At 55.5% G+C, this 57671-nt stretch carries 48 protein-coding genes and 1 tRNA gene (1 of these 49 only partly in view); 35 read left to right on the top strand and 14 right to left on the bottom strand.

All coding sequences use genetic code 11. The features are described 5' to 3' along the window. Positions 1-388 precede the first annotated feature (388 nt). Positions 389-3199 (top strand): BACON domain-containing protein, encoded by a 2811-nt coding sequence (locus KRAC_RS27000; RefSeq protein WP_007912732.1) that lies wholly within the window; start codon positions 389-391, stop codon positions 3197-3199. A gap of 213 nt (positions 3200-3412) precedes the next feature. Here KRAC_RS27000 and KRAC_RS26995 read toward each other — a convergent pair whose 3' ends face one another. After that, positions 3413-4285, bottom strand: a complete 873-nt coding sequence (locus KRAC_RS26995) for a deoxyribonuclease IV (protein WP_007912730.1) — start codon at positions 4283-4285, stop codon at positions 3413-3415. Between the two features lie 52 nt (positions 4286-4337). Beyond that, entirely contained in the window at positions 4338-5069 is a 732-nt protein-coding gene (gene scpB, locus KRAC_RS26990) for an SMC-Scp complex subunit ScpB (RefSeq protein WP_211221321.1), read from the bottom strand. A gap of 342 nt (positions 5070-5411) precedes the next feature. Here scpB and KRAC_RS26985 point away from each other — a divergent pair, with 342 nt between their 5' ends. Beyond that, positions 5412-5699: a hypothetical protein gene (locus KRAC_RS26985; RefSeq protein ID WP_007912727.1), complete on the top strand. Its 288-nt coding sequence runs from the start codon at positions 5412-5414 to the stop codon at positions 5697-5699. A gap of 398 nt (positions 5700-6097) precedes the next feature. Here KRAC_RS26985 and KRAC_RS26980 read toward each other — a convergent pair whose 3' ends face one another. Both KRAC_RS26980 and KRAC_RS26975 read right to left on the bottom strand, forming a co-directional pair. After that, positions 6098-7219: an FtsK/SpoIIIE domain-containing protein gene (locus KRAC_RS26980; protein ID WP_007912725.1), complete on the bottom strand. Its 1122-nt coding sequence runs from the start codon at positions 7217-7219 to the stop codon at positions 6098-6100. A gap of 18 nt (positions 7220-7237) precedes the next feature. Beyond that, positions 7238-9664, bottom strand: coding sequence for an FtsK/SpoIIIE domain-containing protein (locus KRAC_RS26975; protein WP_007912723.1), 2427 nt, complete (start codon positions 9662-9664; stop codon positions 7238-7240). A 322-nt stretch (positions 9665-9986) separates the two neighbouring features. Here KRAC_RS26975 and clpB point away from each other — a divergent pair, with 322 nt between their 5' ends. Together clpB and KRAC_RS69255 are read left to right on the top strand one after the other, a co-directional pair. Next, positions 9987-12581, top strand: a complete 2595-nt coding sequence (clpB, locus tag KRAC_RS26970) for an ATP-dependent chaperone ClpB (protein ID WP_007912721.1) — start codon at positions 9987-9989, stop codon at positions 12579-12581. Positions 12582-12788: 207 nt separating this feature from the next. Next, the gene (locus tag KRAC_RS69255; protein WP_007912719.1) at positions 12789-14186 is read left to right on the top strand and encodes a helix-turn-helix transcriptional regulator; all 1398 of its coding nucleotides are present in this window, start codon (positions 12789-12791) and stop codon (positions 14184-14186) included. Positions 14187-14196: 10 nt separating this feature from the next. Here KRAC_RS69255 and KRAC_RS26960 read toward each other — a convergent pair whose 3' ends face one another. Further along, positions 14197-15231, bottom strand: coding sequence for a glucosaminidase domain-containing protein (locus tag KRAC_RS26960; protein ID WP_007912717.1), 1035 nt, complete (start codon positions 15229-15231; stop codon positions 14197-14199). Positions 15232-16040: 809 nt separating this feature from the next. On the opposite strand from KRAC_RS26960, the gene KRAC_RS26955 reads away from it, so the two are divergent. The 4 genes from KRAC_RS26955 to KRAC_RS26940 all read left to right on the top strand — a co-directional run bounded on the left by KRAC_RS26955 (position 16041) and on the right by KRAC_RS26940 (position 20604). Continuing rightward, positions 16041-16619 (top strand): zinc ribbon domain-containing protein, encoded by a 579-nt coding sequence (locus KRAC_RS26955; protein WP_007912716.1) that lies wholly within the window; start codon positions 16041-16043, stop codon positions 16617-16619. A 542-nt stretch (positions 16620-17161) separates the two neighbouring features. Further along, the gene (gene gyrB, locus KRAC_RS26950) at positions 17162-19168 is read left to right on the top strand and encodes a DNA topoisomerase (ATP-hydrolyzing) subunit B (protein ID WP_007912715.1); all 2007 of its coding nucleotides are present in this window, start codon (positions 17162-17164) and stop codon (positions 19166-19168) included. A 405-nt stretch (positions 19169-19573) separates the two neighbouring features. Beyond that, positions 19574-20086 (top strand): IS1/IS1595 family N-terminal zinc-binding domain-containing protein, encoded by a 513-nt coding sequence (locus tag KRAC_RS76290; protein ID WP_007908413.1) that lies wholly within the window; start codon positions 19574-19576, stop codon positions 20084-20086. Continuing rightward, a complete protein-coding gene (locus KRAC_RS26940; RefSeq protein WP_244422063.1) occupies positions 19996-20604 on the top strand; it encodes a hypothetical protein in 609 nt (202 codons plus the stop codon). The genes KRAC_RS76290 and KRAC_RS26940 overlap by 91 nt, the downstream gene beginning before the upstream one ends. Positions 20605-20653: 49 nt before the next feature. Here the strand turns inward: KRAC_RS26940 and KRAC_RS26935 are convergent, their stop codons facing one another. Next, positions 20654-21919, bottom strand: a complete 1266-nt coding sequence (locus tag KRAC_RS26935) for a lactate racemase domain-containing protein (RefSeq protein WP_007912714.1) — start codon at positions 21917-21919, stop codon at positions 20654-20656. 321 nt (positions 21920-22240) lie between these two features. On the opposite strand from KRAC_RS26935, the gene KRAC_RS26930 reads away from it, so the two are divergent. Further along, positions 22241-22837 (top strand): Uma2 family endonuclease, encoded by a 597-nt coding sequence (locus KRAC_RS26930; protein WP_007912713.1) that lies wholly within the window; start codon positions 22241-22243, stop codon positions 22835-22837. Positions 22838-23447: 610 nt separating this feature from the next. Here KRAC_RS26930 and KRAC_RS26920 read toward each other — a convergent pair. From KRAC_RS26920 to KRAC_RS78445, 4 genes are all read right to left on the bottom strand, one after another. Then, on the bottom strand, positions 23448-23648 hold the full coding sequence (locus KRAC_RS26920) for a PLDc N-terminal domain-containing protein (RefSeq protein WP_007912708.1): 201 nt from the start codon (positions 23646-23648) through the stop codon (positions 23448-23450). Between the two features lie 241 nt (positions 23649-23889). Beyond that, positions 23890-23961, bottom strand: a tRNA-Thr gene (locus KRAC_RS26915). Positions 23962-24036: 75 nt separating this feature from the next. After that, complete coding sequence (locus KRAC_RS78450) at positions 24037-24582, bottom strand: ISAs1 family transposase (RefSeq protein WP_052568076.1); 546 nt, start codon at positions 24580-24582, stop codon at positions 24037-24039. Next, the gene (locus KRAC_RS78445; protein ID WP_040443781.1) at positions 24521-25237 is read right to left on the bottom strand and encodes an ISAs1 family transposase; all 717 of its coding nucleotides are present in this window, start codon (positions 25235-25237) and stop codon (positions 24521-24523) included. Before KRAC_RS78445 ends, KRAC_RS78450 begins: the two co-directional genes overlap by 62 nt. Positions 25238-25476: 239 nt before the next feature. Between KRAC_RS78445 and KRAC_RS26900 the strand changes: the two genes are divergently transcribed. Then, entirely contained in the window at positions 25477-25941 is a 465-nt protein-coding gene (locus tag KRAC_RS26900) for a response regulator (protein ID WP_007912707.1), read from the top strand. 94 nt (positions 25942-26035) lie between these two features. Here the strand turns inward: KRAC_RS26900 and KRAC_RS26895 are convergent, their stop codons facing one another. The 3 genes from KRAC_RS26895 to KRAC_RS26885 all read right to left on the bottom strand — a co-directional run bounded on the left by KRAC_RS26895 (position 26036) and on the right by KRAC_RS26885 (position 30197). Then, positions 26036-26893 (bottom strand): DUF2785 domain-containing protein, encoded by an 858-nt coding sequence (locus KRAC_RS26895; RefSeq protein ID WP_007912699.1) that lies wholly within the window; start codon positions 26891-26893, stop codon positions 26036-26038. A gap of 185 nt (positions 26894-27078) precedes the next feature. Then, a complete protein-coding gene (locus KRAC_RS26890; protein ID WP_007912697.1) occupies positions 27079-28509 on the bottom strand; it encodes an Asp-tRNA(Asn)/Glu-tRNA(Gln) amidotransferase GatCAB subunit A in 1431 nt (476 codons plus the stop codon). A gap of 191 nt (positions 28510-28700) precedes the next feature. After that, positions 28701-30197: a hypothetical protein gene (locus tag KRAC_RS26885; RefSeq protein ID WP_007912696.1), complete on the bottom strand. Its 1497-nt coding sequence runs from the start codon at positions 30195-30197 to the stop codon at positions 28701-28703. 407 nt (positions 30198-30604) lie between these two features. On the opposite strand from KRAC_RS26885, the gene KRAC_RS26880 reads away from it, so the two are divergent. From KRAC_RS26880 to KRAC_RS26845, 9 genes are all read left to right on the top strand, one after another. Further along, entirely contained in the window at positions 30605-31411 is an 807-nt protein-coding gene (locus KRAC_RS26880; RefSeq protein ID WP_007912694.1) for a class I SAM-dependent methyltransferase, read from the top strand. A gap of 86 nt (positions 31412-31497) precedes the next feature. Continuing rightward, the gene (locus KRAC_RS26875; RefSeq protein WP_007912692.1) at positions 31498-32214 is read left to right on the top strand and encodes an alanyl-tRNA editing protein; all 717 of its coding nucleotides are present in this window, start codon (positions 31498-31500) and stop codon (positions 32212-32214) included. Between the two features lie 311 nt (positions 32215-32525). Then, on the top strand, positions 32526-33050 hold the full coding sequence (locus KRAC_RS26870; protein ID WP_007912689.1) for an RrF2 family transcriptional regulator: 525 nt from the start codon (positions 32526-32528) through the stop codon (positions 33048-33050). A gap of 397 nt (positions 33051-33447) precedes the next feature. After that, positions 33448-34266, top strand: a complete 819-nt coding sequence (sufC, locus tag KRAC_RS26865) for a Fe-S cluster assembly ATPase SufC (protein WP_007912687.1) — start codon at positions 33448-33450, stop codon at positions 34264-34266. Between the two features lie 70 nt (positions 34267-34336). Next, positions 34337-35716, top strand: coding sequence for a Fe-S cluster assembly protein SufD (sufD, locus tag KRAC_RS26860; RefSeq protein ID WP_157507097.1), 1380 nt, complete (start codon positions 34337-34339; stop codon positions 35714-35716). Then, the gene (locus KRAC_RS71700) at positions 35697-35921 is read left to right on the top strand and encodes a hypothetical protein (protein ID WP_169460946.1); all 225 of its coding nucleotides are present in this window, start codon (positions 35697-35699) and stop codon (positions 35919-35921) included. Before sufD ends, KRAC_RS71700 begins: the two co-directional genes overlap by 20 nt. Continuing rightward, the gene (locus tag KRAC_RS26855) at positions 35908-37176 is read left to right on the top strand and encodes a cysteine desulfurase (RefSeq protein ID WP_007912680.1); all 1269 of its coding nucleotides are present in this window, start codon (positions 35908-35910) and stop codon (positions 37174-37176) included. The genes KRAC_RS71700 and KRAC_RS26855 overlap by 14 nt, the downstream gene beginning before the upstream one ends. A gap of 16 nt (positions 37177-37192) precedes the next feature. Beyond that, complete coding sequence (gene sufU / locus KRAC_RS26850) at positions 37193-37603, top strand: Fe-S cluster assembly sulfur transfer protein SufU (RefSeq protein WP_007912676.1); 411 nt, start codon at positions 37193-37195, stop codon at positions 37601-37603. A 6-nt stretch (positions 37604-37609) separates the two neighbouring features. Beyond that, complete coding sequence (locus KRAC_RS26845; RefSeq protein WP_007912675.1) at positions 37610-37930, top strand: Rieske (2Fe-2S) protein; 321 nt, start codon at positions 37610-37612, stop codon at positions 37928-37930. Positions 37931-38141: 211 nt separating this feature from the next. On the opposite strand, the gene KRAC_RS26840 is transcribed toward KRAC_RS26845, so the two are convergent. Continuing rightward, entirely contained in the window at positions 38142-40037 is a 1896-nt protein-coding gene (locus tag KRAC_RS26840; protein WP_007912674.1) for a chloride channel protein, read from the bottom strand. 158 nt (positions 40038-40195) lie between these two features. Between KRAC_RS26840 and KRAC_RS26835 the strand changes: the two genes are divergently transcribed. From KRAC_RS26835 to KRAC_RS26765, 16 genes are all read left to right on the top strand, one after another. Continuing rightward, a complete protein-coding gene (locus tag KRAC_RS26835) occupies positions 40196-40795 on the top strand; it encodes a metal-dependent hydrolase (RefSeq protein WP_007912673.1) in 600 nt (199 codons plus the stop codon). Positions 40796-40896: 101 nt separating this feature from the next. Beyond that, positions 40897-42672, top strand: coding sequence for a DUF2079 domain-containing protein (locus KRAC_RS26830; protein WP_007912670.1), 1776 nt, complete (start codon positions 40897-40899; stop codon positions 42670-42672). Between the two features lie 259 nt (positions 42673-42931). Further along, on the top strand, positions 42932-43417 hold the full coding sequence (locus tag KRAC_RS26825) for a YggT family protein (RefSeq protein ID WP_007912669.1): 486 nt from the start codon (positions 42932-42934) through the stop codon (positions 43415-43417). Positions 43418-43544: 127 nt separating this feature from the next. Beyond that, complete coding sequence (locus tag KRAC_RS26820) at positions 43545-44495, top strand: ribose-phosphate diphosphokinase (protein ID WP_007912668.1); 951 nt, start codon at positions 43545-43547, stop codon at positions 44493-44495. Between the two features lie 223 nt (positions 44496-44718). Continuing rightward, positions 44719-46143: a ribosome biogenesis GTPase Der gene (gene der, locus KRAC_RS26815; protein ID WP_007912667.1), complete on the top strand. Its 1425-nt coding sequence runs from the start codon at positions 44719-44721 to the stop codon at positions 46141-46143. Positions 46144-46680: 537 nt separating this feature from the next. Further along, positions 46681-47544: a PP2C family protein-serine/threonine phosphatase gene (locus KRAC_RS26810; protein WP_007912665.1), complete on the top strand. Its 864-nt coding sequence runs from the start codon at positions 46681-46683 to the stop codon at positions 47542-47544. A 123-nt stretch (positions 47545-47667) separates the two neighbouring features. Further along, positions 47668-49704: a protein kinase domain-containing protein gene (locus KRAC_RS62570; RefSeq protein WP_007912663.1), complete on the top strand. Its 2037-nt coding sequence runs from the start codon at positions 47668-47670 to the stop codon at positions 49702-49704. A gap of 97 nt (positions 49705-49801) precedes the next feature. Continuing rightward, positions 49802-51781, top strand: coding sequence for a protein phosphatase 2C domain-containing protein (locus KRAC_RS62565; protein ID WP_007912661.1), 1980 nt, complete (start codon positions 49802-49804; stop codon positions 51779-51781). Positions 51782-51965: 184 nt separating this feature from the next. Further along, on the top strand, positions 51966-53204 hold the full coding sequence (locus tag KRAC_RS26795; RefSeq protein WP_007912659.1) for a vWA domain-containing protein: 1239 nt from the start codon (positions 51966-51968) through the stop codon (positions 53202-53204). Positions 53205-53393: 189 nt separating this feature from the next. Continuing rightward, the gene (locus KRAC_RS78440; RefSeq protein WP_007912657.1) at positions 53394-54056 is read left to right on the top strand and encodes an FHA domain-containing protein; all 663 of its coding nucleotides are present in this window, start codon (positions 53394-53396) and stop codon (positions 54054-54056) included. 145 nt (positions 54057-54201) lie between these two features. Continuing rightward, positions 54202-54336 carry a 50S ribosomal protein L34 gene (gene rpmH / locus KRAC_RS26785; protein WP_007912655.1) on the top strand — a complete coding sequence of 45 codons (135 nt, stop codon included), beginning with the start codon at positions 54202-54204 and terminating at the stop codon, positions 54334-54336. Between the two features lie 27 nt (positions 54337-54363). Continuing rightward, a complete protein-coding gene (gene rnpA, locus KRAC_RS66545) occupies positions 54364-54822 on the top strand; it encodes a ribonuclease P protein component (protein WP_007912654.1) in 459 nt (152 codons plus the stop codon). A gap of 131 nt (positions 54823-54953) precedes the next feature. Further along, a complete protein-coding gene (yidD, locus tag KRAC_RS66540) occupies positions 54954-55184 on the top strand; it encodes a membrane protein insertion efficiency factor YidD (protein ID WP_007912653.1) in 231 nt (76 codons plus the stop codon). A gap of 27 nt (positions 55185-55211) precedes the next feature. Next, positions 55212-56273: a YidC/Oxa1 family membrane protein insertase gene (locus KRAC_RS62555; RefSeq protein WP_007912652.1), complete on the top strand. Its 1062-nt coding sequence runs from the start codon at positions 55212-55214 to the stop codon at positions 56271-56273. Between the two features lie 287 nt (positions 56274-56560). Then, positions 56561-57544 carry an RNA-binding cell elongation regulator Jag/EloR gene (jag, locus tag KRAC_RS62550; protein WP_007912650.1) on the top strand — a complete coding sequence of 328 codons (984 nt, stop codon included), beginning with the start codon at positions 56561-56563 and terminating at the stop codon, positions 57542-57544. A gap of 84 nt (positions 57545-57628) precedes the next feature. Then, positions 57629-57671: the 5' end (the start) of a PfkB family carbohydrate kinase gene (locus tag KRAC_RS26765; RefSeq protein WP_007912647.1), read on the top strand. It continues 842 nt past the right edge of the window; the window shows 43 of its 885 coding nt (coding positions 1-43); it begins with the start codon at positions 57629-57631; its stop codon lies off the right edge, out of view.

Below are 57671 nucleotides of genomic sequence, written 5' to 3'. Positions count from 1 at the left end.
AAATTGCGACCGAGCACAATGCGTCTCTATCCATTGTAATCTCTGGTGCTGAAGAATGACAATGCACCCACGCGACAAAGTCGCTCTATGCCCTGCGAAATTGCGACAATTTGGGACAAGGTGAAGAGAGTGACGCGCATCAATAGGAAAAAATTCTAAAAATCCAAAGTGGGCGTCACAAAATGCCATGAAAGCGCGTCTTACTATATAGATGCATTGATAGCGCCATGTGCAAGTTCTTTCGGGTAGGGAATGTGATGGGTGCAAGTAGCCGCGTGCGCAAGTAGCGGGCTACTGCATCTTACCACTAACCAGAGCGAGAGGCGTCACGCCAAAAGGGTGCACACCGCGTTTGCGTAAGAACAGAAAAAAAGAGGGACCACGACTCATGTTGATATCTTGCCCTCATTGCGCCGCGCAATTGCAGGAGGATGCTATCTTTTGCCCCTCATGCGGCGGCTCCGTGGTTCCCTGTGAGCATATATGCCCGGAAGACCAGGCGCAAACCATCCCATTGTATGAACATCTCCATCCAGCTTTGAGCGCCGTGAGCAGCCCTTTTGCGTCTCTCGAAAGCGATGAAGCCGTCACCCTTCAGGATGCGTACCACCATGTACCTCGTATCCAGGTTCTTCCGGAAGATGAAGAGCAGTCTGGACTTTCAGAGACCTCTATCCTGGTGCCTGAGAGCTATGCCAGCACCTGGTATAAAGAGGTGCGTAATGCGATTGCACACGTTGAATCCTCCGTGCCTCCTAAGCCACGAACCGTGACACGACGGTCTATCTCACCGACGCTCTTCTTCTGGCTCTCCTGCCTGGTCATGGTTGTACTGGTCGCGGGAGGCAGTTTTGGCGTCTTCTCCGCCTTTGGCGCAGGTTCCACACGGATGGCGCTCCAGATCTCGCCTGGCACTGTTACTGCTGGCGCGACGCTGACGCTACATGGGTCGCATTTCTCGCCTGGGAGCCAGGTTGGCCTCTCTCGTGACCATGGCTTCCCTGTTGTGGATACCGTGGGTAAAGCTATCATTCAGGCTGATCAGCAGGGGAATTTTACGGATACGGTGGTTGCCTTGAGCGAGTGGTCTCAGGGCTGGCATACGTTACGTGCCGAGGATGCGCAGACGCATACATTTGCCACCTTCTCTCTTTTGGTAAAGGGGAATGGAGGTGTGCTACGCCCGGCACACCTGCGTCTCTCCAGTGAGGCCTTTGATTTTGGTACTGGCGACACCATTACCAACGGGGTGAAAACGCTGTCACTCTCAAACACGGGCAGTGGAGCGATTAACTGGCAGGCGAAATCCGACCAGGACTGGCTCAAGATTAGCCCGGCGCGCGGGACGTTCATCAGTGGACAGAGTATGCGCCTCTTTATCGCAGTTGATCGCTCACATATGCAGCCTGGAGCCTACAACGGACATGTTGCCTTTACCTCGGATGCGGGCAACAATGGGCTGGCGACCCGGATGCGCGTCGTCTCCGCGCCGTTTTTCTCGTCTGGAGCACTGAGCGTCAGTCCTCCTGTGCTTTCCTTCCTGGCAGCCGATGGGGATAGCTCGCCTTCCTCACAGGATGTTACTCTCTTGAATACTGGAATTCGCTCACTGAACTGGAGCGCGACCAGTGATGCCTCCTGGCTAAAAACTGATCCAGCAACACACACCCTGGTCCCAGGCGAAAATGGGAGCCTGCGCCTCTCTGTCGATACACACGCTCTGTTGCCGGGGATCTATCAAGCCGCGGTGACTCTACGGGGGCAGGACTGGGATGGACAGGATGTGCCTGGTAGCCCGCAAAAGCTTTTTGTGAGCGTGACCGTCACTCAGGGCTGTCTCTTGCAGGCCGCTCCCACCAGTCTTACATTTACAGGGACCTATCAAGGAACACTGCCCCAGGCGCAATCTCTTAAGCTTGGAGGCACAAAAGGCTGTAGTGGTCCCGTGAATTGGAGTGTCAAGAGCGATGCCGACTGGTTGCACCTCGATGCAGATCAGGGAACACTCCCCAGCACATTCCAGGTGCGTGTTGACCCCTCCGCGCTCGTGCCAGGTGACTATCATGCTACCCTTTTCTTTTCATCTCCCTCGGGAGTGCAGCCACTACCAGTTACCCTGTCATTACAAGCAGCCGTGCTAGTGCCTGCGATCACGCTCTCCAGGACTCGGGCCTCGCTAACCACAATTCAGGGGCAGGCGACAGCGGCTGGACAAGATGTGACGCTCACGAATAATGGCACAGGCAGGCTGGTGTGGAAAGCCACAACCTCTACCTCCTCTGGTGGCTCCTGGTTGAGCGTCTCTCCCGCCACGGGTTCCCTCAATCCAGGCAAGTCGCTGGTCTTGCATATCTCTGCCCAGCCCGCTGGAGCAGTGGGGCCGGGAACGTATAATGGCTCTCTGAGCATCAAGAGCCTGGACGCGACTGGCCACCCGGTAGCTGGAAGTGAACGCGTGCTTCCAGTGAATCTGGTGATTCAACCACCCGCTACGTGCGATATCAGTATGACGCCTGGAACGCTCTCTCTCACCCTGCCCGCCAATCAGTCTATGCCGGTTGAGCGTTCCATCACACTGCAAGAACCAGCCTCCTGCGCGCAGTCTCTCGCTTGGCAGGCCAGCGCGACCAGTGGCGGGAACTGGTTAAGCGTGAGTAAAAAAAATGGCGGGCTGGATCCCGGTACCTCAACGATTCTTACCGCGAGCGCAAACAGCATTAGTCTCTCACCCGGAGTCTACCAGGGTGCAGTCTCCCTCTCCAGTTTTGACGCGGATACCGGGACCACGACAGGTGCCCCCCATAGCATCACTGTGCGGTTGAACATCGTAGCGCCTTGCAGTATTCAGTCCGCGGCGCCAGCAAGCCTGGATCTATCTCCATCCATAACCACTGCACAATTTTCGCTCACGGTCGCGAACACCTGCCAGGGGAATATCACCCTCACGCCAGGAATCTCTTATAGTACTGGTTCAGGCTGGTTGAGCGCCACGCCGCAAACGGTCACTGTCGCACCTGGCGCGAGCATAACCTTTACCGTGACCCTGGTGGACCCCACACTGAGCACGGGCGCCTATAGCGCGACGATTCAAGTGACTGCCACGCAAGGTGGGACCGCTATCGTAGGAAGCCCTCAGCCAGTCACCGTGACAGTGGTGGTACCTGCCATCTCTACGCCTGGAAGCACACCTACGCCTTAGAGGTGTGTCGTTACATTGGAGAGAAGAGCTGTCAAAAGCGTGCATTACAAACAATGTATTCTTTTTCGGTAGGGACCAGCTTTAGCGCGTCCGAAGGCGATTAATCGCACTTAGGCGTTAGCCAAAATTATAACCTGTAATACCTTTCCAAAAAAGCGAATTGGCTTACGCCGCACTGCCATGAATGGCATTCGGACGCACTAAAGCTGGTCCCTACTCTATAGGGAGACACAGGCTTTTGGCATAGGCGATCTGTCCCGCGTCATGGACCCAGTCCTCTTTGCCATCCTCGTCTGTCTCAATGGGTGTCTCCATGAGCACGGCCACGTGTGAGAGGCGAGGATCAGTGAGCAGGGCGCGCAGGCCAGTGGGATGAATAATGCCTTCGCCCAGGCGTGTATGCACATCTCTATGGCTGCCCAGGGCCATCGCGGTATCGTTGAGATGCAACACCTTGAGACGCGCCAACCCAACAGTGTCATCAAAATGCTGGAGCACCTGCTGCGCGGCCTGGGGGGTACCTATGTCGTGCCCCGCGCCCCAGAGGTGGGCCGTATCCAGGCAGACGCCGAGGCGCTGGCTATACTGTGGGAGATGTGCGAGAACTGTGGCCAGGTGTTCAAAGCTATGGCCCAGGGCATTGCCAGCCCCAACATCGTTTTCGAGGAGCAGCATGACCTCGGCGGGACTCTGGCCCATGACACGCTCAATGCCCTGCGCGATGCGTGCCAGACCTGTGGGCACGCCCGCGCCCCGGTGACTCCCGGTATGGAAAACGACATAGGATGCTCCGAGCTGCGCGCCTCGCTGGAGCGTGCCAGTCAGCAAGAGAATAGACTTCTCCCATATGGTAGCGTCGAGCGTGCCCAGGTTAATTAAATAGGGTGCGTGGAGCACAATGGGGTTCAGTTCCTGCTTGCGTGCTGCCGTGGAAAAGGCCTGGCCACTCTTCTCATCGAGAACTGGCAGCTTCCAACCTGTGGGATTGCTGGCAAAGACCTGGATGGCCTGGCAACCAATCTGCCGGGCGGTCTCAATAGCCTTCAGGGGCTTGGAGCCTGTGGGCATATGTCGTCCAATACGCATGTTATCCTTTTCCTCGCGATCCGCCGCAAAATAATGAAAATCAGGCACTGTTTCAGTCTGTGCTCTGGGGTACCTGAAACGTAGGGAGATTGGGCTGGCTGGTGGCGGAAGCCTGACCGGATTGGCCATTCACGCCGTTGGGTATACTTTGCTCCGCCTCGGTTGGCACGGTACGCATCTGCTGGGTTGCCAGATCGATATGCGGCAGTTCCTCCAGGCTGGTCAGGCCGAATTGCTGTAGAAACTCGGCGGTGGTCGCGAAGAGCGCCGGGCGTCCCACTGTTTGGGCGCGACCGACTTCAGCTACCAGCCCGTGTTGCAGCAGGCTTGCCAGCGCACGGTCGCTGTTCACGCCGCGCACGGCTTCAATCTGGCTGCGCGTCATGGGCTGACGGTAAGCGATGACCGCCAACGTTTCCAGGGCTGCATTCGTCAGCTTCGCGCTCATGGGAAGCCCCAGCAGGACCGCGACATAATGCGCATTCTCTGGCGCGGTGACAAGCTGTACCTGTTCACCCAGCCGCTGGAGGCGAATCCCTCGCTGTCCATTCTGAAGCGTAGACTCCAGCGCCCTGATGCCGGGCTCCAATTGCTCATTCCCGACACCCAGCAACTTGCGCAGCTCCGCACGTTCTAAGGGGCGTCCAGAGACGAAGAGCAGGCTTTCGATAGCTGCCCCCAACTGGTGTGCCTCGGGCGCCAAAACTGGCCCCTGGGCGCTTATGGCCCTCTCAAGCGATGGTTCGAGCTTGTTCTCTTGCATAGTGAGAAAAGTATAACACAATCACCAGAAAATTCTTCTTCTTTCTCTATCTAATAGCCAACTCGCCACCATGCCTATCCCTCTGAACAATCATTACATGAAGAACACCTGAGTTTGAAGGTCGTTTCATATCGCCCATGTCCTGATTGCATTTTATGCAAAATATATAGATAAAGTAACATGTTTGCATGTAATTGCAATTAAAATATATTAATCTACGATATTTTAGTGTAAAAATGTATTGACTTTAAAAATATACTCTGATAAAGTATTGACAACGGAAAGATAAATCCGTTAATGGCCGTATTAAGTATCAAGAGGCCAGAATAGTATAAAAGATATGTAGTAAGGAGAATAATAGTAATGGCAGGTACCTTAAACTTGGATCTCGAAAGCCTTAGTGCCCTGATTTCTAATCTGAGCAACATTCAGGCTAACCTGACACATGCCTTGAAGGACTTTCAGGTAGCGAACAACCTCGTGAACAACTCTTTCAATGGCAACCAGGTTGCGAACTTTCAGGAGTCACTGAATAACTGGACCACCAACGTCGCCAATATCACCGAGCAGATGGGGCGCTACAACGGTGCTTTGCAGAATATGCTGGATGACAGCAGCAACCACGTGAGCCGCCTCAACGGCATGCACTAATTCCTGAACCGGCAGGATATATACACAATTACTGTGTATTTGAGAGGTGACCGTATAAAGGGTCACGCAATGTGATGGGTTTGTATAGGCCCAACCCCTTGTCAGGGCTATATACAAACCTCCCACATCCGGTACCTAGGACGTTTGTGCCTGGCCGCCGATCCCACGTATTGGGCGTGGATGTTCGATGGCCTTCTTTGTCCATTATTACCTGTCTCTTCGTGGTATCTTGTGCCTGCGAACTCACACGCCTTCCTTCCTCGTTTTTCTTACCACAAATCCCCTCCAACAAAGCAAGCTAACTTCCCAAACCAAATTACAGAGACGCCACGTGTACATGGCGCGTCTGTGTTTGGCAGCCCCACAGTAGCCGCATACGCCAGTAGCGGGTTCCATGCTCAGGCTTTATAGCGTGTGGCAAGTTTGGCGATCTCATGCTTGAGTATTTCGTAGCGCACGCTCTCGCTGGGGCCTGCAATGGGCAGGGCCAGTTGCATCTGGTGAATGCTGCGATCTGGTGCCAGGATCAGGCCACGACCAGGAATGGGGTCTGGCAGGATGGGGGAACGCCCAAAGAGGTCTAAGCGCTGGATCTCATTGAGGTACAGTCCGATACTGGTGCCAAATTTCCCCATCAGTTCTGACGAGAGGAAACGGTACCCTACCTCGGCGCTGCTGACCACCAGGTATATTCCCATGGTACGGGCCTCGGCCATCGCTAGAGCAAGCTTCTTCAGCGTTATGGCGGCGTTGAAGCGTTCGGCAAAACTATGATAGTGGCAGATAATGAGTAGTATCTGGGGAATAACATGCCCCTGCGCCCAGAGCTGACCCAGGCTGTTCTCGGTCCAACGCTGCTCAGGGAATGCCTCGCGCCGTTTGGCCAGCAGACCATGCATGTTTCGTGCGAACTCCTCTAGCTTCTCGTCGCTGCTACCATCAGTCCAGAGTTGATGCCCTTCGCCATCAAGGAGATGAGGCAGTTCGCGAAAGACATCCAGTTCATGGTGTGGGTCGATGATGGCGCAGCGCAACTGGTTGGGGCCATAGTACGTGGTGAGCCAGAGCAGGATGCTTTGCAGTGCCGTACTCTTGCCACTATGCTGCGCGCCTGCTATCAAAAGCGGGCCGCCGCTCAAAGCCCCCGCTGAACCATGCAGATCGACGATAAGCGTCTCCTGCTTCTGCTGCTCAGGCTTGTCTACAAGGCCCAGGGGAAGCTGCATTGTTGGTTTGAGATGTTCTCGCTCATGCCTGGCAAGAAACTCGGCGATACTTCCGCGCACAAGCGATACGCGCCCAGGACGGGAGCCTGCTAGCTGTTCATGCTCGTCCCCGGGACGAAAAAGAATCAATGGATCGGGATCAAGGGGCTGGCTGGGCGTTGGCAGCGGCTCCGGCCAGTAGTAAATGCCAGCCTTGCGCGCATCCTCGCGCGAATAGGTTTCGGTAATGCGCCCAACCAGAATCTCGGCAACCGTCTGTGCATTCTGAAATGTTTGTAAATGGGAGATGCTCATCTTTCTCTCTCTTTCAAATTACTTTTCTGCTGCTAGCTGGGCGATCAGGACGTCGTTGGTGGGGTCGACTGGTGTCTCTATTCCATTGGGTTTGACATAAAGCTGGTCGAGGGTCACAGGGATCGAGACGCGGGCCGCCTGGAAGAGATCAAGCTGATTGTCTCCATGCAGGAGATAGCCTCTCCCTGGAATGCTAGCGGGCAGGTAGGCGGCATCGACGCGACGCAAGATCTCCCGACTGTCCTCCGGCGAGGCGCAGCGCAGGCAGAGCCTGTACTGGACATAGTCTCGGACGCGCGTGGCGATAATGCCCTCGGGTCGCTGTGACGCCAGGAGCAGGTGCATGCCAATCTCGCGCCCAACGCGTGTGATCGTGAAGAGCTCATCTAGAACAGAATCGGTCTGCTTGGCCATCTCGGCAAACTCGTCAATGATGATGATGAGGCGCGGCGATTTCTTGCCTTCTTTCAGGCGGATCTCGCGACGCATGGCCTCGGCTCGTAACATCGTAATAAAGCGTTGGATGAGCGCGGGCGAGGAGACGTTGGAGAGAAAGCCGATGGTATGCGGCAAATGGCGGAAAGGCTCCAGCGCCAGGCCCGCTTTATAGTCGATAAGCAGAAAATTGACCTCATTGGGGCGATAGATGATAGAGAGCGCCATGATAATGGTCTGTAGCAGCTCGCTCTTGCCTGAACCAGTCTGCCCGATGAGCAGGCCATGAGGGCCATCCTTGAGCAGGTCCAGATATTGAATTTCATCACCTATCTTCGTCCCAATGGGAATACGCATCATGGGCATCTCTTTTCCCTTCGCGTCGCGTCCACGGAACATAGGATCGCTCCAGTAGGCGAAGGGGTCATAGTAGAGCAGGTCAAGTGGCGGCTCGAAGAGCGTGCGTAGATCGACCTGCGTGCGCAACTCCAGGCGTTTAGTGCGGTTGACATGCAGCGGGAACATGCGCTGTGAGAAGTAGCTCAACGCCTGCAAGGGCACCCCGTCTACCTCGTCGCATGTAATAGCGGGTGGCGGATTGGGACAGAGCTGGCGCACCTGCGCCTGGAGTGTATAACTCCCCTTTCCTGCCTGCTTATCATCCTGAATGTGTGTGATATCCACCAGCAGGTTGCTGTTCATGGGGACATCTGCCTTGTGTGCGCAGAGGCAAAGCACTGAGACCCCCAGGGTTGTAGGTCCGCTGAGCGCCAGCGTCATCTCGGGGCGCTTGAGGGGAGAGACGGAGAGCTGAGGCCTGTGCTCAAGCGAGCCAGTGCGCTGAATAGAGTTATGGGGCGAGACCACGGGCTGCGGAGCCGAGGGTTGATCTAGATCCTGCCAGAGATCGAAGTGGTCAACGACGATTACCAGGTGAGGTAAGAGGTGTTGCCCTTCCTCCCGGCGTGTATCGCCAAGCAGGAGTTCGCGCCGTCCCAGCTCCCGCGAGATTAAGGGCAAATGCTCAAGGATCGCCCCCGCGCCAATGGCGACGGCGTGTCTCTGATTACTCTCGTCCACAACCTCTTCTGCCTGGCGCGGATCATATAGTACCGTATGAGGCAGAGCCGTTGCCCAGCGCCAGGCCTGCTCCTGTGAGCGTGGTGTCAGGATGATGATGCGCACCTCTTCAGGTGAATGGTGATAGACAAGCTGGCAGACCATGGCCTGTAGCAACTCACGCGCCGCCTCAAGCCTGTCGCGTGTCCCCACTAGCGCGATAGGCCCTGGTTCGTTGAGCTTGACTGTGATGGGGACCTTTAACGTGTTATGTCTCTCCTGTAAGGCCTGGACACGCGCCAGGGAGGCCTCCAAGCGCGGCTGGTCGGGGAAGGTGTTTGCCGTGGGAGGAGCCTGAATTTCATACGTAGCTGGCTGGCTGCCCATGCCGATGCGCACAGTGAGGAAATCTGGATCATCTGGCTTGCGCGCCCAGAGTTGCGTATCCTGTTCATCGAAGCCACGCTCTATCAAGGGCACGATGCTCAGGCCCTGATAGACTTGTTGCTCAGGCCTGGGGGGAAGAAGTGGCGGATCAAGGTCCAGGCGTGCCTGCCGTTCTTTCCAGTGCAAGCCCTGGAGCCTCTGCTCTACCTCCTGTAGCTGTGCCTCATAGCGCTCCATCAATGTCTTACTCTTGCGCTTTGTGCTGACATGTTGCGTCAGGAAATTCGCTACGGTCCCTAGCGCCATCATGCCCGAAATGGCGATAAATGGCAGCAAAAAGAACTGAGCGCCTCCCCCAATTTTGAAGGTACTAAAGATAAGTACATAGAGTCCCATGCCCAGCAGGTTAAAAAGCACAAAAGAAAGTGTACCCACCTGCGGCCCCTGTGGGAGCTGTGGCGCGCCAGGTAACAGAACCTTCTCCTGGGGAATCTCCGGCCAGATGCGGGCCTTGCGCGAGATCACATGGCTGGCAGGCTTAGACGTAGCTTGTTGGTGAGACACTGACCCCTCCCTCTCAACATAAACCGGATTTACTTGTTTGCATATCTTTCTACTCTTATGTTATGGTAACAAAGCTTCTATATTATTGCAAATTTCTAGGACGTTCTTAATATGTGGGTGAAAAACGGGCTTTGCTCGCCTTCCACCCGCATATTACCCTCCTTGAGCGCCGCAGGCGCGAAAGCAGATGTGGGAATAAATAGCCCACAAAGAAATGTTGAAGTTTGATAGATATGCACTCAAACTTGTTGCTAGATTACTACTCATTGTAGTATAGTGATAGCGTTAAAAAAATCATTTCAGGGTGCGATGGAGGCTGCATATGAAAATAGAGCGCTTTACAGAGAAAGCCCGCCAGGCCATATATGAGGCATCGGAGATTGCGCGTAGCCGCAATCATGCGCAGGTAGAGCCAGAGCATTTGCTGAACGCACTCCTGTTGCAAGAGGGCGGGGTTGTACCCCAGATTATTCAAAAAGCTGGTGGAAGCACGCAGGCCGTTCTGCGCCGTGTCGAGAGCGACCTGGATCGACTCTCGCGCGTCTATGGCGGCAGTGATCCTGGCATCTCACCTCGCTTGCACAAAGTCCTGAATGATGCGTGGAGCGAGATGGGGAAATTTAAAGATGAATATATGAGCGTCGAGCACCTGCTCCTGGCGCTCTTCGACAGCGATACCGAGGCGCGCAAAGCCCTGCAATCTGCTGGCTTGAGTCGCGACTCTGTCTTACAGGCTTTGACATCCATTAGAGGTGCGCAGCGCGTGACCGATCAGAATCCCGAGGGGAAATACCAGGCGTTGGAGAAGTATGGGCGTAACCTGACCGCGGCGGCGCGCGAGGGAAAGCTTGATCCCGTCATTGGGCGCGACGAAGAGATCCGGCGCGTGATTCAGGTGCTGAGCCGCCGCACGAAGAATAATCCTGTCTTGATCGGCGAGCCTGGCGTTGGAAAAACAGCCATTGTAGAGGGCCTTGCCCAGCGTATTGTGCGTGGTGATGTTCCCAAGACGCTGGAGAATAAACAGGTCGTGACCCTGGACCTGAGCGCCCTGGTCGCAGGCGCCAAGTTTCGTGGCGAGTTTGAAGAAAGACTCAAAGCGGTCCTGAAGGAGGTTACCAGTGCCCAGGGCGGCATTATCCTCTTTATCGACGAGTTGCATACTCTTGTCGGAGCGGGAGCCGCTGAGGGCGCGATGGATGCCTCAAACATGCTCAAGCCAATGCTGGCGCGTGGTGAACTGCACTGCATTGGCGCGACCACGCTCGATGAGTATCGCAAACATATTGAGAAGGACGCCGCGCTTGAGCGTCGTTTCCAGCCAGTGCTGGTCGATCCACCCAGTGTTGAGGATACCATTAGTATTCTGCGTGGCCTGAAACCACGCTACGAGGTCCATCATGGCGTACGCATTCAGGATAGCGCCATTGTGGCCGCGGCTATGCTCTCAAATCGCTATATCACAGACCGTTTCCTGCCCGATAAAGCCATCGACCTGATCGATGAGGCGGCCAGTCATCGTCGTGTGGAGCTCGATAGCACACCAACCGAGATCGATGCCCTGGACCGCCGCATACGCCAGTTACAGGTGGAGCAGGAGGCGCTGAAGAAAGAGACCGATCCCGCCAGCCGTGAGCGCCGCGAGCGAGTCGAGGCGGATATCGCCAATTTGAATGAGCAACTGCGTTCCCTGAAACTGGCCCTGGAGAGCGAGCGCGCTCCCGTGGATGAGCTGAGGTCACTCAAGAAGCAGCTTGAAGAGGCTCAGGTCCAGTACGAGCAGGCCGAGCGCTCCTATGACTACGAGAGCATGGCGCGCCTGCGCTATGGCACCATCAAAGAACTTGAGGAACGTATCCAGGCGATGGAGGCAAAGCTTTCGGCTGGAGGGTCCTCGCGTATGCTCAAAGAAGAGGTGGATGCCGAGGATGTCGCGAATATCGTCTCGAAATGGACGCATATCCCTGTCTCCAAAATGATGGAGGGCGAGGTTCAGAAGCTCCTGCACATGGAGGAGCGTTTGCGTGAGCGTGTTGTGGGCCAGGAGCAGGCACTTGAGGCGGTCTCAGACGCCATACGTCGCTCGCGTGCGGGCTTGCAAGACCCCAATCGTCCGCTGGCGAGCTTCCTCTTCCTTGGTCCGACCGGCGTCGGTAAAACCGAGCTGGCGCGCGCCCTGGCTGAGTTCCTCTTTGATGATGAGCAAGCCATGGTGCGTATCGATATGTCAGAGTATATGGAGAAGCACTCGGTCTCGCGCCTGATCGGAGCGCCTCCTGGATATGTGGGCTACGAAGAGGGTGGCCAGCTCACCGAGGCTGTACGCCGCCATCCCTATAGCGTGATCCTGCTCGACGAGATCGAGAAGGCTGCGCCCGAAGTCTTTAACGTCCTGTTGCAGCTATTGGATGATGGGCGTTTGACGGATGGCCAGGGGCGTACGGTCGACTTCCGTAACACTGTTGTCATCATGACCAGCAATGTCGGCACAACATGGTTGCATGAGTATGATGGCATGGACGAGGAAGATGTACAGCGCACGGTGCGCCAGCGCCTGCGCGAGGAGGGCTTCCGTCCCGAGTTTATCAACCGTATCGACGAGGTCATCATCTTCCACCCCATCAGTAAGGAGCAGGTGCGCAACATCGTCGATATCCAGATCAACCGCTTGCGCCCACGCCTGGCCGAGCGCCATATCACGCTCCAACTGACCGACGCCGCTAAGGACTACCTGGCCGAGGAGGGCTACGATCCCCAGTTTGGCGCCCGCCCACTCAAACGGACGATCCAGAAGGAGGTCGAGAACCGCATTGCCCGTGCTATCCTCGATGGTTCCGTGCGCGACGGCGATACCGTCCAGATCGACGTCCAGAACGGCAAACTAGCCCTACGCTCCATTGCCGTCCAGGCCATTTAACATCTACGGATGGGGAGGTGCAGGAGGGGTTTTCCCCTCCTGCCGGGGCCTGGGCTTCCTTTCCGCTCACCTGAACCGAGAGGCTAGGTGCAAAGCACCGTTGGTGAGCGGAATAAGAAACCAATCCCCAGAAAATCTTGTTTGTTGTAGTTTCTCGCCGCAGGCGAGAAACTACAACAAATTCACCATGAATTGTGAGAAACAACTATGGCAAGCGAGAATGCGCACTCACAAGAGCAGCAGCATGAGCGGCTCCTCCAGACACTGAGCGCTATGCTCATTGAGTTCCAGGTGCTATCTGCGAGTGCAAACCTGCAACACATGCCGGATCTGGCGAGCCATCTATGCTCACTCGAGCAGATGACCCGGCAGGCCCTGCACCTGGCGCGCACCTCGAGCAACTACCTGATCCTGCCCGAGCTAGAAGGGCATACGCTTGGCGAGGCGCTTGAGCAGCTAGTTGATGCTACCGCCGAGCAGCTTGGACTCTCCAGCCGGGTCACCCTGACAGGCGTGGAGGAACACGCCCAGAACGCGGGTGTCACTCATGCTGAATATCTGCTATTTCTCCTGGCGCAGGAGACGCTGTATCAACTGCGCCAGCATCAAGGAGCGCGGCGCGTGCGCCTGACACTAGCTTATACACAGGAGGATATCCTTCTGGCGATTGAGGACGATGGCACACCCCCAACGCTAGCTGCGCCCTCGGATCTTCCCACCTCCGATGATCTTCCGCCCTTCTGGTCTGATGCGCAAGAGGGAGTAGAAAAATTCTCCGAACATATTTATTGTGACCTGCGTGCCCGCCTTGAGGCGATGGGGGGCACATTGACGAGCGAGGTGCTTACGCAGGGAACGCGTGTGCAGGCGCGCCTCCCCTATCAGCATGAACGAGAGCAAGCAGTGGCGCCTGCGGGACTCGCGTTCCCTATTTCTGTCTCGGCACCATCCCAGCCTGAAGCGCGCCTCAGCTTGCTCATAGTCGATGCGCAACCAGTCGTACGCGCGGGCCTGCATCACCTGCTGGAAAGCTACGCGGACCTGTGGGTGGTGGGTGAGGCTGGAGATGGGGTGCAGGCCGTGAGCGAGACATTAGAATTGGGACCCCAGGTCGTCCTGCTCGACGCCCAGCTCCCTGAAGGTCAGAGCCTGGAGGCCCTGCGCCAGATCAAGCAATTGAATCTCAACACGCGCGTCCTGATGCTTTCAACGCAGGAGCGGGAAGATTACCTGTATGAAACCTTGCGTGCCGGAGCCGATGGCTATCTCTTAAAAGATGTCTCATCTGAGGAGCTGGCTGAGGCGCTGCGTGTAGTGGCGCGTGGAGAGGTCCTGGTACAGCCACAGCTTGCTGGTCGCCTCCTCTCGCGTGTGGGGCGTGAGCGTGAACGGGGGGCGCGTAGCGAGGTGCTTACTACGCGTGAGCTGGAGGTGTTGCGCCTCCTGGTACGTGGTTTGCGCAATAAAGAGATCGCGGCCCGCCTCTATGTCAGCGAGCGTACCGTCAATTTTCACCTGGCGAATATCTACCAGAAGATGAATGTCTCAGGCCGGACTGAGGCCTTGAGCAAAGCCCTGGCTCAAGGCCTCGTAGAGGCGCGATAATTACTCAATATTATATGTTGCCGGCACGCCAGTTATCGACAGCGCGCTTCACTGAAGCGATATAGGCCGCCTCGTTGTTGTTATCCGCGCTGGGGGCATACTTGGGAATGATTGCATCGATGGTACTGCGTCCCCACTGGGCGACGTAGAGATTGCGCATAAGTGCGTACCAGGAGCGAAAGCCATCTTCCCAGCCATTAAACTTGGCGTAGCCGCCACGGTCCTGGTCAATGCACTCATGGTCCGGGATGCAGCGTAGGTTACCTAGGGACATCGTAGTGCGTGCCTCGCCATTTTTTCCAAAGGTGCTCTCATGCTGGAAAAAGGCCAGGCCAAAGACCGGATCAATGCCATATTGCACGCCCAGGTCATACATAGCTTGCCCCTTGCCTGCCGCCGGAGAGCCAGCATTGGCCAGCACCTTATTAATAAAGTCGGCGGTGACCGTGGGCTTGCCCAGGATCGAGTAAGGACCCGTCGGGACAGCCACCTTGGGCGGTGCAGGCTTGGGTGACTCCCAGGACCCAGCCTTATCGCCGCCAACCTGGATATTGTAGACCTGTCCTCCCCAGTTCGGCAGGAGCACAGGCGCACCCGGTCGCTGCGCGATAGCGGCCCAAAGCAAGAGAGCCAGGAAGACGACGCCAATGAGTGAACTATAGACGAGTGGATTGAGCCAGCGGCGATGCCGGTGTAATGGATGCGGCGCGTAATCGTCGATGACCTGGTAGCGACGTTTAGACGCGGGCCTACGTGTAGTATTCCTATTTGGTTGTAATGGGCGCGCCGAACGTGGCGCTGGTGTGCCCGCCCGCCTGATCTCGCTTGTCTGACTCCGCGCCTCCGCTGTCGTCCGCCTGATTGCCGCAGTAGTCGTGGGAGTAGGGCGTGTACGCGGCGGAAGCGATTCCGTCAGAATATCTTCATCATCAAAGGGATGCTGTTGTACGGTTGGCAATTGTCGAGTAGCTCGAGCGGGTATGGGCAAAGTCGTGTCGACTGGCTGGCGTGGTGAGCGCTTCCTGGCGTAGTTACCACTCGCCATGAATAACCTCCTTATAGGGCCTTTGAACTAGTGTTCTAGTGTAGCATAGTGCTCAAAACCGCACAAGTTTCCTATCTATATGTTTCTCTGGCTACACGTTCCACTTGCGACTGAAGCGGGGCCAGATACAGGTCTACCATATTCTCACTGGCGCTATAACCGCGGCCTTCATGATAAACCTCTAGTTAGAAACTATCATATCACCTTTAAAACATCTAAACTAGTAAGAGTTAAGTCCTGTTTTTCGAACTACATTAGAATTTGCTTAGAATAGTAAAGTACTGGGTATGCTAGAGCTGGTTGGGCATCCGCCCAACCAGCTCTAGCATACCCAGTACTCTGGGGGGGAAGGATGTCAGGCAAGCGGTATATAGGGTCATGATATGTAGACGCGCGCCTTGCGCCCTTTATGGAATGTTTAGCAGCGTTGGCACCTAGCCTATAGGTTGGGGTAAGTTACGAAAATGTTCCTTTTTCGTGTCCGCATCGATATATTAAGAGAGAGGCTATTTAAGAGAGAGGCTATTTACCAGGCCTTACTCTTTTCCTGATCGGGTAAGAGCAGGCCCGGCGGTTCATTCATGAAGCTGAAGATGTGCGTGGTTTTTTCGCTATATTGTATATTAAAGAAGGTAGCAAAAACTCTGCCAGCTTATAGTCCTATGTCGTCATCATGCTAGGGGAAACGAACGTTGTAAGAGAGTGTATGTAACTCGTTAATCCAGAAAAAAAATAGTGGAGCGACGCAAGCAAAAGTTGCGAGTAGTAAATAGTACTTTATTCTATTCTCTGAAAGGGGCGTCTGTCCTGTGAATTTTGTATATGCAAACCTGAGCACCTCCCTGGCCACTACCCAGCCTGGCTGGCTCACAACACTGCAAAACCTGGTCGGGCCTATGGTCGCTTGTATGGTGGCCTTCCTGGTAGTATTCTGGCTGAGCACCGTTATTTGGACGTTTCGCGACATTCGCGCGCGCACGCAAGACTTCCTCCTGCAGATTATCTCTACCGTCGCTGTAGCCATCTTTCCGATTGCGGGCGTATTTGTGTATATGATTCTGCGCCCCCGCCAGACCCTGGCCGAGATCTATGAGCGCCAGTTGGAAGAAGAGTCGCTCCTGGCTGAAATGACCGAGCGTCAGACGTGCAGCAATTGCCATGCACGCATCGAGTCGGATTTCCAGGTCTGCCCCTCCTGTGGCCAGAAGCTCAAGCGCTCCTGCCCCAAGTGTGAGCGCTTGCTGGAACTGCGCTGGACCTTCTGTCCGTACTGCACAACCAATCTGGCAGGCGCGCCTATGCCGAGTATGCCAGGTATGGCTAATATGCAGGGCGTTCCCAACTCAAACATTCCTATGGGGGGACCGATTCCCGGGAACCGTTTCTAGCCAAACTATGCGAGATGATGTGTGTCCCCTGGTGGTATGGGCCACCAGGGGACACACATCATCTCTTCTCTTTTCTTTCCCCTGCGGTTGTCCGTTCAACCCACTTCTCTGCTTTGTTTATCAAGCAAAATGTGCTATAATGATGTGGCACACAGTGGCTTTCATTGCCACTTTTTCTATGCTCAAGCAGAATACTTACACATAGAAAAATACTAGCCTTCCATAGTCGTCTGCCGCTCATCCTGGAACGTGTATAGCACGTGTCATGTATAAGGCGAACGCCAGGCGAAACCTGAAGACGTCCAACCAGCAGGCATTGGGGCTAGCTTCTACATCTATAACTCGCCCCCTGTTCCTAGCGCTACTACTGTTGTGCCATTGTGGTAGGGGGACCAGCCACGACGATCACTCAAAGGACAGCAATTCGTATCAGACCGCGGCTTGTCCGTTGTTTATCCAGGCGCAACGGCCTCCGCCGCAGTTCCGTGTTTACTGAGCAAAAGGAATGTACAGGTTCTATGGCAAAGACAAGAGAATCACTAATGGCAGAGCACATTTCAGATGAGCAGGAGGTCCTAGCGACTCCTGCCAATACAATCTCTAGCAGTGATGAGGTTGACCTGGGTAGCACCACTCAGAATCATGGCAACAATGGCTATAGCGGCCAGAATATTCAGATTCTCGAAGGCTTAGAAGCTGTACGTGTGCGTCCAGGTATGTATATCGGGGCGACCGATCAGCGTGGCCTCCATCACCTCATCCAGGAGGTGGTCGACAACAGCGTCGACGAGGTTATGGCCGGCTATGCCGATACCATCCAGGTCACCATTCATGCTGATGGCTCGGTCACGATTGAGGATAATGGTCGCGGTATCCCTGTTGAAGAGCATCACCAGCGCCCGGGCATGTCGACGCTTGAAGTCGTGATGACGGTCCTGCATGCCGGTGGTAAGTTTGGTGGTGGCGGCTACCAGATCAGTAGTGGTCTACATGGCGTCGGTGTCTCGGTGGTAAATGCGCTCTCAGAGTGGTGCCAGGTCGATGTCAGGCGCGATGGAAAAGTCTATCGCCAGCGCTATGAAAAGGGCACGCCTGTCACCAAGCTAGCCGCCGTAGGCAGCTTCGAGGGCACGGGTACCCGGACCTCTTTCATGCCCGATCTCTCTGTTATGGAGACACGCGACTATAACTTTGATATGCTCGCCCAGCGCTTCCGCGAGATGGCCTACCTCAATCGCGGCATGACCATCTGCATTCGCGATGAGCGCAGCGACCGTGAAGCAACCTTCTACTTCGAGGGTGGCCTGGTCTCCTTCGTTCGCTACCTTAACAAGAATCGCAACACGCTTCAGGCACGCCCCGCGAGCGCCAGCCGCGAGATTGATAAAGTCAAAGTCGATATTGCCCTGCAATATAATGATAGCTGGTCAACCACCGAGTTCTCGTTTGCCAATGGCATCAACACCGTAGACGGTGGCATGCATATCACTGGTTTCCGTAGCGCCCTCACGCGCTCTCTCAATGACTATGCCCGCAAGACTGGTCTGCTCAAAGAGAAGGATCCCAATCTAACTGGCGACGACGTACGCCAGGGCCTGGCCGTAGTGGTCAGCGTGAAGATCCCCAATCCACAGTTCGAGGCCCAGACCAAGAGCAAGCTGAACAACGCTGAGATCCGCCCCATCGTCGAAAACATCACTGCGGACATGCTCAACCGCTATCTGGAGGAGACCCCCAGCGAGGCCAAGGCCATCATCAGCAAGTGTCTAACCTCCGCCAAGGCACGTGAGGCCGCCCGGGCCGCACGTGACCTCGTCCAGCGCAAAAACGTGCTCGATACCACGCTCCCTGGCAAGCTGGCCGACTGTAGCGAGCGGCGCGCAGACCGCTGTGAGCTATACCTGGTCGAGGGAGATTCCGCTGGTGGCTCGGCAAAACAAGGGCGTGATCGCCACTTCCAGGCCATCCTTCCCCTGCGTGGTAAGATCCTCAACGTCGAGCGTGTCACGCTGGACAAGATCCTGCACAACGAAGAGGTCAAAAATATCATTACCGCTGTAGGCGTGGGCATTGGTGAGCAGTTCAATCTCTCCCGCCTGCGCTATGGCCGCGTCGTCATTATGTGCGACGCTGATGTTGACGGCGCGCACATTCGCACCCTCCTGCTGACCTTCTTCTACCGCTATATGCCTGAACTGATCGGTGGGGGCCATCTCTACATCGCGCAGCCACCTCTCTACCACGTCAAGTTTGGTAAGCAGGTTCACTTCGTCTACACCGAAGAAGAGCGCGATGCCCTGATCAACGAATACAAGGCCACGCACAACGGCAAGGAACCCGAGGTTGGCCGCTACAAAGGCCTGGGTGAGATGAACCCGGAGACCCTCTGGGAGACCACCATGGACCCTGAGCGCCGTACCATCCTCAAAGTCTCCGTCGACGAGGCCGTCGAGGCCGACAAGGTCTTCAGCATGCTCATGGGCGACGAGGTCGCGCCCCGCCGCCGCTTCATCGAGAGCCACGCCCGCAACGCCAACCTGGACATCTAAGAGGAAATATGTAGGATGCCTCAAATCTTGAGACTGTAACCATAGTTCTTGAGACTGTGATCACAAACCCTGGGATTATAAAGAAGCGCAATTGTTGAGACTGGCCTATGGCCTGAGTTAGTTAACCAAAGCGTTTAGGAAATCCTTAAGAAAGAGAAATCTGACTTAAGGATTTTCTGGGCTCTTAAAATAAGATGTTTTTCACTTATGTGGTAGCCGGTGTGGAATAAAGAGGATAAACGATAGTTTTGTAATTTGGTGCTCATCAGGAGGTTAGATGTAGGACATGGTAAAGGATGTCACTACGGATACTGAGGCGCAGGAATCATCTGCTTCTGAGAATGAAGCAGTTCTCGGTAGTGACTCTTGAGAGAAGTGGTAAAATAGAGGTCAGGAGGACGAACCATGACACCCATACCATCCCTGCCAGCATGTCCCAACCCTGCATGTGAACAGCCCCACGTCATTCGCAATGGTAGCAGCAAAGGACGACGGCGCTACCAGTGCCGTGGATGTGGCCGCTTCTTTGGTGAAACGGAAGGCACGCCGATGTATCGCCTCCATACGCCAGTAGCCGAGGTGACCCAGGCGCTTCTGGTCGTGATGCGTCGGGGAAGTCTGCGGGCGGCAGAAGAGATCACGGGCCACAAGTACGAGACGATTGGCGAATGGTTGCGGCGGGCAAGCGAGCATGCGGAAGCCTTGACGGCCATTCTCACGCAGGACTTGCGCCTCTCGACGGTTGAAATCGATGAGTTTTGGTCCTTCGTGCACAAAAAAACGGAGCCCCCGACGAAGTTGATGCCGGTGAACGCTGGGGTTGCCTCGTGCAAGATCGCCCCAGCCGCTTCATTGCCGCCTGTGCCACTGGACGCATCGGCGACGATCTCGTCGAGCGAGCGGTCACCCTCACCGTAGCGCGTACCCAGGGTCGTCCATTGAACTGGTGCAGCGATGGCTGGCGGGGCTATGCCGCCATCCTCACTCGAGCCTATCGTCAGCCGGTCCGCTCAGGGCAGCGCGGTCGTCCCCCACTGGTCGTCCCTCCAGATGTGTGCTTGACGCAGACCATCAAGCACCGTGATGAGCATGGAAAACTGCTCTCCGTTGAGATCCGTGCCGCCTTGGGCGAGGTCATCATCCAACCCGGAACCGTCCATGTTGAGCGGGCCAACGGTGCTCTCCGCGATCGGCTCAATGCCCTCACACGCAAGACCCATGCCTTTGCCAAACGTGATGTCACCTTCGATGCCTTGCTCCACCTGCACCTCTTTGAACACAACTGGATACGTCCTCATCGGGCGTTACGCCTCCCAAGGGAGGGGACTCCACAACGATATCAGCGACGCACTCCTGCCATGGCTTTGGGCCTCGCCGATCATCCCTGGTCCTTCCTCGCGTTCTTGACGACTCCCTTACATACCACTTCTCAATAGAGTCACTACCTAATTTTCGGTTCTTTAAGAGAAACGTTACAGCGTGCCATTATTTTCTGACGCTGGGGGCGTGGTAGAGCATCTCGCCCGCGTGGCGGACCAGCAGTAGCCCCTCGTCTTCTCGCCCGGCCCAGTCCTCGGGATTGATCTCGCGATAGTCGCGGTAGCCCAGGTTGACCTTGCGGCAGCGCTCCTCGGGGATGGCGGTCGCCAGCGTGACCTGGATGCGTGGTCGCTCGATGCCTGTAGCGCTATCATAGGTTCCCGTCCCCTTCACGTGCGTGCTATGAGCCAGAATTGAGCCAGGCACCTGCTTGAAGCGCTCCCATTGCTTGAGGAAGTATTCTTGCACATGATAGCCAACCTCGTCGATAAGCGCGCCATGTGTATAAGAGATCTCGCTGATATGTGGTGCGTAGATAATGACCTCGCCCCCGTCCGCGATGGCTGGCTCAGTCTTATACATGGCTTTGGCCGCGGTCCACAGGTCGTCATAGCGCGTCGATGGCAGCGAGAGCACCTGTTTAAAGGGTCGCTCAACTGTTATTACATTCAAGCGCGCCGAAAGGTCGGCGGCATCATTATAGGCATCGATATAGTTGCCTGCGTAGAGTCCATGCAGGGTCTCGCCCTGCATCACCAGGGCCAGGCAGAGGATGGGGCGCTCTACAAAGGCCGCGGCGCGATGGATAACCCGGCGCACCAGCGTATCCTTCGTGCCGATGGTAAGCATACTGGTCAGGCGCGCGCCCAGCCAGTGCGTGAAGTTGATGATATCCGCGCCCGCGATGCCGGGGAAGAGATATTTGGCCCCGCCAGAGAAGCCGACGACCTCGTGCGGGAAGACCGGTCCGCAGATCACGATCTGGTCATAGTCGAAGATCATGCCATTGAGGCGTACGGGAACCTCCTCCGAGAGGATGCCGTTGGTGAGCACCTGGGCCTCTTCACGCGAGATCACACCAACCGTCTTTAGCACGCCTGCTTTGTCCCAGTGATGGTTATAGATCGCGACATTGGGATAGCGCTCCTGGCGCTCCACAGCATCAACGCCAACCAGTTGCGCAATCGCCTCCTCAGACATCGGTGGATGCGTCCCCAGGGCGATCAAATAATCCAGGCGCTGTACCCTCTGACCCAGCAGGGCGTATAGCTCACGGAACAGCAAGGGAAGGGGCGCTGTGCGTGTACTGTCAGGAATAATCACCAGGACGCGCTTACCGTCCAGCGAAAGCTCGCCAAAGGCCTGCACCAGGATCTGACGTATCTCTTCCTCACTGAGCGCCTGTTGGGTATAGCCTGTTCCTATACTCATGGTAATATCACCTCTCTGCACTTTTCTCCCATACCGGTTAGATCAACGTATTGTAATCCCTTGCATTGTATCATGTGCCTGCTGGCTGGTCGCTCCCTCTAAACGCGGAGCAAGCACCAGCTTGTAGGGTCCAAGCTAGCTTGGACTCCTCCCGCTGAAACCTTCCCTGGTACGTTTAGATGGCTACCAGATGGTTGTGCCGGGTAAAGGCTCTTCAGCGGTTGGCGGCTTGTTTATACGCTAAATGTCTATGGTATGCTTACAATAAATAGTCCATGTGCATCATTGTATGTTTGGTTTTCGCATGAAAGGCAGGTTGTGATGGCGACGAGAGAAAGCTTGCCTGTCGTAGCTCCAGCCAACGGGGTTCCAGGTCCCCCACAGGGCCAATGGACATATACTGAGTATGCGGCAATACCAGAGGATGGACAGCGGTATGAGGTAGTGAGAGGGATACTCTATATGGCGCCTTCGCCCGGTTGGGAACATCAGGAAATTGTGCTTGAGATCGCGTCTTATCTGCGTTCTTTCGTAAAAGAGGCAGGTTTAGGTAAGGTTGGGGTTGCCCCTCTTGATGTGGAATTGGGTTTAGGAACTATTGTACAGCCTGATGTCTTTGTGGTGCTGAATAGACACCTGGATAGTATCACTCCCTCACGTGTTATTGGCGCGCCTGACCTTGTGGTAGAAGTATCTTCACCGAGTACTGCTCGACATGACTTGCACGAGAAATTAGAGGCATATGCTGCCGCAGGCGTTCCCGAGTATTGGGTCGTGAATCCCGATGCGAGAATGCTAGAAGTATTGGCTCTGGAGCAAGGCAACTATCGTTCATTGGGCCTTTTCTCCGGCTCAAGTCTTATATCCTCGCGTATACTGCCTGGGCTGACCGTAACAGTAGGGGTGTTCTTTACCTAGTATTACTGCACGAGAGAATTTCTGCATACATATATTTACTTGTCCCGTAGGTGCTTCCAGTAGCTATTGTCTCAGCGCAATTATAGCCATTGGAGCTGTTATAATAGATCTTCAGGTAAGCAAGTGTGGTGGTCCCACTTTTGATAGGTTCAGTCTCGATCAGGCTTCCCAAGGTCGCACAGTGGGGATTAGGGCCGATTAGTGCGCCGCCGCCTGATGCATATGCAGTGCCTGCACCTGACGCGGGAAGAAGAAATACTGCGAGAGCGAGTAAGAGGGCTCCAAAGCCGATAGATAGTTTTCGTTTCATGGATAATAGGATATCCTTTTCTTAGCCAAACGAAAACATACTTGCGGTTCCTAATTGACGAAATTTTTGACATCCACTCATGTAATTCTCCGATGAGCATAAAGGGAAAGAGAACTAGTGATTATCTTGTTGAATCTGTTCAGGATAGGCAGCACGAGGTTGTTCATATTGTTCATCGATCGGCTGAGTAGGCGAAACGGATGGCATGTCTAATTGATAATAAGGAATTTGTTGAGTCTGATAGCCCTGTGAGTATGGCTGACGTGATTGTGATTCCTGTTCAGAAGCTGGTTGAGATGGTTAATGAACAATATTTCTTTTTGTACGCCCAATGATGAAATAGATAATGGCACCTGCTATTTGGGTAAAGAAGATCAAAAGGAACCAGAGAACTTTCTCAGTATCTCTCAGGGATTTATTTAATATACAATCAACCATCATCCAGAGCCAAAAAGCAGTCGTAAGAAAGATAACAATCGTGAAAGGATGAAGTCCAAGCATAGTACGCTCCGTTTTTAAATCATACAAAGAAAGCTGAAGCAATCAACATTAAGTATGACGAAACTGGTATGAATGGATCAAATATAAAGGTCTGTGGAACAACGGTTATTGTTTTGAAAAGTGGCCTCTCCCATCAGAAGTTATGTGAAAAAAGGGCCGTTTTGAGTGATTTTCTGTCTCTGACGGGAAGTTGCTTGAAGCGGCTTTTTGTGCGGTGTGAAGTGGATTGGAGGAACATGGGAGCCGGCGAAGGGATTCGAACCCCCGGCCAGCTGTTTACAAAACAGCTGCTCTACCCCTGAGCTACGCCGGCTTAGTAGATCTGTAGAGGATTATACCGATATCTGCTTCCAATGTCAAGGGTTGCATTAAGGCTTTTCAGGGTTTCTCAAAAGTCCTGAAGCAACCAAGCAAGAGCCTCCTCTGGATGAGAGGCAAAACGACGAAGCTGGCGAGCGACGGTGGAAACCCGGTGCAGGTGCATGAGAGAAAGAACCACGTTATTGAGCACGGCCAGCATTTCCATCACCGGAATGAAGCGGACTCGGCAACGGTCCTCCCCAAGGGTGGCATCTCGATGCCAGTGGAGATGATTCTCCACCTTCCAGTGTGCTCGAAGGTAGTGCAGAAGACGTTCTGGAGGACAATGCCTCAGAGAAAGCGTTGTTAACCCGTAGCGAACCTCGCAACTGTGCTTCCCTTTGATCGTTCGTTCGCGCTGTAAGCGAAAGACCTGTCCAATCTCGCCCCAATCCTTGAAGAACAAGCCATTGAGATCGGGACTGCTCATAATCGAGCGACGTTCCAGACGACCATGGCCCTTGTCAAGCTGAGTATACGATTGCCAGGTGCTCTGATCTGCTTGCGGGTCTTCAAAAAACAGTTCGAGGTCCGCGCGAGCAACAGGTGTATTGTCCTTGATGATGAGAATCACCTCCCCTCCAGCTCGTGCGCACCAGCCGAGTCATCTCGTGATAGCTTTGCGCCGCATCAACGGTGATCACTCGCCCTTTACATGTCACCTCGGTCAGAAACGGTTTGAGCGCGCCAACCTCATTCGTCTTAGAGCCAATGGGGATCTGCTGGAGGACCACACCCGTTTCTGCTTCATAAATATGCAGAAGATGTTGTTGGGGATGCTCTCCTCCATATGCCTGCTCCCCAGTGCTTTTGAGCGCTTTGCCATCAATGGCCAGATGGACGTGCTGGTCGTCTGGCTCTCCTTCTCGCTGGTGGCTCATCTGGCGCACAAACCACGCGGCCAGATGAGCATTGACCTGTTGACTGTCTAAGCGTGCCAGGACGTAGCTGTAGGTATTGGCACAAGGCATCCGTTTCCAGGAAAGGTTCACATTCGCGCGGATGACCTTTTCCTGATCCTTTGCCCATTCACTTGCTGCTAGCAGGCTGCTCATCCCCGCCAATTTTGCCAGGACGACCACCAGCAGCACCCCCGCGAGGTCATATTGCCTTCCTCGTGCTTTTCTTCCGTCTCTCAGATGGTGACAAACCTGATACAGGGATTGCATCTGTCTCGACGAGCAGACGGGCTCCCCCTTGTTTTCTTCCAGCAATGTTGTATAGTCCATGCTGAGTCACTCCTTGAATGCTGTGTTTTTTGATGTCATGCATTCTACTGGATTGACTCTTCTTTTTCACCCCTCACCAGACTTTTGAGAAACCCTGTAAGGCTTTTAGCGTGGTTTTTAAGATAGTTCTAAAGCTTGGCACGAAACGAAATCCCAGCCTTTGGCGTGTTCTTAATATCACAGACGAATGTATGAGCTTGATTGTGTGCATACTGTGTGCAAACGTGAGGAGGGAATGCATGCAATATATGACTGAGAGCATGACTGAGACCGCGCAGGAGCAGATGTGGCAAAGCGAGCCTTCAACTGAGGAGCTCGCGGCGGGTGCTCCCCAGAGCGCAGAAGATAAAACCATTCTGATTGTTGAAGATGATGACTATATTGGCTCTATGCTGGTGGAGGCCCTGCGCCAGGAGACACCCTATCGCCCGTTACTGGTCAATGACGGTATGCAGGCGCTGACCCTGGTCAAACAGGTAAAGCCCTGTCTGATCATTACCGATTATCGTCTCCCACTGATGAATGGAATTGAACTCTATGATCGTCTCCACACCCTAAATGAGCTTGCCGAGACACCCACAATTATGATGAGCGCGTACCTGCCACCCCAGGAAGAGATGCGGAAACGCAATCTCGTGGCCTTGAACAAGCCTTTTGAACTGGACGAATTTCTAGATAAGGTCGACTCACTATTACAATGCTAGTGAACATTCCTGGTGGATATGCCCGAAGATGAGAGCAACACGCTAGTTCGGCTGCTCTCATCTCTTTGTGTCAGGCAGGGACCCTGATTACCAACTATATCCCCTCTTCGCTCTCGGCAAAGGGTTCGTCCTGCCGTCTGAGGATGTGTGCGATATCGTCCATCAAGCCAACACCGATGTTATCCCAGAGCAGCAGGAAGTAGAGACTGCGCAGAAAGTTTTTGGTATTGTTGGCGCGACGCCATGAGCGTATATCCGTTTCCCGCTGGACGTAGCAGCTTTTGAGCCAGCTATGCAGAAACTCTGAGTCCACCTGCTTTCCCAGAATGATATGGTGCGCGACCGTTGCCAGGCGTACATCTTCTTCATAGAAGAGGGGAACCGAGGTCTTGCTAAGCTGGCTAAGCAGCTTGAGCACATCTTTACGGTCATCGCTGGTTGCATGAGGATGTTGCGCGTAAGTGTCAAGCGCCTCGGCCAGGTGAGCCATGCTGTGTGCCCAACCCTTGCCCTCAATATAGCCGCGCCAGTCTTTCTCTTCACGCACATAACGCACTAGCGCATCCTTCACACAGCCAATGCTCTCACGCGAGAGACCGGGCCGCGAGGCATCCGTATAGAGGATAGCCGCGATGATGAGGTTCGAGAAGCTGCGCATCAGGATGCTGTCGTTGTTTACCTCTCCAATATGATAGAAGAGATGCTCATCGTTTAAAACACTTATGAGAAGCTGCTTAAGCTGTTCTGACTCTAGCTTCCCCGGCTCCAGGATGCCACGTGCCAGGATCATATAGCTCAGGTCATCACGCAGTTCTTCATCGCTCGATCCCAGATTTACTAATAACTTTTGCGCAAATTCAAGGCTATCAAGCGCCTCTGGTATAGCATAATTTTGCTCAACAATAGAGCGTAAGGCCTCTTTGTTCTCTGCCAGATTATCTGTTACTTCCATCGCTTTTCCCGTTCTAGTACCAGTAAAAGTTCAGGTGTGTCTACTATTCATTCCTTTGAGTCCATTGTACACGGTCGTGTCGTGCCTCCTCATTTTTCTCGTTGGTAGTGTGGTGCGGGTTGGCAGCTATAGGCTGCCAACCCGCACCACACTACCAACGAGAGCGAGCGCCGCAGGCGTGAAGGCTACTGATGGAGCTCCCACGCTTCGCGGCGATGCCAGTCGGTTAATTGCTGATAGGCATGGGCGATACGCAATACCGTGGCCTCTTCAAAGGGTTTGCCCGCGATTTGTAAGCCGATTGGGAGATGCTCAGATGTGAAGCCACAGGGGAACGAGACCGCTGGGAAGCCGACGAGGTTGAAGGGCATGGTCATGCGGAGCATGGCATCGGTCGCGTTCTCCTGCACGCCGTTAATAGTGACCTCCTGTCCCATCTGCTCGGCGGGAATCGCTGCCATGGCCTGGGTAGGTAGCACAAAGGCATCGACGGTTCGTAAGATGCTCCGTAACTGGCTGGTGAAGACGCGCCGCTCCTGTTGTGCCTTGAGATACTCCACTGCGGGAATCTCCTGTCCCTCGCGTAACCGTGTACGAACCAGTTCAGTATACAGGTCGCCCTGGTGAGGGAACCAGCCCTGCTGCATATGCGCCAGGGACGCCTCTGGCTTCTGTACCATTCTATATGTCGTCATCGTGGGACGGGGTAGCTCGACATTGACAAGCTCGGCTCCGTTTTCCTCCAACACGTGCAACGCGCCGCGCCAGGCCATATGGATCTCGGGATCAAGCGGCGCGACAAAGCCTTCCTGGGGCATGCCGAGTCGTAGCCCTTGTAGCGAGAGCGGCCCGCGCCCCTCTGCGCCCTCAATCAGGGTCGCCGTCGAGCGGCTGGGCGAGCTGGGAGGTCCCGAGACGCTATTGGGATCGCGTGGGTCATACTTGGCAATAGCATCAAAGATGAATGCGCAATCCTCGGCGCTCCGCGCGATAGGCCCGACATGGTCCAGCGACCAGCTCAAAGGAAGCACACCATGACAGCTAACGCGTCCATAGGTTGGCTTCAGACCGGTAACGCCACAGAGCGCGGAGGGGATACGAATGGAGCCGCCCGTATCGGTGCCAATGGCGCCCAGGACCATGCCTGCCGCGACCGCCGCCGCCGAGCCACCGCTGGAGCCGCCCGTCGTGCGCGTCAGGTCCCAGGGATTGCGCGTGGGAGGCGCGTAGGGACCATAGGCGAATTCATATGTATTGGTCTTACCAATAAGAATAGCCCCACTCTTACGCAGAAGCTCAATTACCGTGGCATCTTCCTCAGAAACATGTTCCGCCAGGACCTGGGAGCTGCCTGTCGTGCGCACTCCCTTGACCGCGATGAGGTCCTTAATGGCGATGGGAATGCCATGCAAGGGACCACGTTTGAGACCTGTGCGTAGCTCGCGCTCGGCCTGCTCGGCCTGTGCCATGGCTTCTTCACGCATCACCGTCACAAAGGCCTCCACCTCAGTGTCGCGCTCCTCGATCAGGTTGAGGGTCTCCTCCACCAGCTCCGTGGGCGTAATAATGCCTGCCTGTAACTCCTCGGCCACTTCACGTATGGACAAATAGCTCATGTAAAATATCCTCTTCCGCAAAAAATGCGACGCATCTCCTGATCTGTGCACTGCCGAATGCGTCTTCCCGCTTTATTGCTCTCTATTGTATCAGGTCGAGGATGGAAATATATAGGGACAGTAAACGCGAACCGCTCGGTTCGCGTTTACTGTCCCTATATGCCTATGAATGAAACTGTGATTAGGGCCTGTTAGTTGTTCTCCCCATTCAGCACGATAGTGGTGAGTGAGTAGGGAGGCAGGGTCTGCGTCGAGAGGGCCTTGCCAGAGATATGCTGCACCGTTATGGCGCTACTATTCTCGCCGTAGAAGTAGACGGTGGCACTAGCCTGTTGGTCGCCGCAACCACCTGCCAGCTTGAGCTGATAGCTTTGTTGCGGATCTTTATTGATCAGGAGTAGGGCCAGTTTGCCATTATGCTGACGCACAGCATGGACCTCTATGAGGCTCTGGTCCGTTGAAGATGCCAGCATACTGCCGTTCCCATCAACGAAGTGATGGAGCATTTGCAGGCTATAGTAAGTGGGGAATGGGGTATTCGCTGGTGGCTCGCTATCGCCAGTGGAGAGCAGGCCGTAATCGCCATACTGATTGCTGCCATAGAGCGTTGGACTGTTATTTCCCCAGGTCACGATGCCGTTATGGATATCCCACCAGTCGACGTTCTGCACGCCGCTTTCCAGCCAGTTCATATAGTTCGAGGCCAGGAAGAGGGCATTGACCAGATTTGTCGTCTGTTTACCTGGATTGTATGAGACCGAGTTGGTCTCAGTAATCATGATGGGTACGTTCCTGCCCGGGTTATACTGTTGCAGCTCTGTCTTGAGTGTAGCGACCTTGCCGGGTAGGGCCGAGGTGCTGGCGAGCAGACCCGCGTCTGACTCGTTGCCGGGATTCTGTGCGTACCAGTGGACATCGGCGAAGTCGATCTGCTTGCCCAGGATGGAGAGAACGGTGTTATTCCAGTCGGTGCTCAAGCCAGGCGCGGTCACACTATCGGGCCAGTCGCCCGGCGAGGTCAGTACAATTCCGATCTTGATGGAGGGGTCGACCGCTTTCATGGCCTGGATGAATTGGAGGGCATTATTGGCATAGGCAACTGGCCCCTTCTCGTGGAGATCGTACTCCCAGTTCGCGCCAAAGGTGCCATTGCCATAGAGCTCGTTGCCGATTTCCCAGTACTTGATACCATAGGTGTGACCGGTGCTACTCCCCCCGGTATATGTCGGGACAGGCCCGGTATAGCCCGCGCCTCCTTTATTGGCATACTGTACCCAATCGGCGGCCTCCTGCGATGTACCAGCACCATAGTCAACCGTGATCATTGGCTGCGCGCCAGTCGCTTGTGCCACCTTCATGAAGGCGTCAAACGTATTGTTTGGATTCGCATAACCCTGATTTGGCTCTGTTGTATTGGACTGCCAGTGATACACATCTGAGGTCGAGCCACCAGGATAACGGATCACTTTGACGCCTGCGTTGTGGAGGAGATCCGGAACGCCCTGGTCGAGTAGGTGACCATCCCAGACGGCGGCATTGGCCCCTAGTGCTGTTTCGGGAATGGTTGCTAGCGTATGATGTGTATCAACGGTGACTTGCACTGTGGGAGTATCCGCAGCCGCTGCGCTAAGCGGATATGCACCCAACATGACAAACGTTGCGATCAGGGTCAGCATCATTGGCAGCATGGATCTTCCTCTGCCATGGCACGGTGGCAAGCTAAATACTTTTCGCATCATGCTCCTTACTTGCTCTCATAAACTACCAGGTATCCCTCGGTGGACGCCTGTTTCCTCTGGATCAATGTGGGCAGGAATCGCATAAAAGCACATATGTACCAAGCATATACATCGAGATTTCTCTATGCAATGCCATAAGCATTCAGTTTTTATTCAGTTTTCAAGGAAGCAGGGGGAATTCTTGGTGGAATGATTGTCTCCCCTGTAGACTTTATGGTAATCTCTACAGGGTTTCAGACTGGGTCATGACCCGGTTTCCTCCACACTAAATTCTTCTTGTATAGAGGCGATTGGCGCGGCTCGACCAATTGCTCTCATTGGTACGTTTTCGAGCGAGCAAATGGAGCTTCCAGACCATGCCTTACGAAATGGGCGAATATTATGAGCGGGTCAGCGATTATGACCTGGAGTATCAAAGTCAGTCTGAGCAGGATGTGCCCTTCTGGCAGGAATTGATGGTGCGTTATACCCCTCAGCATGTACTTGAACTGGCCTGTGGTAGTGGGCGCATCGGCTTAGAGCTATTAAAGGTCCCCGGCGCCTTCCGCCTGGATGGCCTGGACCTGGAGCCTGGCATGCTCAAGGCCTATCAGCGCAAGCTTGGCGAACTACCTGAAGCCACGCAGCAGCGCGTGAGCTTGCATCAGGGCGATATGTGCGACTACGACTTGCCAGCCAGGGGAACCTATGATCTGATCTTTCTCCCCTTTAACTCGATCTCGCATCTGTACGAAATTGAGCAGCAGTTCGCGGCCTTCACGAAAACGCTGGAGCACCTGGCCCCCGGCGGGCGCTTTGTCGTCGATGTCTTCTTGCCCGACATCGATTATCTGAGCGATGCCCTCAACCGCCCCTCAACCGTCTATCTAGAGGACGAGCTGGAATCGCCCGATGGCGACTTCACGATGATGCTCTATACGACGCGTAAGTATGACGCCTTTGAGCAGGTGCAGCACCTCACCTGGACGCATGAGAAGTTCTTTGAAACGGGCGAGAACGAGCGCTATTTGACGCGCCTGGATATGCACGTCTTCTTCCCCCGCGAGCTCCAACTCCTCTTCCTGGCAACTGGTTTCTCGATTGAGTCCATCTACGGTGGCTATGACTGGAAGCCCTTTGGTAAGGGCACACGCCAGATTGTGGTCGGACGCAAACGCCGCTAATAGTAAGTCCACAGTAATGATATGATGGGGTTGTCAGTCTAAAACTGGCAACCCCATCATTTTGCCATGCAGAAGGAGATGCAAACGTGGAGACGCAGGTCATATATCATACCGATGCTTACGTGAAGGAGTTTGACGCGACGGTGCTTGCCGTGGAGGGGAACGCTGTCGCCCTGGATGCTACCGCCTTTTTCCCTGGTGGCGGTGGGCAGCCGCACGATCTGGGAACGCTCAGTCAGGATGGGCAGACCTGGCAGGTGACGAAGGTCTCGAAGGATGAGCGCTATGTCTGGCACCAGGTCGAGGGCGAGCCACCCGCCATTGGGAGCCGGGTACACGGCGTGCTGGACTGGGAGCGTCGCTATGCACTCATGCGCACGCATACCGCCATGCACATCCTCTGCGGGGTGGTCTGGCGCGATTATGGCGCGAAGGTGACGGGCGGTAATATGGAGCCTCTGCGTGGGCGCATGGATTTTGAGTTTGAGAACCTGAGAGCCGAGCTGGTGCAGGAGATTGAGCAGCGCATCAACGCCGAGATCGCCGAGGCTCGCGCGACCAGAGTCTATTTCCTGCCGCGCGCCGAGGCCGACCAGAATCCCGATCTCATTCGCACCAAGGTCAGCCTCCTCCCCGCCGATATGACCACGGTGCGCGTCCTTGAGATTGAGGGCCTGGATATCCAGGCCGATGGCGGCACCCACGTTGCCAATACCCACGAGGTCGAGCGCATCCGCGTGGTGAATTACAAGAGCAAAGGCAAGATCAACAAACGCCTGGAGATCGCCGTCGAAGCACGCTAGAAACGAATCAGAGAGTGAGGGGTGCAGTTTGCGAGCGCTTGCGCTCGCAAACTGCACCCCTCACTCTCTGATTCACTAGTTGACGCTTTGTGGCCTGAGTGCTAAAATATTTCCTAGTGATTAGGTCGGATTAATTTCGTGTAGTGCTCATTGCTCATCTGACGTGTGTATCCTCTGACGGTATTTCCTGGCTGGGCGCGTTCATTAGCGCCAGGGCTATGCTCAAGTGTATTCCAGTTGCTAACAGATGCATCGAGTCGTGAGCATAGAGCGAAAAGGGCGTCAGAGCAAGGAAAAAGGGAGAGACCACAATGTTACGGGTATCTACAAAAGGCGAGTATGGTGTACGCATTATGGTCGACCTGGCTCGTCATTACGGTGGCCGTCCCCGTTCGCTCACAGATATTTCGCAAGCTGAGACGTTGCCACTGGCGTACTTAGAGCAACTCGTCAAGCTCTTGCGCGATGCCGACCCGCCACTGGTGAGTAGTACGCGTGGCGCGCATGGAGGCTATCGCCTGAACCGAGATCCCAATGAGATCTCGATGGGCGAGATTGTGCGTGTGCTGGAAGGCCCGATCTCACCTATGATCTGTGCGACCGAGGGGGAGATGAGCCAGATCTGCGGTTTTATAGATTCCTGTAAGACCAAGTACCTCTGGGCGCGCGTTCGTGACGCGGTCGCTCAGACGCTTGACTCGATTACCCTGGCTGAACTGGTGGCTCAAACGGCCGAGCCTACAGGGCAGACTGGCCAGTTTATTGCCCTGACGGATATTCACGTTGGCATCGGTGCTAATATGGCATCGCCTCACGAGTTGTTGACCGCCGAATAGCCGCTTGCCACCACAGGTCACGTTTTTTTCCTTGTATGCCGATAGTTATCAAAGATAGGAGAGCGTGGGAACGCTTTCCATACTTTGTGGCTTTATAGATCATCCTTGTGGTTGTATAGATCATCCACATTTTGCGCCGTGTTCACTGCTACATTGTCAATTGCGGCGCGCACATTCATATGTTCTGATAGACAAGGCGAATCGTTTTCTGGCTTGAGTACCTACCGGACTGGCCATCTTCATTTGAAACGGAGAGGAAGTGGGGCGTGCAGAGGGGCGTCAGCCCCTTTGCGTCTCTCTCCCCTGCCGTCGCAGGCAGCGAACCTTGCAAATGAAGACGGTCAGAGCACTACCATGATTCGCACTTTGACTATAATTGAGGAAGGTGTTATCCATAATGGGATCTGAACTCGTTATAAAGAACCTTCATGCCAATATTGAAGGTAAGCCTATTCTGCGTGGCGTCGACCTCGTGGTCAACCAGGGTGAGGTTCATGCGCTGATGGGACCCAACGGGTCCGGCAAAAGTACCCTGGCGAATGTGATCATGGGTAACCCCAAGTATGAAGTCACCGATGGTGAGATCTGGTTCAAGGGCGAGAATATTCTTGAGTACTCTCCCGACCGCCGCGCGCGTATGCGCCTCTTCCTGGCGTTCCAGTATCCCATGTCCATCCCCGGTGTGAGCGTGGCTAACTTCCTGCGCCGCTCTCTGGAGGCTGTGCGTGAGGGCAATAAGCCCCTTGAAGAGGGTGAGAACCCCACCGGCAAGATGGGCAAGCGCCGGGCCGTTCCCCCAGGTGAGTTTCGCCGCCTCCTGCAAGAGAAGATGAAACTGCTGAAGGTTGATAATAGCTTCATCAATCGCTCGATCAACGACGGCTTCTCCGGTGGTGAGAAGAAGCGCGCTGAGATCCTCCAGATGGCCCTGCTGGAGCCGGAGATCGCCTTGATGGACGAGACCGATTCGGGTCTCGACATTGACGCGCTGAAGATTGTCTCCGAGAGCGTGAATGCGCTCCGCGGCCCCGACCTGGGCATTCTGCTGATCACCCACTACCAGCGCATGCTTAACTACATTACCCCCGACTTCGTGCATGTCATGTACCAGGGCCGCATCATCAAGTCCGGTACGAAGGAACTGGCGCTCGAGCTTGAGGATAAGGGCTACGAGTGGCTGACATCCAATGAGAATGGGGTGGCCACGAATGCTTAATGCTCTAACTACAGGTTTCACAAAGGACGCGCTGCTTGAGTTGTCGCGTCAGAAGGGGGAACCTGAGTGGATGCTACAGAAGCGCCTTCAGGCCTGGGAGCATTATGAGCAGACTCCCGCCCCCCTGGGACGCCGCGGCGACCTGGGCACCCTCCAGAATCTCTCTCGCTTTAAGTTCCAGGAACTAAAGCCCTTTGTTCCCGCGCCGGACACCGCGCTCCCTCCAGCCATTCAGCAGTCGCTGCAAGAGTCGCTGGTCAATGAGCGCTCCGGCCTGATTGTGCAGCATAACTCGTCGGTTGTGTATATACACCTGAACGATGAGTTGAAGGCGCAGGGCGTCATCCTGACCGACCTGGAGACCGCCGTTCGCGAGTATCCAGAGCTGGTGCAGGAGCACTTTATGACGAAGTGTGTCCCCGTGACTGCGAGCAAGTATACTGCCCTGCACGCAGCCTTCTGGACGGGTGGCTTCTTCCTCTATGTCCCGAGCGGCGTGGAGATCGAGGCGCCGATCCTGGCCCAGGTCTGGGTCGATAGCTCTGCATCGGCTATCTTCTCCCACTCACTGGTGATCACGGAGTCCCAGAGCAGCACCCGCTTTGTGCAGGAGTTCACTTCCAGCGTCGAGGCCGAGCATCCCAGCCTGGTCAGCGACGTGGTTGAGGTCATAGCCAAACGCGAGGCGATGGTCGAGTTCAGCAATCTACAGGACCTCGATCAGCATACCTGGCTCATCACCAACAAGAACGCGATGCATGAGAACGATGCCAGCGTAACCTTCGTGATGGCCGATCTGGGTGCGCAGCTCAATCTCAATACCATTGGCGCGGGCCTACAGGGCAATGGCTGTGCCGCTGAACTGGTGGGTATCTTCTTCACCGACCACAACCAGCGCTACGCCATCAATACCCTCTCGGACCATGTTGGTGTCTCGACCAACGCGGAGACCATGATCAAGGGTGTCCTGACCGATGAGTCACGCGTCGAGTTTGATGGCATGATTCGCATCCATAAGAATGCGCAGCAGACGGCCTCCTTCCTGGCCGCGCATGGTCTATTGCTGAGCAAGAAGGCTCGTGGCGAGTTTATTCCCGGCCTGGAGATCGCCGCGAACGATGTCAGCGCTAGCCATGGTGCCACCACGGGCCAGATCGATGAGGAGCAGCTCTTCTACCTGATGGTACGCGGTATCGCGCGCCCAGAGGCCGAGCGCATCATCGTTCAGGGCTTCTTCGAGCCGGTCTTACAGCGCATCCCCCTGGAGAACCTGCGCATCCGCCTGCGCCGCAGTATCATCTCTCGTATGAGTGGTGAGTCCGTGACCGAGGCCGATACCTGGGTTGATGCTCAGGAGCGCTGGGAGATCGAGGGTGTCGACGAAGGCGCCATCTCTCTCGATGACTCAACTCGTTCCACATCAGACGAGATTGAACTCAGCGAGTACTAGTCGCACAGCGCTAAACGCAGAGGGCACCCTCCAGGCCGGTGGGTGCCCTCTGCTCTTATTGAGTAACTCCGTGTATAACTTCTTTCTGGTAGGTGGTGTGGTGCAGGAAGCAGCCTCTGGCTGCTTCCTGCACCACACCACCTACCAGAGCGAGCGCCGCAGGCGCGAGCAGTCAAGCAGAGGAAGTAGTTATGGTGACATCTGAAAAGCAGACACAACAGACACGTAGTGGACGCACTGCCGCCGAGGTGCGCGCGGATTTCCCTATCCTCGCACGCCAGGTACACAATAAGCCTCTAGTATATCTCGACAGCACGGCCAGCTCGCAGAAGCCCCAGGTTGTCATCGAGGCCATGAATACCTACTACCAGACCTATAACGCGAATGTACATCGCGGGGTCTATACGATCAGTGAAGAGGCTACCGCGGCCCAGGAACGTGCTCGCGTCAAGGTTGCACGCTTTATCAATGCTCGCCATAGCAAGCAGGTAATCTTCACACGTAACACGACCGAGAGCATCAACCTGGTTGCCTATAGCTGGGGCAACGCGAATATCCACACCGGAGACCTGATTGTGCTGACCGAGATGGAGCACCACAGCAACCTGGTCCCCTGGCAACTGCTCGCTCAGCGCACGGGCGCACGCCTGGAGTTTGTTCCGGTTACCGATGATGGCCTGCTGCGCCTGGATATCTATCAGCAGCTGTTGGAGCAGCGCCCCAGGCTGGTTGCCTTTACGCATATGTCGAATGTACTGGGAACCATCAATCCCGTGCAAGAGATGATCGCCCAGGCCCATGCCGTCGAGGCCATCGTCCTGGTGGATGGCGCGCAGAGCGTTCCCCATCTGCCAGTGGATGTCCAGGCCCTCGACGCCGATTTCTACTGCTTTAGCGCGCACAAAATGCTGGGCCCAACGGGTATTGGCGTGCTCTATGGCAAGCGTGCCCTGCTGGAGGCTATGCCCCCCTTCATGGGCGGCGGCGATATGATTCGCACTGTCAAGCTCCACGAGTCCACCTGGAACGATCTGCCCTGGAAGTTTGAGGCGGGCACCCCCGCGATTGCCGAGGCCATCGGCCTGGGCGCGGCGGTCGACTATCTGAACGAGCTGGGCATGGACTGGGTTCAGGTCCATGAGCAAGAAATGACGGCCTATGCCCTGGAGCAGCTCCAGCAGGTTCCCGGCCTGACGATCTATGGTCCCCGCGAGATCGGCCAGCGCGGAGGCGTCATCTCCTTCACACTTGGCGATGTCCACCCCCACGACCTGGCCTCGATTCTCGACCAGGAGACCGGTGTGGCCATTCGCGCCGGACATCACTGCGCGCAACCACTCATGGAGCGCTACGATGTGCCCGCAACCGCCCGCGCCAGCTTCTACGTGTATACGACAAAAGAAGATATCGACGCCCTCGTCCAGGGCCTGCACAAAGCCCTCCAAATCTTTACTTTCTAAAAAGAGGCATACATATATGGCAATGGATTTTTACCGCGAATATATCCTGGATCACTATCGCAATCCACGTAATTTTGGTACACTGGAGCAGCCCGATGTCCACTCAGAGGACTCCAATCCGCTCTGTGGCGACCAGCTTGCCATGGACCTGGTCGTGCAGGATGGGCGCGTCGCTGAGGTACGCTTCAAAGGGCGTGGATGCGCGATCAGCCAGGCGTCAGCCTCCATGCTCTCAGAGATGATTGAGGGCCAGCCGATAGACGAGGTTGTAAAGTTGGGGAAAGAGGAAGTGTTGGAGGTACTAGGCATTCCCATCAGCCCTGCTCGCACCAAGTGCGCCTTCCTCTCCCTGCGTGTACTCCATCGGGGCCTGGCTATGGGAGGCTTTGAGCACCCCAATCTTGATGATGAAGATGAGGACGAATAAGGCCGTATGACTGAGTTCTATAAGGCAGCTCGCCTGGAAGAGATCAAAGAAGGCGAGCTTTACGCGGTAGAAGTTGATGGCGAACCAGTCTGCCTGACAAAGGTGGAGGGCCAGATCTGCGCCTTTACCGATAATTGCACCCATATCAGCGGGCCCCTCAACGAGGGCGAGCTGGAGGGCTGCACGCTGACCTGCCCCTGGCATGGCGCGCAATTCGACGTGCGCACCGGCAAGGTACTGCGCGGTCCCGCACGCCAGGACCTCCATACCTACTCCATCAAAATCGAAGATGAAACCATCTTCGTCGGCCTCCCCGAAGAAGAATAACAGGTGATGTGCAGTGCCCTGGCAACCTGCGGTTGCCAGGGCACTGCACATCACCTACTCCAGGGGGAAAGTACCCTACAACTTATCTTTCCGCTCGCCAAAAAGAAGGCGGCCCTGGACACATGTGTCCAGGGCCGCCCAAACTCGCTATCGTAGGATTAGTATATGCTGTTTGTGTAGAAACACATCCAGAGGTAGCGATACGCTCGTATTAGTCTCCTGTCGTCTGGCTGCCTGCGAGTGCTCCCTTTCTGGCGCGCGAGGGGAAGAGCAAGCGCAGGTGCAGCAAGCGCTCGCGCTCGCGCTCCTCCGCCAGGTTGCGTGAGCGGGCCTTGAGCAGGTCCTGGAGTGAGACCATGCCCACCAGTTGCTCTGGATGCTCACGTTCAACTACCGGGAAACGGGTGTAGCCGGTCTCGGCCATGCGATAGACCACGCTGCGTAGATTCTCATCTTCATACGCCACAACCGGGCTGGCCTGGATGTAGTCGGCCAACTGGCGTTTGCCTGGCTCGTTGCGTACCAGGTTCATCAGATCATGGCGTGTCGCGACACCCTCGATCTGCACCTGGTCATCAACGATAGGATAGAGGTGCTGAATGCCACGCTGCTGCGATTGGCCCTCGGTGAGTAGACTGCTCAATTCGTCGCGTGTAATACTAGCGGGGATGGCGACCACGCTAGTACGCATAACCTCGCGTACAAAGAGGATCTCCAGGGGATCGGTAGCGTATTCACGGCTAAGATGATATCCTCGACGGCTCACCTTCTCGGTAAGGATCGAGCGCTTTAAGACCAGCACGCTAAATGCGTAGGCCACCAGGGTTGCCAGCAGTAGCGGAACCAGGGCATTAAAGTCGTGCGTGAGTTCTAAGGCGAAGACCAGGCTGGTAAAGGGGACGCGCATGGTTCCCGCGAGCATCGCGGCCATACCGATCAGTGCCCAGAAGCCCGGTCCCTCGTTGGGGAGAAACAGGCTCACGGCCGCCCCTAACGCGCAACCTATCATCAACAATGGGGCCAGCACGCCGCCCGAGGTGCCTGAGCCAAGCGAGAACGACCAGATCAAGAGCTTGACCAGCAGGACGCCCAGGATCAACTTGAGCGAGACATCTCCCCGCAGCAACTGCTCAATAACATCATATCCGACGCCCAGCGCGCGTGGATAGATCAATCCGCCAATGCCAATGCCCAGGCCGCCAATAGCCGGCCACCACATCCAGTGAATGGGCAGGAGCGAGAAGGTATCCTCGAAGCGATAGACCAGGTAGGTCATAAGCGCTGAGACCAGTCCCGCCAGGACACCAACCAGCAGACAGCCCAGGAGACCTATCGGACCAATAAACGCCACATGCGCTGGCACCGGGAAGATCGGGCCCGCTCCCAGAATGTAGTAGCGCACAATCCCAGCCGTGGCACTGGCCAGGGCCACAGGAATCAGGCTGCGCGGTTTCCACTCAAAGAGCAAGAGTTCGACCGCCAGCAGCAGCGCCGCCACGGGCGTGGCAAACGTCGCCGACATACCTGCCGCCGCCCCCGCCACCAGTAGCGTCTTGCGCTCGCTACTGGAGAAGTGAAAGAATTGCGCGATCAGAGAACCAACGGCGCCGCCCGTCATGATGATTGGTCCCTCGGCGCCGAAGGGGCCACCGCTCCCAATCGAGATCGCCGCCGAGAGCGGCTTGAGTAGTGCTACCTTGGCCTCGATTTTGCTGCCATTCATTAAGATAGCTTCCAACGCCTCAGGAATTCCATGCCCCCTGATCTTAGGCGAGCCATAGCGGGCCATGAAGCCGATAATCAGCCCGCCCACCACAGGCACCAGCACAATGAAAATCCCCAGGGGACTCTGTGCGAGACTGACAAGGGCCGTATCCCAGCGTAGATAAAAGAAGAGATTTGTACATAGTCCGATTAATTTTAATAAGAGTAGAGCGATAAAGGTGCTCACAATACCGATGACAAGCGCGATGAGCGCGATAAAAAGCGTACGTGGGGTGGTCGTAAAATCCCCCAGTTCATGATTGACCTTCTTCTGACTACCTGCTTTTTTCGCCGCATCCCTCCCCGCCTGTCGATGTTCCTCCTGCCACGCATTAATTGCCAATTGTTTCTCCTTAGTAGTAGATACATATCGTTCCTATGAATATTGTATCGTATTGCGATACAAATGAAAAGAGGGCGTCTATTGACACCACTCTATATTCTCTCTACAATTGCTGGAAGGCAGAAAGAAAATTGAGTTTCAGGGGAGATAATAGGCGCATGGAAGGTCGCTCACATTTATTGATTGGTCTGGTAGCCGGGGTCGTCTTCGATAGTGTCACGCATATCTCTGGCAATGCTCTTACGGCGGGCACGATTGTGACGCTCCCATTGCTGGTGAGTAAGGCGGTATATTATGGTGCGGTTGGCTTTGGTGCGCTACTGCCAGATATAGATAATGCACGTAGCACCCTGGGCCATCGCTTTGGTATCATTAGCAAGACGATTCAGGGTATTGCAGGTCATCGCACAGTGTTTCATAGTCTTCTTGGCCTGGCTGTCGGCTCATTGCTAGCCATAGGGCTAGAACGAGTGGTAATATATCTACTGGGCTTACGAGGCTATTCCGCTCCCGCGCATGTGGTAGGCTTTTCACATGTCGTTTTCTTTGGTGTCTTGTTTGGATGTGTAATGCATCTCTTATGTGACTCGCTGACCTATGGCGGTATACCTCTGTTCTGGCCTGTCAAAAAACGCTTTGGCATTCCAATGGATAATAAGTTTCGTTTCCGTACAGGTACCTGGCCGGAATTTTTAATAGTCTGGGGCTTTATGTTCGTGGTCGCGGTTTGTATCTGGCAGGGGTATGTCATCCTCTAGCCTTCGTGCCTGCGGCGCTCAGGGGGTAGGGATGCCTGGTGGCGGGTTGGCGCAGCCAGCCCGCCACCAGGCATCCCTACCCAAAGGCGAGTTAAACATTTATGATACGTTTGCCACAATTCTCTATACGGGTTCAAGTATCGCCGCGCGCCCAGGTGCGTCTCTCCTGGTCGTTACTGGTGCTGGCTATGCTGGCCTACGCCCTGATTGTGGGCTTTCTGGCTGTGCTACGCTATACCTCCTTCAAGGCTACGGCTTTCGACCTGGGGAATATGGACCAGGTGCTCTGGAATACCCTGCATGGGCACCCGTTTCAGTGGACGAACCAGGGCGTTGACTGGTATGGCCCCCCCATTCGTCTCGCGCAACACTTCGAGCCAGTGCTCCTGCCCCTCTCGCTGCTCTATGTCTTTGGCGCCGACCCACGCATCCTGCTGATCTTTCAGACGCTGGTCCTGGTAAGTGGGGCGCTACCGATCTTTCTTATGACGCGGCGCTACCTCCCACAGTGGCCCCTGGTGGCGGTGGCCATGGTGCTGGGTTACTTGCTCTCGGCCCCGTTGATCGGGATCAATCTCTTCGATTTTCACCCGGTGGCGCTGGTCACCCCCCTCTTCCTTTATGCCTTTCTCGCCCTCACCTACCGCCGCTTTGGTTGGTGCCTGCTCTGTTGCGCCCTGGCGGCGATCTGTAAAGAAGAGATTCCTTTTGTGGCGGCGGTCTTTGGCGTGCTGATAATCTGGAAATACCGGGCGCCTCGCCTGGGTCTGATCCTCATTCTGGGTGGTGTCCTCTATGGCATCTTTGCCTGGTTGATGATCAAGCATTTCTATCCCGGTAACCAGGGCAATAACTTCTGGTATCGCTATGCCTACCTGGGGGCGACCCCCAGCGATGCGCTTGTGAACATCGTTATGCATCCCTGGGTTCTTCCCATGACCTATCTCACGCTTGAGCGCTTCTACTACCTGACAGGTCTTGCGCGCTGCTCTGGTTTCTTCAGTGTCTTCGCGCCTGAGTGGCTGCTTCCCGCTCTGCCCAACCTGGCGCTCAATCTCTTGCCTAATAACAATTCCCTTCTTTATAGCGGTATCTATCACTATAACGCCCCCATCATTCCCTTTGTGGCGATGGCGTCGATTATTGGTCTGGCGCGCCTGGTGGCATTATGGCAGCAGTGGCGTGGCGAGCCGGTTGACTCCGTCCTGATGACTGATGAGCAGGCGCTACGCGAGAAGGCGCAGGTGGACTCCTTTATGCGTGGCCTGGAGAATGTGCGCCTGACGTTCCTCTCGGGCCTATCTGTACTGTCTCGCCCCTTCACCTTTGCTCGCCCGGGCCTGCTGGCTGTCTCAATCGCAAGCGCGCATCGCCGGAAGCGCCTTAATGATCGCATCGTTGACCTGGCGCAGACGGTGACGCTGGCACGGCTGCAATGGGTGGTCTCGCTCTGGATTGTCTGTATGGTCCTGCTGCATTTTGTGATTATGATTCCCTGGTTTAATGTGCTGCTGCCCGATCACCTGCCGAGCGACCGTGACCAGGCCATCAACCAGTTGCTCACCTCTATTCCGTCGACTGCTTCCGTCTCGGCGAGCGCGACGCTCAATCCTCACCTCACTGAGCGTGCCTATGTGACGGTCTTCCCCCTCATCACTTATACCGATGAGCAGAAGAATCTGCGCACCGTTGATTATATCGTGGTGGACCTCAACAACATCATTCCCGAGGACGACAAGGATAGCACGGTCCGCATGCTCAACCAGGTCCGTAGCTCGCAGCAGTTCTGTACCCTCAAGCAGATTGATGGAGTGGTATTGCTGGTGCAGAGCAATGGGCATTGTGGTAGCGGCGCGATCAACTCGCCCGCTTCCTGACGCGTGATGCCCCAGAGAAGTCCTGAAATTGCCCGCGTAAACCCATAGCTTTTGACGGGCACGAGATGTTATAATCCATGCAGGCAAACAATTGCTGAACTGTTTGTCTCTTCGCTTTCAGGCAATAGTTGTTGAGGTTTGTTGCCTTGCGAAAAACTGAGCGCGCTTGTCCCCGAATGGGGGGAGTGCTAGCTACGAGAGTAGCGCCGCGCCCCCGAATGGGGTTGGTTTTCGTATAAGTTGTTGGAGGAATGGCAGGATGCGCAATAATAATCCCTATCCCAATGAGCCAACGAGTGCCCAGCCCTCGCGTATGGGGCGCATGGATGATCTTCCCATGAAGCCCGCGTCACCCCCTGCGCCCTCGGCTGATGAGTCCGGCCCCGAGGTAGAGATAGCGGAGACGCGTCAGGAAGAGGCCCGAACCGTAAAGTATGCCATTGGCAAGCTTAATGACTTCCTGCGCTGGTTCTTGACCGTCCTGGAGGTCACGCTGGCAATGCGCTTCCTGCTCAAGCTCATCGGAGCCGACCCTATCAATCTCTTCGCGGGCTTTCTCTACTCGCTGACTGATATTATCCTCTTTCCCTTTAGCACGCTGGTCCATCCCTTCTCTGTCCACCCGAACCAGGCCTTTGAGTGGTCAACGCTCATCGCGATGCTCATCTACTTCCTGGTCTTCTGGGCCATCCGCCGCTTCCTGCACATCCTGATTACCGGCCCCGAAGACTCCGTGGAGTCATAATCTGATATGAGTAGTTGGTGTGCCTGGTGGGCAAATGCCCACCAGGCACACCAACTACTCATACCTACTTCCTCCTGCGGTCGCGCTTGTCAGTATGGTATAATTTGGGGTACTCAGGAGGTGCCACTTGAACACATTGACGAGCGAACTGAGCATTTTCACTGGAAACGCTAATCGCCAGCTTGCCATAGAGATATGCGATCATCTAGGCATATCGCTAGGGGAGGCTGATGTCTTTCAATTTAGTAATGAAAATATTTTTGTCAAAATAAACGAGAATGTCCGCGGGAACGATGTCTTTGTTATTCAGTCCTTTAGCTCGCCTGTCAATCGCTCTATCATGGAGCTTCTCATTATGATAGATGCCCTTAAGCGGGCTTCGGCGGCTTGTGTCACCGCCGTCATTCCCTATTATGCCTATGGCCGTACTGACAAGAAGGATCAGCCACGTGTGCCGATTACGGCGCGCCTGGTCGCTGATTGTATTACGGTCGCGGGCGCCCATCGCGTGGTGACGCTGGACATGCACGCCGGGCAAATTCAGGGCTTTTTTAATATTCCGGTTGATGAGTTGACCGCTCAGACCATTCAGGCCGAGTATTTCGCGCAGAAACAGATTGAGGACCTGACGGTCGTCTCCGCCGACGAGGGCTTCGCCAAGAAGGCACGCAAACTGGCGGACCGCCTGAACGTTCCCCTGGCAATCATTGAGAAGCGCCGTCTGGGCAACGAGGGGATCACTGAGGCCATGGGCATCATCGGCAATGTCGCGGGCCGCAATGCCTTGATTGTGGATGATGAGATCGATACCGCTGGCTCTATTACGCAGGCCGTTCGCGTGGTGCGCGAGCAGGGCGCGCGCGATATCTATTGTTCCGCAACCCACGGCATCTTCTCTGGCCCAGCCATCGAGCGCTTGCGCGCTGCCCCCCTGAAAGAACTGGTCATCACAAACTCGATTCCCCCTCCCGATATCAACCGCCTGCCCAACCTGACAGCGCTCTCGGTTGCGGGCCTCTTCGCCGGCGCGATCAGCCGTATCCACGATGGTCGCTCCGTCTCCGAACTCTTCTTCTAAGTAACAGCATTGCCTGGACTAGCGTGTGTGGTGACGCGTAGGCGAAGCCTGCGCGTCACCACACACGCTAGTCCCCTTTGTTACCCAGTGGTAAAACTTTATGCTATAATGCCTGCGTCAAGATTCAAGAATTCGCCAGATAACGTTGAGCGCCATCATTGTTAGATGAATTATTAAAAGCATTATCTTTTGTTTGTACTGAAAGGGTGGGAGGGCGACACACATGAAGCCACTTGTTGCCATCGTTGGCCGACCTAATGTCGGTAAATCTACTTTTTTTAATCGCATGATTGGCGAGCGTGTCGCCATTGTTGAGGATATGCCCGGTACGACCCGTGATCGTCTGTATGGAGATGCCGATTGGAACGGTCGTGAGTTTACGCTCATCGATACTGGTGGCCTGGAACTGGGGACAGGCATTCCTGTCGGCCAGGTTGGCTTGACCGGACAGTCAGGCGATATCATGGATCATGTCATGAGCCAGGCTCAACTCGCCATCGAAGAGGCGGATGTGATCGTGTTCATGGTCGACGCGCGCTCCGGGATTACCGCCGCCGATGATGAGGTCGCCGACCTGCTGCGCCGCCGCGCGACCAAGCCGGTCATCCTGGCCGCTAATAAGGCCGACAACGCCGAGCGTCGCCTGGATGTTGTTGAGTTCTATAGCCTGGGCCTGGGCGAACCCACCGATATCTCATCCATTCAGGGCACCGGCACCGGCGACCTGCTGGATAGAATCGTCGAGGCGCTGCCTCCTTTCTCTGAGGAGGACGAAGCGGAAGACGATCAGACTCCGCGTATCGCCATTGTGGGGCGTCCAAACGTCGGCAAATCCTCGCTGCTCAATGCCATCCTGGGTGTCAATCGCTCGATTGTCAGCGATATCCCCGGCACCACCCGTGATGCCATCGATACCGAGCTTGAGTTTGGGGACCAGAAGATTAAACTGGTTGATACCGCTGGCATCCGCCGCCGTGGTCGCGTGGGCGTGGGCGTGGAGAAATATAGCGTCCTGCGCTCAACCCGCGCCATCGAGCGCTGTGACGTGGCTCTGATGCTCATCGATGCGAGCGAGGGCCTGACGGCGCAGGATACCCATATCGCGGGCACGATCCACGAGATGGGCAAAGGCGTGATCGTGGTGGTCAATAAATGGGACCTGGCGCAGGAGCAGCACAAAGCCGAGCGCGAGGGCGAGTTCCCTAAGCCAGATGAGGAGATCGATGACGCCGAGCGCTATCGCAAAATGCTGATTCGTGAACTGAAGTTTATTCCCTATGCGCCCATCATCTTCGCCTCGGCCAAGACCGGTTACCACGTCAAGTCGATTCTAGAGACCGCGTTGAAGATCTCCGATATGCGCTACCTGCGCGTACCGACCGCGCGCCTGAATGAGGTCGTGCAGGAGGCCAAACGCCGCCAGACGCCCGCGTATGTGACTGGCATGAAGCCGCTGCGCGTCTACTACGCGACGCAGATACGCGTCAACCCACCAACCTTCGTCTTCTTCGTGAACGATCCACGCTCAGTTCACTTCTCCTATGAACGCTTTATGGAGAATCGCCTGCGCGAAGCCTTTAGCTTCAAAGGCACAGGCATCCGCATCTACTTCCGCGCCCGCTCCACCAGAGACGACCGCGAAAAATAATCAATAGAGAAAGAAAAGAAGAGATATGTTGACGGCCCACGGGCCGTCAACATATCTCTTCTTTTCTTTCTCTATATGTGGTGTTATCAGCGTCTGCGACGCTTCGCAGGGGTAAGGGATGTGGGGGGAAATGCCGAAGGCATTTCCCCCCACATCCCTTACCCCTGCGAAGCCACGTAGTGGCGAGAAGTCCTGGATAGTAGCGCTGCCGCAGGACACTTGCAAAAGTGCCTGCGGCAGCCTTTATTTTTCCAACCTTGCAGGTAGTTAACACGTATATGCAACAGAGCGCGGATGAGAAGGAGAGGAATGCATGCGGGCGAACCATCATCGGCTCTACAGCTAATCATAGTATGTAAATGAATTGATGGGCTTGTAGAAAAGAACTCTCAGCGACGTTCTTGCTCTGGCTAGAAATAAAAGAATTTTTACTTATTAATCTGTCTGCGATGTTTCAATTGTCATCAATACTACTATATGCTATAGTGGGCATGGAAAACTACATTCCGCATTCCTGCTTCTATGAGGTACGTACCTATGCACATAAAACTCTTCGCTGCCGATAAGACGGATGTCGGCAAGCAACGCGATCAAAACGAAGATCGACCATATCGCAGGGTTGAATCTGCCGAGGATGGTGATCGCGGTCTATTTATAGTCGCTGACGGCATGGGTGGCTATAAAGCGGGGGAAGTTGCCAGTCGCATGGCTGTAGAAACCATTAATAAGGCCATGGATACGTTTTTTAAGCCTATTCATGATCAGCCCACGATCAAGATCGACCGCTCCATGTTGCGTCCCTCGTCTCCCACTGGGAAGCCCTCTAAAGCCGAGACTCATAAACTCTCTGAAGCGACAATGGCGAGTGCCGTAGAGGATCAACTGCGGGCCGCAATCAAGCAAGCAAACCAGGCGATCGTGCGCTATGGCGAGCAGCAATCCGAGGCGCATGGCCTGGGCAGCACCGTGACTACGCTGCTGATACAGAATGAACTTGCTTATATTGGCAACGTTGGCGACAGTCGTACGTATCTATTACGTAATGGAGCGCTAACCCCTCTTACCAAGGATCACTCTCTGGTCGCTAAGCTGGTCGAGACCAAGCAGATCAAGCCGGAAGAGGTCTATACGCATCCTCATCGTAATCTGATTTATCGTTCGCTGGGTGCCGGTCGCTCAACGCTGGAAGTGGATATCTTCCACGAGACGGTTCAAGCAGGGGATCTCTTCTTGCTCTGTTCTGATGGCCTCTGGGAGATGGTTCATCCCGAGGAGCTTGAGCGTACAATGAAGATGCAGGCCAGTCCACAGGCCATCTGCGATAAGCTCATCGAGCTGGCGAATGCTGGCGGTGGCGAGGACAATATCACCGCGGTTGTAATTCAGGTCAGTGCTCACTAGCTAACCGTTCAATCGTGTGAGCGAAGCTAGCCGCTGCGAAGCGGCGTTCACGATTGATAGTTTTTATAGCATATACTATGCCATCGTGCGGAGCGTTGCGAAGAAAGGTTTAGTGCGTAGAGTATGGCTCTCCCTATAGGTACGATACTCGACGGTAAATTTAAGATTGTTCAGATCCTTGGCGAAGGTGGTATGGGGACCGTCTACAAGGTTGAGCAGCTTGGTACGAATCCTCCCTACTACTACGCCGTTAAAGAGTTGCTCATCAGCCCCAATACCAGCGAGGAAGAGCGCAACTCAGCCGTCGAGCGCTTCAATAAAGAGATCGCGCTCCTACGGAGCTTAAAGCATCCACGGATCGCGGCCTTGATGCTTCCTTTTCAGGATCGCGGGAACTACTACTTCGCCATGGAGTTTGTACCCGGACGTAGCCTGGAGAAGATTCTCGAAGATAGCCATGGCCCACTGCCAGAGGAACAGGTCGTTAAGTGGATGATGCAGGTCTGCGAGGCCTTGACCTATATCCATTCGCGTACGCCGCCCATCATCCTGCGCGATCTCAAGCCAGGGAATATCATGATTACCCCCGATAACGAGGTGCAACTGATCGACTTTGGCATTGCGCGCCGCTTTGATCCCAATAAGCGTACGAATACAGAGAACCTGGGCACCATCTCCTATGCCTCGCCAGAGCATCTGGGTTCGATTACCACTCCAGGACAGCGCCGCTCAGTACAGAATCCCGGTCGCCCGGTCCAGACCGATGCTCGCGCCGATATCTACTCGCTTGGCGCGACGATGTTTCACTTGTTGACCAACTATGAGCCAGATCCGATTCAAACGCCTGCTCCTGGCAGTATTCTAGCCAAAAATCCGCGCCTGCTGACGCGTGAGGTGGGCGGGAAGCGCATCTGTCCCGTCGAGCAGGTAATTATTAAGGCCATGCAGCAGGATCGAGAACAGCGCTTCCAGAGCGCCGAGGCCATGCGCAATGCCCTGCTCTCCTGCCTGCCCGCCTCGGTTCAGGCGCATGTCGCCGTGCCAACAGTGCAGATTCCTGCCATGTCACCGGCAACGACGATCACGGTCAAGGCCCAGCCCGCGTCAACTGTGACGGCGGCTGGCCCGATCTGCCCACGCTGCGGCTTTCACAACCGGCCCGGCGCCAAGTTCTGCAAGCGCGATGGCTACCAGCTCGTGCAGGGGGCTGTTCCTCCACCACAGGCGCGGATGAGTCAGCCTATTCTCGCGCGACCCGTGCGCCAGCCACTCCAGGCACGCTCTTCATCTATTCTCGCCCGTCCGGTTGGCTCAGGTGGTAGCATTCAGGCGCGCCCGGTGGCTCCCTCTAATGGCGTGGCCCCGGCCAGCGATCCCACGGTGGCTTATCGTGCTGGCTTGCAGGCCTTGAATAATAAGAATTACGCCGAGGCCGTCAATCAACTGAAGCTCGCTCAGTCCCAGGGTGGAACACCTTATGATATTCTCTATAACCTGGGGCGTGCCTATCGCCAGTATGGCCTCTCCGTGCGCGATATCGATCAAAAGCTCTCGCAGGAGAATATGAAGTATGCCGCCGAGCAGTTTGAAGCGGCATTACAGCACTCGAATGCATCCTTCAATGCCTACTTCCAGCTCGGTATGTGCTATCGCGATCTCAGTCTCTTGCCACAGGCCGGACAGTCCTTCAAGAAGGCGCTCTCGCTCACTCCCGATGACCCGGCGGTCTATTATCAGCTCGGCCTGACCTCATTGGAGCAGGGATCCTTTCGCGATGCGGAATCATACTTACGCGAAGGCCTACGCCTGAGTCCAGAACACGCTCTGATGCTCGTGGCCCTGGGACGCCTCTATGGAGAAACCAAGCGTACTCGCGAGTCCATTGAGGCCCTGCGCCACGCCGTCCAGATTGATGCTAGCTCCTGGGAGGCCTGGTATCAACTGGGACGCGCCCATATGCGTGCTAAAGAGTGGAAGTATGCTGTGAGCGCGTTTGAGCGCGCCCGCAAAACCGGTTCGCAAAATCCGAACATCTATAGCGCTCTGGCGAACTGTTACCTGAAGTTAAATCGCAAGGCTGAGGCGCGCCAGACGCTTGACGAAGCACTCAAGCGCGATCGCAATAATGCCGAGGCCTTACGTCTACTGAAACAGATCTAATACTTCTTCTCCGAAAACCCTGAGCGCGAAGCGCTAGACACGCAAGTGGCGTTGGGTTTCGGAATAAGATCTTAAAAAAGTAAAGAAGGAGGGCAGAATGCTCTGTCCGTCATGTCATACATCAAATCGTGCAAACGCCAAGTTCTGTAAGGGGTGTGGGCAGGTTCTTCCTGCCGAGCCTGCTCAGGAGGTTGCGGCTCCCGAAGCCGCATCTACCCCTTCAGACTCTCCGCTCGATGAGAAGCAGGCGACCGCGAACGGCTCTGCCCCCCCTTCTCAGGAGGCACCCTCCTCTCCAGCGCCTGAGGAGGACGAGGATCAGTTTATCGAAGTGGTCGCGTCTGGACCGGCCTCTGAGGAAGATCCAAGCCAGGCTCCGACCCAAATTCTCTCGCCTGAGAAAATGGTGGAGTATCAGTCGCGCCGCTGGCAGCAAGAGCTAGAGCGCGATTATCAGGGACAGGCCCAACCTTCCCATGAGGGAGACATCGCCGATGCGCCAACCATGATGATGCCGCCTGTGCCGAAAGAAATTTCGCCTGACGAGGCTGGCGCCTTCGCCTTTATCCCCGAGCAGCAGGATATTTCCGAGACGCCAACGGTACTGATGACGCCGCAGGAGAGCGCCGCGCTCTTCTCTTCAACTGGGGAAGAGTATCGCACCGTTCCCGCGTATGCTCAGCCGGGCGCCTTCTCGGAGAGCGCGGCCCATGAAGAAGATGATCGTTATGGGGAGGAGCACGCTGCAAGCGCCGCCTCTCCCACTGGAAATGCAGAGGTTGTAATGGAGCAGGTGACACCACCGCACGATACACATACGACGGAGCAGAATCAGCAAGAGCTACCCACGCCAGCCGTACCTGAGCAGGAATCTCCCCAGGGCGCCTATACCGAGGCTCAGGCCGCGTCAACGACAGGCGAGGCTACCAATGAGCAGGGACTGCTGGCGGAGGGCACACTGCTCAATAATCGCTACGAGGTCGCTGAACAACTGGCTGATGAACAGGGAAGCCGCCTCTACCGGGTGGTTGACCACCAGGGCTACAAGCGCTGCTGGAACTGCGGCTCGACCGAGAATACCGAGGAAGATGACTTCTGCTCGGAATGTGGCGCGAACTTACAGGATGCCACATATACGATGCGCGAGTTCCTCGCCTCGTCCTCCGGGCAGGCCGACGCGAATCTCGTACATGACACCATTCTCGATACTTTTGTCGCCAATGGTCATACCTATGTGATTGAGCAGCAGCAGACCCTGCAATCGCCCTTTCCCAATGGTGTGCATGTGCTTGCCGCCGGAGACTCGGACGCTGGCAATATGCGCCGCAGCGAACCTAACGAAGACAGCACCCTGGTGCTCCAGTTGCAGCGTAACCATGAATCTTTCTCAACGCCCCTGGGCCTCTATATCGTCGCCGACGGCATGGGCGGACATGACAACGGACAGCTCGCCAGCCGTACCGCCATTCGCAGTATCAGCGAGCGCATGCTCCACGAACTACTGCTCGCGTCTCTCTCTGCCGAGCAGGCGGGCCAGGAGGTCGCGCACGACGAGGATTCCCTGGTGACACTGCTGCATGACGCGGTCGAAGATGCCAACGCCACCATCTGCCAGGCCAATCAGCAGAACAAGACCGACATGGGTTGCACCATCACCGGTTTTATGTTGGTGGGGGATTTTGCGTATATCCTCAATGTAGGGGATAGTCGCACCTACCTCCTGCGCGATAGCAAACTCTATAAATTGACGACGGACCACTCCCTGGTTGGCCAGCTGGTCGCGGGCGGCATGATCGAGCCGGACGAAGTCTATACACACCCACAGCGCAATCAGATCTTCCGTAGCCTGGGTGATAAGCTCAATGTCCAGATCGATATTATCAAGCAACAGGTGCATCCCGGTGATGTCCTGCTCAGTTGCTCAGATGGCCTCTGGGAGATGGTACGTGACCCACAGATGGAAGAGATTCTAAATAATGCACCCGATCCACAAACAGCCTGCTCGCATTTGATTGAGACCGCCAACATTAACGGGGGTGAGGATAACGTGAGTGCGGTCGTGGTTTTTGTGCGCTAAAGAAATTTAAACATCGGGGTGTGGGCTTCCTTTCCGCTCACCTGAGCCGACAGGCTAGGTGCGAAGCACCGTTGGTGAGCGGGATAAGGAACCGTCCCCCACAAATTAAAAAGACCAATAAGCTGAACTCACGGCTCTATATGATATACTAGGGCCAGCCGATGGCGAAAGGAGCTGACAGACTATGCCCGGAGAGGTAACTCTGACATCCCAGGTAGGGAAAGAATATATGCCAGTAACTGGCGGAAGCCAGCTCGCATATGTGCTGCTAGAAGCCAAACCAAGCGATATTATGGCTCAGGTGCGTATGCCCTTGAACTTCTCCCTGGTCATCGACCACTCTGGCTCGATGAAGGGCGCGAAGCTGCGCAATGTGAAGGAAGCTGTCAAGATGGTCATTGACCGTCTGGAGCCAAGTGACTACATTTCGGTCGTCATCTTTGACGATAGTGCTCAGGTCATTATTCCCTCGATGCCAGCCAACGATCCCGTTGGTATGAAGGCCGCCATTGATCGCATTCAGGACGCGGGCGGCACCACCATGTCGCTGGGTATGATCCAGAGCCTGGGCGAGCTACGCCGCTGGAACATCCCCAACGCCGTGAGCCGCATGATCCTGCTCACCGATGGCGTGACTTATGGTGATACTGATCGCTGCCGCCAGCTCGCGCGTGATGCCGCGGCCGCTGGCATCTCCATCTATCCACTAGGTATCGGTGCCGACTGGGACGAGAACCTTCTCGATGATGTTGGCCAGCTCAGCGGTGGTACGCCCGCCGAGTTTATCCGCTCACCAAATGATGCCATGACCATCTTTGAGCAGCAGGTGCAGAGTGCCGTGGCTGTCGCCGTGCGTAACGCCGTCATCACGCTGAACCTGCCTGCGGGCGTCTCGCCCCGCAAGGCCGTCAGGGTCCTGCCGCTTATTCGCGATATCGATCCCTCGGCGCTCTCCGACCGCCGCGTGGTGGTGCCCCTGGGCGATCTGGAGAAAGATACGGCCCAGTCCGTCCTGGTCGAGCTGATGATTGATCCACGCCCGGCGGGCCTCTTCCGTATCGCGCAGGCCGAACTCTCCTATGATGTCCCGGTCACCAATGTCATTGGCGAGCGCGTACGGCAGAACATCACCGTCAGCTTCACCAACGATGCCAATCAGGCCGCCCAGGTCAACGCGCTGGTCATGAACTACGCGGAGAAGGCCAACGCCAATCGCCTGGTGACACGTGTCCTTGACGAGTACAAGCGGACCGGTAAGGCGACGACGAAACTTGCTCCCAATGTGACCCGTGTTCTCGATCAGGAGACACAGGCGGCGCTTGAGCAATTGAACCAGGGCCAGCAGATCTCCCAGGAGCAGGTAAAGTCGATTGGCAATAAGACACGTAAACTCACGCAGCGTCTCGACGACCTGCTACCCTAAACCTATATCAACTTAACAGCATACACAACTTACTGTAGGGGTTAGTGGTGTGGAGTGTGCTTGCAGCCGAAGGCTGCAAGCACACTCCACACCACTAACCAAAGCGAGCGCCGCAGGCGCGAGAAGTCAGTTACTTAACCTGCGCACACTCTTGCCGATAAATACATAGAGAAGAGGAAGGATATAACAATGTCAGTACGATGTTCGCTTGGACATGAAAATCCAGATGGGTCGGCTTTCTGCGATGAATGCGGAGAGCCGCTGAGCAGCGCGGAACCCACGGTGGCCCCGGTTGCGACCGCGTCCGCTCCGGCGGAACCCGTTGCTGCTCCCGCCGATACGGCGACTGGTGCTCAGACCTGCCCATCCTGTGGCGCGAGCAATCCCGCTGGTGAGGCCTTCTGTTCGAGCTGTGGCGCGAGCCTTCAGGGCGCGCCCGCCGCTGTGCAGACCCCACCTCCAGCGCCTTCCGCGCCCTCTGAGCCACCTCAGCAGGCTCCCGCCTCCCCGGCCTCCGCTCCCGCGGCGCTACACGCCCGCCTGATTGTTGAGGCCGATAACCAGGAGTTTGATCTGAGTGGTAAAGAGAACGTGACGGTCGGGCGTGAAGACGCGGTCAGCAACATCTACCCCGATGTCGATCTCACCCCGCATGGTGGTGAAGAGGGCGGCGTCTCGCGCTTGCATGCTCGCATCTTTGTCGAGAATGGCCAGTATATGGTTGAGGACGAGAATAGTACCAATTTCACTTTCTTGAATCGCCAGCGCCTGGCCAGCAAGACGCCAACTCCTCTTCAGGACAATGACGAGGTACGTTTCGGCCGTGTCCTGCTGCGCTTTAAGACCTCCTAGCCTGTCTTGCAAGAGCACATTGAGCGGTGTGGACCGACGCTACTAAAATACGTGTCGGCCGGGCCACTCCTCGGTGTGGCTAATTGACAGCATACATAATACTCGTTATAATCTACGGGATATTGAAAGTGGAGGTGGCTTGTTCATGAAACGCACATGGCAACCCAAGCGCATTCCGCGTAAGCGCGAACACGGTTTTATGAAGCGCATGCATACCCGCAATGGGCGCCGCGTTCTCAAGGCTCGTCGAGCCAAGGGACGCTGGAGCCTGACGGTCTAGCTTTCGCAGAACGGACGGTTTCGCAGAGTGGCACTTCGACGTGCTCAACGCTTACGCAAAAACGGTGACTTTCAGCGGGTTAGGCAGCAGAGGCAGAGCGTTTCGTCTCGGCTGCTTATTCTCGCCTGGTCACCACATCCAAAATCAGATCTAGAATCACATCTAGAACCTAATGTCGCAATTACCAGGGTGGGGTTCGTGGTAAGCAAACGCATATCCAAGAACGCGACCATCCGTAACACTATTAAACGCTTGCTCTCCGAGGCAGTCAGATCGCTCTGGCACGAAATTCCTCCGGGATATGATCTCGTTCTCACTGCGCGCCACCAGTTGGTGGGCACTGACGCTCGTACAGGCAAAAGCGTTATCGTTGCCGATCTTTCTACGTTGAAACAGGATATTCGTCTCCTGCTTCGTAGGGCTCAGCTCCTGGTCCCTGCTCCCGTGGTAGACGATACAAGGCTTAGTGTCTCCCAGGAAACCTGAGCGCGCTTGCCGTGCCACCTTCAGGTGGTCCCCGAATGGGGAAGCGCTAGTCACGACAGTGGCGCGCGCCCCCGAATGGGGGTTGGTTTTCGCATAAGAAGCCTGACCGTCGGTAAAGGTACCCTGTCATTGTGAAATATATCGCACTTGGCTTAATTCGCTTGTATCAGCGCACTCTGTCGGTAGTGATGCCGCCTTCGTGCCGTTTTACACCCTCGTGTTCCCAATATGGATACGAGGCAATTGATCGTTTCGGCTTCTTCCGTGGCGGCTGGCTTACAGCGAAGCGCATCGGGCGCTGCCAACCCTTTTATCACGGTGATTCCTACGATCCCGTGCCAGAGACCTGGCCGGGAAAGTAGAAGGAGAGGAACGCAGGAGAAATTCTCGTGTTTGGAGCTATCGGTAATCTCTTTAACATAATCTTTTCATACCCCATCTTCAACGGCCTGGTGGTGTTCTACCGCCTCTTCGGTGATTTTGGCCTTGCCATCATCGTCCTTACCGTCCTTATCAAGCTTTTACTCTTCCCACTCACTCTTCAGCAGCTGCGCTCCTCCAAGGCCATGCAGGTACTTCAGCCGAAGATCGCCGAGATTAAGAAGAAACACCCCGGTGATGTCCAGTCTCAGTCCCTGGCCATGAATCAGCTGTACAAAGAGTATGGTGTGAAACCACTGGCAGGCTGTCTGCCAATGGTAATCCAGCTCCCTGTACTGTATGGTCTCTACTTTGCCGTCGGCGGCATCTTGCGAGACCAGCATCTAACCATTGAGACACTCAATCGCGAACTGTATCCTTTTGTCGCACCCTTTAAAGGGGTACCCGACATCAACCTGCGCTGGTTCGAGTTCCTCAATCCGCACTGGTTCATCTCGCTGGGGCAGCCCGATCCTACGCATATCCTGCCGATCCTGGCTGGTCTGGCTACCTTCGTCTCCCTGCGCATGGCTCAGCCGCGCAACGCTCAGGCGAAAAAAGATAAAAGTACGCCTGATCCTATGGTCCAGTCCATGCAGACCATGCAGTATGTGATGCCCTTTGTGACCATCTTCATCGGTTGGACCTTCCCCGCGGGCCTGGCCCTGTACTGGACGGTCTCCTCGATCTTCCAGGCGGTACAGCAGTACTTTGTTACCGGCTGGGGCTCTCTGTTGACCACGCCCAAGTTCGCGAACGATCCCAGGGTGGCGCCCGCCGTGGTTGAAAGCACACTCGCAAGCGAAGGCAAGAAGCAGCGTGAGAAAGATCTGCTGCGCCGCTCCAACATCATTGAGGCCGATAGCGCCTCTGATGAGGGCGAGAAAGCCGCTAGCGGTCCTGTCGCGAGCCAGATGCGCACTTCGAATAATCGTTCTGGATCATCAACAACGCAACAGCAGCGCCGTCGCTCGCGCAACAGCAGTGCCTCTGCTCGTCGCCGCGGTAGCGCTCAACGTTCGCGAGGCTAAGCTTGATCGATTGCAGCCTACCTCCTTGAGGGTTTGGCTAAGGCTGCTCTTCACACCCGGTGGCTCCTTCGCGAGCCATCTGGGTAAGGGGTATGGGTGTGCCAGGCGGGTCGTGACCTGCCTGGTACACCCATACCCCTTGCCCCTGAACGCCGCAAGCGTGAAGAGACAGGGAGGGGCTGACTCATCAAGAGTTGTGCCCTTTAGCACAAACTCTTGTTATGAGGTAGGTTGTAATCTATTACTTGTGAAGTTCTTACCGACGCATTTAGGGAGGCAAGGAAACTGTGGAAAGTATAGAGGCTAGTGGTAAAAGCATAGATGAAGCCGTTCAGAAGGCCCTGGCGCATCTCAATCGCCGTCGCGACGAGGTTGATATTGCTGTGCTTCAAGAACCTGCTCGCGGTACCTTTGGCCTGGGAAGCAAGGAGGCCCTCGTCCGCGTGACGGTCCGCCCTTCCACTTCTGGCGCGCTTGGAGGCGCGGTCATTACTCCCGAGATGGCCGATGCCATTCTTGGTTCCGACGATGAACTGGGCGATGTCGATTTCTACGAGGATGAGGAGGAGGAAGAAGAGGAAGAAGAGGACGAGGAGGAGTATGTCGACGAGGCCTATGAGGAAGAAGAGGAATTCGATGAGGAGGAGGAAGAAGAGGATGAGGAAGGCGACGAGGACGAGGATGTGACGCCCTTCACCTCCGCCGATACCTTCCCCGCCCTGACCTCTGCTGCGGTAATCGCCTCTGAACCCGAGACGGAAGCCACCGAGCAGCCTGCTGGCGCCCTCCCACTCGTCGAGAAACCTTCGCGCGAAGATATCGAGATCACGGTGGATGTGCTCCAGAACATCTTGCGCCACTTGAATATTCGCGCCACGGTCCAGGTCCGCTCAACCAGCCCGCTGACCCTTAACATTCATGGCATGCATGAGAATCTTGGCCTGCTCATCGGCCGCCGTGGCGAGACCCTGGCCGCGCTCCAACTGCTGGTGAACCTGATCGTTAGCCATCGCACACATCATCGGATGCGCATCATCATTGATGCTGAGAACTATCGCATGCGCCGCGAAGAGAATCTGCGCTCCCTGGCCCAGCGCGTGGCTCAGCAGGTGCGCAACTATCGCCGCTCAATCGCGCTTGAGGCGATGCCACCTCATGAGCGCCGTATCGTTCACCTGGCTCTCTCTGAGAGTGGTGATATCAGTACCGAGAGCATCGGTGAAGGCGACGCACGCCGCGTGGTCATCTCACTAAAGCGTCCCGGTCGCTAAGGCAAAAAAACATCTCTCCCACAAGCTATTTGAAAAAAGGAGCGGGGCGATTCTCTGGATGGAATCGCCCCACAACATTCTCTCATGCTGGACGCCTACTCTGCCTCACCCAACTTTCTCGCCATCG

Origin of the sequence: Ktedonobacter racemifer DSM 44963 (assembly GCF_000178855.1) — a bacterium.
Taxonomy (GTDB): Bacteria; Chloroflexota; Ktedonobacteria; order Ktedonobacterales; family Ktedonobacteraceae; genus Ktedonobacter; species Ktedonobacter racemifer.
Note: the sequence above shows the minus strand (reverse complement) of the source record. Positions and strands in the feature narration are given on the sequence as shown.

Bases quoted from the DNA above. Each gene is read 5' to 3' on its own strand.
- KRAC_RS27000 (WP_007912732.1), top strand. From the start codon at position 389: ATGTTGATATCTTGCCCTCATTGCGCCGCGCAATTGCAGGAGGATGCT.
- KRAC_RS26995 (WP_007912730.1), bottom strand. From the start codon at position 4,285: ATGCGTATTGGACGACATATGCCCACAGGCTCCAAGCCCCTGAAGGCT.
- KRAC_RS26985 (WP_007912727.1), top strand. From the start codon at position 5,412: ATGGCAGGTACCTTAAACTTGGATCTCGAAAGCCTTAGTGCCCTGATT.
- KRAC_RS26980 (WP_007912725.1), bottom strand. From the start codon at position 7,219: ATGAGCATCTCCCATTTACAAACATTTCAGAATGCACAGACGGTTGCC.
- clpB (WP_007912721.1), top strand. From the start codon at position 9,987: ATGAAAATAGAGCGCTTTACAGAGAAAGCCCGCCAGGCCATATATGAG.
- KRAC_RS69255 (WP_007912719.1), top strand. From the start codon at position 12,789: ATGGCAAGCGAGAATGCGCACTCACAAGAGCAGCAGCATGAGCGGCTC.
- KRAC_RS26960 (WP_007912717.1), bottom strand. From the start codon at position 15,231: ATGGCGAGTGGTAACTACGCCAGGAAGCGCTCACCACGCCAGCCAGTC.
- gyrB (WP_007912715.1), top strand. From the start codon at position 17,162: ATGGCAGAGCACATTTCAGATGAGCAGGAGGTCCTAGCGACTCCTGCC.
- KRAC_RS76290 (WP_007908413.1), top strand. From the start codon at position 19,574: ATGACACCCATACCATCCCTGCCAGCATGTCCCAACCCTGCATGTGAA.
- KRAC_RS26935 (WP_007912714.1), bottom strand. From the start codon at position 21,919: ATGAGTATAGGAACAGGCTATACCCAACAGGCGCTCAGTGAGGAAGAG.
- KRAC_RS26930 (WP_007912713.1), top strand. From the start codon at position 22,241: ATGGCGACGAGAGAAAGCTTGCCTGTCGTAGCTCCAGCCAACGGGGTT.
- KRAC_RS26920 (WP_007912708.1), bottom strand. From the start codon at position 23,648: ATGCTTGGACTTCATCCTTTCACGATTGTTATCTTTCTTACGACTGCT.
- KRAC_RS78445 (WP_040443781.1), bottom strand. From the start codon at position 25,237: ATGGACTATACAACATTGCTGGAAGAAAACAAGGGGGAGCCCGTCTGC.
- KRAC_RS26900 (WP_007912707.1), top strand. From the start codon at position 25,477: ATGCAATATATGACTGAGAGCATGACTGAGACCGCGCAGGAGCAGATG.
- KRAC_RS26895 (WP_007912699.1), bottom strand. From the start codon at position 26,893: ATGGAAGTAACAGATAATCTGGCAGAGAACAAAGAGGCCTTACGCTCT.
- KRAC_RS26890 (WP_007912697.1), bottom strand. From the start codon at position 28,509: ATGAGCTATTTGTCCATACGTGAAGTGGCCGAGGAGTTACAGGCAGGC.
- KRAC_RS26885 (WP_007912696.1), bottom strand. From the start codon at position 30,197: ATGCTGCCAATGATGCTGACCCTGATCGCAACGTTTGTCATGTTGGGT.
- KRAC_RS26880 (WP_007912694.1), top strand. From the start codon at position 30,605: ATGCCTTACGAAATGGGCGAATATTATGAGCGGGTCAGCGATTATGAC.
- KRAC_RS26870 (WP_007912689.1), top strand. From the start codon at position 32,526: ATGTTACGGGTATCTACAAAAGGCGAGTATGGTGTACGCATTATGGTC.
- sufC (WP_007912687.1), top strand. From the start codon at position 33,448: ATGGGATCTGAACTCGTTATAAAGAACCTTCATGCCAATATTGAAGGT.
- sufD (WP_157507097.1), top strand. From the start codon at position 34,337: ATGCTACAGAAGCGCCTTCAGGCCTGGGAGCATTATGAGCAGACTCCC.
- KRAC_RS26855 (WP_007912680.1), top strand. From the start codon at position 35,908: ATGGTGACATCTGAAAAGCAGACACAACAGACACGTAGTGGACGCACT.
- sufU (WP_007912676.1), top strand. From the start codon at position 37,193: ATGGCAATGGATTTTTACCGCGAATATATCCTGGATCACTATCGCAAT.
- KRAC_RS26845 (WP_007912675.1), top strand. From the start codon at position 37,610: ATGACTGAGTTCTATAAGGCAGCTCGCCTGGAAGAGATCAAAGAAGGC.
- KRAC_RS26835 (WP_007912673.1), top strand. From the start codon at position 40,196: ATGGAAGGTCGCTCACATTTATTGATTGGTCTGGTAGCCGGGGTCGTC.
- KRAC_RS26830 (WP_007912670.1), top strand. From the start codon at position 40,897: ATGATACGTTTGCCACAATTCTCTATACGGGTTCAAGTATCGCCGCGC.
- KRAC_RS26825 (WP_007912669.1), top strand. From the start codon at position 42,932: ATGCGCAATAATAATCCCTATCCCAATGAGCCAACGAGTGCCCAGCCC.
- der (WP_007912667.1), top strand. From the start codon at position 44,719: ATGAAGCCACTTGTTGCCATCGTTGGCCGACCTAATGTCGGTAAATCT.
- KRAC_RS26810 (WP_007912665.1), top strand. From the start codon at position 46,681: ATGCACATAAAACTCTTCGCTGCCGATAAGACGGATGTCGGCAAGCAA.
- KRAC_RS62570 (WP_007912663.1), top strand. From the start codon at position 47,668: ATGGCTCTCCCTATAGGTACGATACTCGACGGTAAATTTAAGATTGTT.
- KRAC_RS62565 (WP_007912661.1), top strand. From the start codon at position 49,802: ATGCTCTGTCCGTCATGTCATACATCAAATCGTGCAAACGCCAAGTTC.
- KRAC_RS26795 (WP_007912659.1), top strand. From the start codon at position 51,966: ATGCCCGGAGAGGTAACTCTGACATCCCAGGTAGGGAAAGAATATATG.
- KRAC_RS78440 (WP_007912657.1), top strand. From the start codon at position 53,394: ATGTCAGTACGATGTTCGCTTGGACATGAAAATCCAGATGGGTCGGCT.
- rpmH (WP_007912655.1), top strand. From the start codon at position 54,202: ATGAAACGCACATGGCAACCCAAGCGCATTCCGCGTAAGCGCGAACAC.